The organism is Pseudomonas sp. 210_17 TE3656 (genome assembly GCF_054821965.1).
In genome coordinates, this window is record NZ_JBTRBC010000001.1 from 5,235,593 (window position 1) to 5,293,263 (window position 57,671).

General features: G+C 60.0%; 42 protein-coding genes and 1 pseudogene (2 of these 43 running past the window's edge). 27 read left to right on the top strand and 16 right to left on the bottom strand.

The features are described 5' to 3' along the window. Together ACVI9W_RS24140 and ACVI9W_RS24145 are read right to left on the bottom strand one after the other, a co-directional pair. On the bottom strand, positions 1-118 hold the beginning of the coding sequence (locus tag ACVI9W_RS24140) for a GntP family permease (RefSeq protein ID WP_038610434.1). It extends 1,235 nt beyond the left edge of the window; 118 of the gene's 1,353 nt are visible here — the first part of the coding sequence; its start codon is at positions 116-118; its stop codon lies off the left edge, out of view. A gap of 97 nt (positions 119-215) precedes the next feature. Continuing rightward, complete coding sequence (locus ACVI9W_RS24145) at positions 216-755, bottom strand: gluconokinase (protein ID WP_038610435.1); 540 nt, start codon at positions 753-755, stop codon at positions 216-218. A gap of 207 nt (positions 756-962) precedes the next feature. Between ACVI9W_RS24145 and gntR the strand changes: the two genes are divergently transcribed. Further along, positions 963-1,982, top strand: a complete 1,020-nt coding sequence (gntR, locus tag ACVI9W_RS24150) for an HTH-type transcriptional regulator GntR (protein ID WP_461531506.1) — start codon at positions 963-965, stop codon at positions 1,980-1,982. 15 nt (positions 1,983-1,997) lie between these two features. On the opposite strand, the gene ACVI9W_RS24155 is transcribed toward gntR, so the two are convergent. From ACVI9W_RS24155 to ACVI9W_RS24185, 7 genes are all read right to left on the bottom strand, one after another. Next, on the bottom strand, positions 1,998-5,276 hold the full coding sequence (locus tag ACVI9W_RS24155) for a transporter substrate-binding domain-containing protein (RefSeq protein ID WP_461531507.1): 3,279 nt from the start codon (positions 5,274-5,276) through the stop codon (positions 1,998-2,000). Positions 5,277-5,283: 7 nt separating this feature from the next. After that, positions 5,284-5,895, bottom strand: coding sequence for a response regulator (locus ACVI9W_RS24160; RefSeq protein ID WP_461531508.1), 612 nt, complete (start codon positions 5,893-5,895; stop codon positions 5,284-5,286). Positions 5,896-6,127: 232 nt separating this feature from the next. Then, positions 6,128-8,374 carry a FepA family TonB-dependent siderophore receptor gene (locus tag ACVI9W_RS24165; protein ID WP_461531509.1) on the bottom strand — a complete coding sequence of 749 codons (2,247 nt, stop codon included), beginning with the start codon at positions 8,372-8,374 and terminating at the stop codon, positions 6,128-6,130. Positions 8,375-8,678: 304 nt separating this feature from the next. Then, on the bottom strand, positions 8,679-10,124 hold the full coding sequence (locus ACVI9W_RS24170) for a curlin (protein ID WP_461531510.1): 1,446 nt from the start codon (positions 10,122-10,124) through the stop codon (positions 8,679-8,681). Between the two features lie 17 nt (positions 10,125-10,141). Further along, positions 10,142-10,615 carry a curlin gene (locus tag ACVI9W_RS24175; protein WP_461531511.1) on the bottom strand — a complete coding sequence of 158 codons (474 nt, stop codon included), beginning with the start codon at positions 10,613-10,615 and terminating at the stop codon, positions 10,142-10,144. Between the two features lie 18 nt (positions 10,616-10,633). After that, complete coding sequence (locus ACVI9W_RS24180) at positions 10,634-12,865, bottom strand: Ig-like domain-containing protein (RefSeq protein ID WP_461531512.1); 2,232 nt, start codon at positions 12,863-12,865, stop codon at positions 10,634-10,636. A 35-nt stretch (positions 12,866-12,900) separates the two neighbouring features. Further along, entirely contained in the window at positions 12,901-14,247 is a 1,347-nt protein-coding gene (locus ACVI9W_RS24185) for a hypothetical protein (RefSeq protein ID WP_461531513.1), read from the bottom strand. 238 nt (positions 14,248-14,485) lie between these two features. Here ACVI9W_RS24185 and ACVI9W_RS24190 point away from each other — a divergent pair, with 238 nt between their 5' ends. The 5 genes from ACVI9W_RS24190 to ACVI9W_RS24210 all read left to right on the top strand — a co-directional run bounded on the left by ACVI9W_RS24190 (position 14,486) and on the right by ACVI9W_RS24210 (position 22,915). Further along, positions 14,486-15,943 (top strand): sensor histidine kinase, encoded by a 1,458-nt coding sequence (locus ACVI9W_RS24190; protein WP_461531514.1) that lies wholly within the window; start codon positions 14,486-14,488, stop codon positions 15,941-15,943. Between the two features lie 187 nt (positions 15,944-16,130). Beyond that, a complete protein-coding gene (locus ACVI9W_RS24195) occupies positions 16,131-18,914 on the top strand; it encodes a multicopper oxidase domain-containing protein (RefSeq protein ID WP_461531515.1) in 2,784 nt (927 codons plus the stop codon). A gap of 17 nt (positions 18,915-18,931) precedes the next feature. Next, positions 18,932-19,912 carry an SCO family protein gene (locus ACVI9W_RS24200; RefSeq protein WP_461531516.1) on the top strand — a complete coding sequence of 327 codons (981 nt, stop codon included), beginning with the start codon at positions 18,932-18,934 and terminating at the stop codon, positions 19,910-19,912. 107 nt (positions 19,913-20,019) lie between these two features. Then, on the top strand, positions 20,020-21,516 hold the full coding sequence (locus ACVI9W_RS24205; RefSeq protein ID WP_461531517.1) for a sensor histidine kinase: 1,497 nt from the start codon (positions 20,020-20,022) through the stop codon (positions 21,514-21,516). Beyond that, positions 21,485-22,915, top strand: a complete 1,431-nt coding sequence (locus tag ACVI9W_RS24210; protein WP_461531518.1) for a sigma-54-dependent transcriptional regulator — start codon at positions 21,485-21,487, stop codon at positions 22,913-22,915. Before ACVI9W_RS24205 ends, ACVI9W_RS24210 begins: the two co-directional genes overlap by 32 nt. A 156-nt stretch (positions 22,916-23,071) precedes the next feature. Here the strand turns inward: ACVI9W_RS24210 and ACVI9W_RS24215 are convergent, their stop codons facing one another. From ACVI9W_RS24215 to ACVI9W_RS24225, 3 genes are all read right to left on the bottom strand, one after another. Next, the gene (locus ACVI9W_RS24215) at positions 23,072-24,265 is read right to left on the bottom strand and encodes a hypothetical protein (RefSeq protein WP_461531519.1); all 1,194 of its coding nucleotides are present in this window, start codon (positions 24,263-24,265) and stop codon (positions 23,072-23,074) included. A gap of 88 nt (positions 24,266-24,353) precedes the next feature. Further along, on the bottom strand, positions 24,354-24,821 hold the full coding sequence (locus ACVI9W_RS24220) for a VOC family protein (protein WP_461531520.1): 468 nt from the start codon (positions 24,819-24,821) through the stop codon (positions 24,354-24,356). Positions 24,822-24,929: 108 nt separating this feature from the next. Further along, on the bottom strand, positions 24,930-26,549 hold the full coding sequence (locus ACVI9W_RS24225) for an NADP-dependent glyceraldehyde-3-phosphate dehydrogenase (protein WP_461531521.1): 1,620 nt from the start codon (positions 26,547-26,549) through the stop codon (positions 24,930-24,932). 139 nt (positions 26,550-26,688) lie between these two features. Here ACVI9W_RS24225 and ACVI9W_RS24230 point away from each other — a divergent pair, with 139 nt between their 5' ends. Further along, the gene (locus tag ACVI9W_RS24230; protein ID WP_461531522.1) at positions 26,689-28,929 is read left to right on the top strand and encodes a putative bifunctional diguanylate cyclase/phosphodiesterase; all 2,241 of its coding nucleotides are present in this window, start codon (positions 26,689-26,691) and stop codon (positions 28,927-28,929) included. A 1-nt stretch (position 28,930) separates the two neighbouring features. Here ACVI9W_RS24230 and ACVI9W_RS24235 read toward each other — a convergent pair whose 3' ends face one another. Then, complete coding sequence (locus tag ACVI9W_RS24235; protein WP_461531523.1) at positions 28,931-32,533, bottom strand: dermonecrotic toxin domain-containing protein; 3,603 nt, start codon at positions 32,531-32,533, stop codon at positions 28,931-28,933. A 423-nt stretch (positions 32,534-32,956) separates the two neighbouring features. On the opposite strand from ACVI9W_RS24235, the gene ACVI9W_RS24240 reads away from it, so the two are divergent. The 10 genes from ACVI9W_RS24240 to ACVI9W_RS24285 all read left to right on the top strand — a co-directional run bounded on the left by ACVI9W_RS24240 (position 32,957) and on the right by ACVI9W_RS24285 (position 41,876). After that, positions 32,957-33,187 carry a hypothetical protein gene (locus ACVI9W_RS24240; RefSeq protein ID WP_461531524.1) on the top strand — a complete coding sequence of 77 codons (231 nt, stop codon included), beginning with the start codon at positions 32,957-32,959 and terminating at the stop codon, positions 33,185-33,187. Between the two features lie 64 nt (positions 33,188-33,251). Beyond that, positions 33,252-33,548 (top strand): DUF3077 domain-containing protein, encoded by a 297-nt coding sequence (locus ACVI9W_RS24245; RefSeq protein ID WP_461531525.1) that lies wholly within the window; start codon positions 33,252-33,254, stop codon positions 33,546-33,548. A gap of 213 nt (positions 33,549-33,761) precedes the next feature. After that, positions 33,762-34,055: an acyl-CoA-binding protein gene (locus tag ACVI9W_RS24250; RefSeq protein WP_461531526.1), complete on the top strand. Its 294-nt coding sequence runs from the start codon at positions 33,762-33,764 to the stop codon at positions 34,053-34,055. 505 nt (positions 34,056-34,560) lie between these two features. Next, complete coding sequence (locus tag ACVI9W_RS24255; RefSeq protein ID WP_461531527.1) at positions 34,561-35,718, top strand: hypothetical protein; 1,158 nt, start codon at positions 34,561-34,563, stop codon at positions 35,716-35,718. A 75-nt stretch (positions 35,719-35,793) separates the two neighbouring features. Then, the gene (locus tag ACVI9W_RS24260; protein ID WP_461531528.1) at positions 35,794-36,909 is read left to right on the top strand and encodes a glycosyltransferase family 61 protein; all 1,116 of its coding nucleotides are present in this window, start codon (positions 35,794-35,796) and stop codon (positions 36,907-36,909) included. A 431-nt stretch (positions 36,910-37,340) separates the two neighbouring features. Next, the gene (gene eppA, locus ACVI9W_RS24265) at positions 37,341-37,517 is read left to right on the top strand and encodes an EPS-associated small membrane protein EppA (RefSeq protein ID WP_191831747.1); all 177 of its coding nucleotides are present in this window, start codon (positions 37,341-37,343) and stop codon (positions 37,515-37,517) included. 256 nt (positions 37,518-37,773) lie between these two features. Then, positions 37,774-38,331, top strand: a complete 558-nt coding sequence (locus ACVI9W_RS24270; protein WP_461531529.1) for a polysaccharide biosynthesis/export family protein — start codon at positions 37,774-37,776, stop codon at positions 38,329-38,331. A 25-nt stretch (positions 38,332-38,356) separates the two neighbouring features. Beyond that, positions 38,357-39,475, top strand: a complete 1,119-nt coding sequence (locus ACVI9W_RS24275) for a hypothetical protein (protein ID WP_461531530.1) — start codon at positions 38,357-38,359, stop codon at positions 39,473-39,475. A gap of 20 nt (positions 39,476-39,495) precedes the next feature. Continuing rightward, a complete protein-coding gene (locus ACVI9W_RS24280) occupies positions 39,496-41,058 on the top strand; it encodes a GumC family protein (protein WP_461531531.1) in 1,563 nt (520 codons plus the stop codon). Between the two features lie 11 nt (positions 41,059-41,069). Next, positions 41,070-41,876 (top strand): CpsD/CapB family tyrosine-protein kinase, encoded by an 807-nt coding sequence (locus tag ACVI9W_RS24285; RefSeq protein WP_461531532.1) that lies wholly within the window; start codon positions 41,070-41,072, stop codon positions 41,874-41,876. Between the two features lie 153 nt (positions 41,877-42,029). On the opposite strand, the gene galE is transcribed toward ACVI9W_RS24285, so the two are convergent. The 3 genes from galE to ACVI9W_RS24300 form a co-directional block, all read right to left on the bottom strand. Further along, positions 42,030-42,992: a UDP-glucose 4-epimerase GalE gene (gene galE, locus ACVI9W_RS24290; protein WP_461531533.1), complete on the bottom strand. Its 963-nt coding sequence runs from the start codon at positions 42,990-42,992 to the stop codon at positions 42,030-42,032. A 68-nt stretch (positions 42,993-43,060) separates the two neighbouring features. Next, positions 43,061-45,658, bottom strand: coding sequence for a glycoside hydrolase 5 family protein (locus tag ACVI9W_RS24295; RefSeq protein WP_461531534.1), 2,598 nt, complete (start codon positions 45,656-45,658; stop codon positions 43,061-43,063). 5 nt (positions 45,659-45,663) lie between these two features. After that, positions 45,664-47,190 (bottom strand): O-antigen ligase family protein, encoded by a 1,527-nt coding sequence (locus ACVI9W_RS24300; protein ID WP_461531535.1) that lies wholly within the window; start codon positions 47,188-47,190, stop codon positions 45,664-45,666. Positions 47,191-47,285: 95 nt separating this feature from the next. Between ACVI9W_RS24300 and ACVI9W_RS24305 the strand changes: the two genes are divergently transcribed. The 10 genes and pseudogenes from ACVI9W_RS24305 to ACVI9W_RS24350 form a co-directional block, all read left to right on the top strand. After that, a complete protein-coding gene (locus ACVI9W_RS24305; protein ID WP_461531536.1) occupies positions 47,286-48,662 on the top strand; it encodes an oligosaccharide flippase family protein in 1,377 nt (458 codons plus the stop codon). Positions 48,663-48,714: 52 nt separating this feature from the next. Further along, on the top strand, positions 48,715-48,909 hold the full coding sequence (locus ACVI9W_RS24310; protein ID WP_461531537.1) for a hypothetical protein: 195 nt from the start codon (positions 48,715-48,717) through the stop codon (positions 48,907-48,909). Further along, a complete protein-coding gene (locus ACVI9W_RS24315; RefSeq protein WP_461531538.1) occupies positions 48,906-50,408 on the top strand; it encodes an FAD-dependent oxidoreductase in 1,503 nt (500 codons plus the stop codon). The genes ACVI9W_RS24310 and ACVI9W_RS24315 overlap by 4 nt, the downstream gene beginning before the upstream one ends. A gap of 32 nt (positions 50,409-50,440) precedes the next feature. Then, positions 50,441-51,058 (top strand): acyltransferase, encoded by a 618-nt coding sequence (locus ACVI9W_RS24320; RefSeq protein ID WP_038616570.1) that lies wholly within the window; start codon positions 50,441-50,443, stop codon positions 51,056-51,058. Further along, positions 51,051-52,007 (top strand): glycosyltransferase family 2 protein, encoded by a 957-nt coding sequence (locus tag ACVI9W_RS24325; RefSeq protein WP_461531539.1) that lies wholly within the window; start codon positions 51,051-51,053, stop codon positions 52,005-52,007. The genes ACVI9W_RS24320 and ACVI9W_RS24325 overlap by 8 nt, the downstream gene beginning before the upstream one ends. 8 nt (positions 52,008-52,015) lie before the next feature. Next, positions 52,016-52,540, top strand: a complete 525-nt coding sequence (locus ACVI9W_RS24330) for a serine O-acetyltransferase (protein ID WP_038610507.1) — start codon at positions 52,016-52,018, stop codon at positions 52,538-52,540. Between the two features lie 31 nt (positions 52,541-52,571). Continuing rightward, the gene (locus tag ACVI9W_RS24335) at positions 52,572-53,549 is read left to right on the top strand and encodes a glycosyltransferase family 2 protein (protein ID WP_461531540.1); all 978 of its coding nucleotides are present in this window, start codon (positions 52,572-52,574) and stop codon (positions 53,547-53,549) included. A gap of 7 nt (positions 53,550-53,556) precedes the next feature. Further along, positions 53,557-54,558 (top strand): annotated as a pseudogene (locus tag ACVI9W_RS24340) (DUF535 family protein); the annotation flags it as partial. A gap of 630 nt (positions 54,559-55,188) precedes the next feature. After that, entirely contained in the window at positions 55,189-56,568 is a 1,380-nt protein-coding gene (locus ACVI9W_RS24345) for a glycosyltransferase family 4 protein (protein ID WP_461531866.1), read from the top strand. A 62-nt stretch (positions 56,569-56,630) separates the two neighbouring features. Continuing rightward, positions 56,631-57,671, top strand: the 5' portion of a protein-coding gene (locus tag ACVI9W_RS24350; RefSeq protein ID WP_461531541.1) for a glycosyltransferase. Its footprint extends 162 nt past the window's final position; the window shows 1,041 of its 1,203 coding nt (coding positions 1-1,041); its start codon is at positions 56,631-56,633; its stop codon lies off the right edge, out of view.

Genomic DNA, 57,671 nt, shown 5'->3' on the forward strand with positions numbered 1-57,671 from the left:
CGGCCAGGGTCAGGGCGACAAAGGGGTGGACCTTGAAGTGGGTGATCAGCAGCACCAGGCCGACGATGGTGACCACTGCATCGAGCAGCAGGTAGGTATCAGTTGCCAAACCGAACATGGTTCAGTGCCTCATTTTGTCATTGTTGTGGGCGGAGCATTTGCAGCGTTTACGTATCAAGATAGCGCTATCTTTGGTGAGCCGGAAAACCGCCTGATCAGGCCGTTCGCGCCAGCACCGGCTCACCGCAAGGCTTTAGCCACAGGTCGACCTGCACCGCCAGTTGTGCCACCGGCAGTGTGGCATCCAGGGGCAGGGTCAGGGCTTCGCCATTGGGGCGTTCGAGGGCAGCGAACTGGCTGTCGATCAGGCTAGCCGGCATGAAGTGTCCAGGGCGGGCAAGCACCCGGCGGCTGGCTTCTGCAGGGGTGAGATCGAGAAACACGAAACCCAGGTCGGGCACGGCATGGCGCAAGGCGTCACGATAGCGCTTTTTCAGCGCCGAACAGGTCAGGATCGGGCGTTCACCGGACTTGAGGGTGGCCTGCATCTCTTCACCCAGACGGATCAGCCAACCGGCACGGTCATCATCGTCCAGGGGAATGCCGGCACTCATCTTTTCGATGTTGGCGGCAGGGTGGAAGTCGTCGCCTTCGATCAGGCGACCGCCGCTCAAGCCGGCAATGGCGGCACCGACGTAGCTCTTGCCGCAGCCAGCTACGCCCATGACCACGATCGCGGATAGGGGTGGGTTCATCGGTACCTCCTGCAGGGCAAGATAGCGCTATCTTTAGCCGCGACTGAATTAGCCTCGGGCGCTTCTTTCCCAGATGTTATTGATCTTGTATTCAGCAGTCTGGATGCTCATTTCAGGTCACCTGCAGTTATGCATTGCCTGTGTAGTGAGACAGCGCTACCTTAGTGCCCGTTCCCCATTCTTTGCAAGTCGAAAATACAATTCCCCATGACCCGCATCGGCTCCCGCACTACCGGTCGTCCCACTCTGGCTGAAGTGGCCAGGCTTTCCGGGGTTTCCCCGATTACCGCTTCGCGCGCCCTGCGCGGGGTCAGCACCGTTGCCCCGGAGCTGGTCGAGAAGGTCAAGCTGGCAGCAACCACCCTCGGTTATGTCGCCAACCCGGCGGCCCGAGCGTTGGCCTCGGCGCAGAGCGAGTCGATCGTGGTATTGATCCCGTCGCTGTCCAACCAGTTGTTCATCGAGACTCTGGAGGCCGTCCACGAGGTCATGCGCCCGCGGGGCCTTGAGGTGCTGATCGGTAACTATCACTACGATATCGCCGAAGAAGAAAACCTGATTCGCAACTATCTGGCCTACCAGCCGCGCGGCATGCTGCTCACCGGCTTCGATCGCAGCGAAGCGTCCAAGCAGATGCTCAACGCCAGTGGCGTGCCCTGTGTGCACATGATGGAGCTGGGGCTGCAGGAGCAGGGCATGTCGGTGGGCTTTTCCCAGCAGCAGGCCGGTGCGGCGGCGGCGCAGCACCTGCTTGAGCGCGGCTGCCAGCGCCTGGGCTTCATCGCCGCGCAGCTCGACCCACGGGTGATGCAGCGTGCCGAAGGTTTTCGCCAGGCCCTGGTCGAAGCGGGGCGCTATGCCCGTGAACTGCAGGTGTTGTCGCCGCAGCCGTCGTCCATCGGTCTGGGTGGTGAGTTGTTCAGGCAGTTGCTGGCCGAACATGGCGATGTCGATGGCATTTTCTTCTGCAACGACGACCTGGCCCAAGGGGCGATTCTTGAGGCACTGCGCCTGGGCGTAAAGGTGCCGCAACAAGTGGCCATGGTCGGTTTCAACGATCTGCCGGCTTCAGCGCATATGGTTCCGCGCCTGACCTCGATCCGCACCCCGCGCGCCGCCATTGGCCGGTGCGCCGCCCAGGCCTTGCTGGGCTTGCTCGATGGCAAGCGTGGCACCGTGCACAACCAGGATCTGGGCTTTGAACTGGTGGTCCGCGAGAGCAGCTGAGCCGTGGAAGCGGGTTCAGGTGGTTTGGCTCAGCTGTTTTTCCAGGGTTAGCAAACTGTGCTCCAGGGTAACGAGCAACACTTTGAGCTGTTCATCCGTGGCATCACCGAGACTGGCCTGCTCCAGCGCTTCGCAATTGTGCACCAGCCCGCGCGCTTTGAGCATCTTGGCGCCGCCTTTGATCCGGTGGGCCAGGGCACGCAGGCTGTTACGTGAAGGCTGCGGGCCCAAGGCGCGCAGAGCATTGAGGTCTTCGTGGTTGCTGCGTGCCAGTTCGCCGACCAGGCGGCGGATCAGCGCTGGGTCGCCCAAGGTCAGGTACTGGAGGTTGTCGATGTTGAAGCCACTGGCGTGTCGGTCATCGTCGGCAGTTTCCGGCAGCGGCGTCTGGGAAGTACCGGCCTGCAGATGACGGCGCAGTTCGGCCAGCCCAATGGGCTTGAACAGGCAGCCGTTCATGCCGCTGGCCAGGCAACGCTCGCGTTCCTCGGCTTGGGCATTGGCGGTCAGGCCGAGAATCAGGCAGGCAGGTAGCTGCAGCCGCTGCTCCTGGGCGCGGATCTGCCGGGCCAATTGATGCCCGTCCATATCTGGCATGTGGCAATCGGTGATCACCGTATCGAAGTCGCCTTCTTGCCAAAGCGCCAGCGCCTGCTGAGCGTCGCAGGCCTGAATGACCCGGTGGCCAAGTACCGTGAGTTGACGTTCGAGCAGCATCAGGTTGGCGGGGTAATCGTCCACCACCAGAATGGACTGCGTCGGCATGCTATTGCCGCTGGTCCGTGGTTTGCTGTCGGTGTGAGCGGCAGATTCGGCCAGGGCCAGGCTCAGTGTGACCTCGACACGTGTGCCCTGGTGCGGGGCGCTGTGCAGGTTCAACGTTCCGCCCATGAGCTCACACAGGCTACGGCTGATGACCAGGCCCAGCCCTGTGCCCTGGCGTGCCGTTTGCGTACCGACCTGGGCAAAATGCTGGAACAGGCGCTGCTGATCTTCGCTGCTGATGCCGATGCCGCTGTCTATGACCTCCAGCAGAACCTGCAGTTGTCCATCCTCGCGCTGGTGAAGCCGAAGACTGACCTTGACGCTGCCCTGATCGGTGAATTTGATTGCATTGCTTACCAGGTTCGAGAGGATCTGCTTGAGACGCAGCGAATCGACCAGGACCAGATGCTGCGTGGACTGCAGATTGCTTTCCAGTCTCAGTCCTTTGAGCCTGGCGTTGCCTTCGAATACCCGCACGGTAGCGCTGACCAGGGCATTGAGGTCGGTCGGCTGCGGCGCCAGAGACATGTGCCCGGATTCGATACGGGCAATGTCGAGAATGTCGCCGATCAGTTCCAGCATGCCATTGGCCGACTCGAATGCCACCTGTAGGGACGCGCGGTCGGCACGGCCTTGTTCAGCATCCTGGACGGCTAGTTCAAGCAGACCGATGACCGCGTTCATCGGCGTACGGATCTCATGGCTCATGGTCGCCAGGAAGGTGCTTTTAGCGCGACTGGCGTCTTCGGCCTGCTCTTTGGCCAGGCGTAACTCTTCAAGCAGGCGCTTGCTGAATCCGAGCTCCGTTTGCAGGGCCTGCTCGGCCGCACTGCGTTGCTGGATCAGTTTGCGCAGGTAGCGGTTCCAGAGAATCACCGCCGCGATCAGTACCCCGGCGCCCAGCAGGATCTGCAGGATAAGCCCGCGGTAGTTGTACCAGAGGCTGTCGCTGATCAGTGCGTTGGTACGCCAGCGGCCGGTCAGTTCGGTCATTTCGTCAGGCGTGATGCTGAGCAGGGCTTTGTCGAGGATCGAGTGCAAATGTGTGGCGTTACGGCCCACAGCAAAGGAGAAAATGCCTGGTTGGTCACCGTAGATAGAGGCAATTTGCAGACGATCCTTGAACATGCGGCTGACAAAATAGGCAGCGTTGATCTGCGAGCTCAAGGCCACATCGGCCTTGCCCTGCGCCACAGATTCCATCAGCGACAACGGGTTATCGACGGCTACCAATGTGGTTTGCGGGTAGCGCAGACGCAGCTCGGCTTCGACCGGCGAGACGTCACGTATCAACGCCAGGCGCTTGCCGTTGAGCTGTGCGGCGCCGCTCAGGCTGGAGTTGTCAGTACGGGTGACCAGTACTCGCGGGGTAATCAAGTAAGGGCGAGTGAAGCGCAAAGTGCCTTCGCGAGCCGGGGTGGGCGGCAGCACACCGGCGATATCGACGTGACCTAGTTCGACCTGCCTGATCATTTGCGCTATCGAATCGACCACTTGAATGTCGAACTTCAGACCGGTGCGCAGGCTGATCTGGTCAAGGACATCGGCTGTGATGCCGCGAAACTGATGACGGTCATCGTAAAAGCTCATGGGCGCAAAGTACTTGTTGATCGCCACCCGCACCCGTGGATGCTGCTCGATCCAGCTGCGCTCAGCGGCGCTCAGGCTCAGGCTGCTGCGGTTGAGCAGCACCCGGGTACTGCCGCTGGTCCAGCGGCGCAGAATGTTCAAACGGTCGTTGTCGCCGATGCGGTCGAGTGCCTGATTGAGCAGGCGCAGTACGTTAGGGTTGTTGCGGGACACGGCAAAGGCGAAGGTGCCGCGCAGGTTCTTGATGAAGTGATCGATCTGCACGCTGCCCAAATAGACGCGGGTAATCAGGTAGTCACTGCTGACCGCGTCGCCGAGAAACGCGTCGGCCTTTCCCAGCGATACGGCCGAGAGGCCTGCCAGGTTGGAGCTGTAAAGTTGCAGTTTCGCCTGCGGGTAAAGCGCGGTGACGACAGGGGTTGGCAGATAGTGATCGACCATCGCCAGGCGCAACCCTGCAAGCTTGTCGTTGAGCCCCAGGGATTTCCCTGAACCGATGGCAATCACCGATTGGTCGTCGGTGTAAGCGCGGCTAAGTACCAGTTGCGCATCGGCGGCTTCGAAGGCATTGGAACTGCCCAGCAGATCGATCTTGCCGGCATGCAGCGCGGCAATCGCCTGGGCGCGATCGGCAAAGCGCCGGACCTCGATCGGAATGCCGAGTAGCTCACTGACCAATCCGGCGTAGTCGGCAGTCAAACCTTCATAGTCACTGTTGCTGACATTGATATCGAACGGCGGGTAGTCGGGATTGGTGGTGCCGAGCAGCAAGTGATGCTTGTGCTTGAGCCAGTTTCGGTCTTCGGCTGACAGCGCCAGCGTCGTGCTGCTGATCGACCGCGCCAGTAGTTGGCGTGGTTCACCGACATCGATGGCAAAGGCGAGGAGTGTCTGCAGGCTTAGCAGGCAACCTAGCAGTAAGGCTGTGAGCCGGCTCATGGCGGGCTCAGAGCGAATGACGGCGCGACAGTTCGATCAGCTCCACGAAGGATCGCAGCTCCAGTTTGTCCAGGATCCGGGTTTTGTAGGTGCTGACGGTTTTCGCACTCAGGTGCATGCATTCAGCGATGGCGTTGTTCGATTGTCCTTCTATCAGCAGCCGTAGTACGGCTAACTCCTGATCGGAAAGTTTCTTCAAGCGCTGTTGTTCGCTCAGCATTGGACCGTGCTGCATCGGTAGGTCGGGAAAAACCGAGTAGCCCTTGATCATGGCTTTCAATGCCGACAACAGGGCTTCGAGGTCTTCGTCCTTGCGAATGAAGGCCGAAGCACCGGCGTCCAGGCAGCGGCGGGCAAACAGATTGGCGGGTTGGCCGGTCAGCACCATCACACGTGGCGCAGGTTCGAGTTGCTGCAAGCGTTTCAATACGCTCAGGCCATCAATACCTGGCAGACCGATGTCGAGAATCACCACGCCAGGGCGAAGGTCCCGTGCCATCTGCGCTGCAGTTTCACCGTCGTGGGCTTCACCGACGACAGTGAAGTGTTCGCGTTCAAGCAGCATGCGAACGGCCAAGCGCACGGTGGAGTGGTCGTCAACAATCAACACAGAGGTCAAAGTTCAGCTCCTTGTCGAGTATGTAAGCAAAATCCCGAGTCATTCAGGAGGGCGGCTCTGGCCTGGGCCGGAAGGGCGCCAACGATACGTCGATTCAAGGAACGATAGTACGGGGGGCATAGTTGTGTTGAATTTATCGGGTAGCGTTGACGAAAAATCCTACAGGTGAAGAGTTTTCGTCCGGCTCGATCTAGTCAGGGGCGGCACAATGTTGTGCGGCCCCTGTAGGTTTTTAGAACGAAGTGGTGAAGGAAGCGTAGTAGGCCCGTCCAGCTTCGTTGTAGGTCAATGCACCGGCTTCGTCAGAATTACCTTCACGGTACAGGCGCTTGTCGAACAGGTTGTTGACCCCGACCCGCACACTCAGGTGCTTGTTGAATTCATAGCCACTGCTGATGCCGACCAGCCCATAAGGGTCGACGTCCTTTTGCACTTTGGGGTCCAGCGCTTCATTGGCGCGGGCGTTGTAGCCGGGTGCTTCCTGCTTGCCATAGTAGGTGCCGTTGAGCTGGAACGAGAGTTTGTCGGTGGCATTCCAGTCCAGAGTCGAGTTGACCGTGTACTCGGGGATGATGCTCAGCGGTTCACCGGTTTTCTTGTTTTCTGATTCGATCATGTAGGTGAAGTTGGTGTTCCAGTCCAGGCTTGGTGTGAGCGCGATGAACAGGTTGCCTTCCACCCCTTGCACCACCGCTTTGCCGGTATTCTCCCAGCGCAGGATACGGCGGCCGTTGGGCAGGCGGAACAAGGTCTGGTTACCGGCCTCGATCTTGTTCTTGTAATCGTTACGGAAGTAGGTGGCGCTGGTGCGCCAGGTGCCTTTGTCGTAAGCCAGGCCCAGCTCTTTGTTGACGCTGGTTTCCGGGTCGAGGTTGGCGTTGCCCAGCAAGTAGCAGCCGCCTTCGTTGACTTCGCTGGAGTTGCAGCCAGCACCACGGCTGTAGAGCAGGTAATTGGGGTTGGCCTGGTACAGGTTCGGGGTCTTGTAGGCGCGGGCGATACCGCCCTTGACGCTCAAGGCTTCGGTGATCTGGTGCGAGGCGTTGAGGCTTGGGCTCCAGTTGCTGCCGAAGTCCTCGTGATGGTCGTAGCGCAGGCCGGGGGTGACGATGGTGTTGGCGCCGACTTCGATGTTGTCTTCGGCGTACAGGGCGAAGCTGCGTGCAGTGGATTTGGTCTGGGAACGGTCGAAGCCTGGCAGTTCGGCGCCCGGGTCATAGCTTTGCGGACGCAGCGAGCCTGGGTCGTTGAGCGACTCGTAAAGGTATTCGCCGCCCAGGGTCAGCACTTGTTCAAGGCCGACATTCAGTGGCAGGTTGACCTCGCCGGTGGCGCGGGTATTGCGCAGGCGCGATTCAAAGCGTCCGGCACTGCCTGAGGGGGCACCTTCACCCCAGCCGGCCAGGCCTTCATTGAGGCGAGCGTTGCGGGTCAGGTCGTAGGACAGCGACGCGGTCGAGGTGCCCCAGTCGTAGTCACCGCGATGGGTCGCGGCGAAACTGGAGCGTTGCATGACGTTGGTTTCCTTGCCGACCTGGCTTTCGACGAATTCGCCACCGGCGTTGAGCATGGTGTCACCGGCGAAGATATTGCCCTGGCGACTGTAGCTTGCTTCCAGGTCGACGGTGTTGGCCGGGTCGATCTTCCAGCTCAGCATGCCGTTGATGTCTTTGTTGCGTACGCCTTCACGGCCGGCCATCAAGGACTCTTCATAGGCCTGGTGCGCCGAGTTGATTTTCATGTCATCGGCGTCGGTCTTGTTCAGGTTGCCGTACACGCGAAAGATCAGGCTGTCGGTCAGCGGCCCGCTGAGGCTGAAGTTGACACGCTTGCCAGTGCCCTCGGCATCGTCCTCGGGAAGCATGGTGTAGAGGGTCATGGAACCGCGCAGGTCCTCGGTCGGGCGTTTGGTGATGATGTTCACCACACCGCCCATGGCCCCGGAACCGTAGCGCGCGGCCGCCGGGCCGCGCAGGATTTCGATGCGCTCGACTTCTTCGGCGGGTACCCAGTTGGTTTCGCCGCGGGTGTCGCGGTCGCCGCTCCAGCCGTATCGCACGGCATTGCGCGAGGTCGAAGGCTTGCCGTCGATGAGGATCAAGGTGTTTTCCGGGCCCATGCCGCGCAGGTCGATCTGGCGGTTGTTGCCGCGCGCACCGCTGCTGCTGTTGCCGGTAAGGTTGACCCCGGGTTCGCGGCGGATGATGTCGGAGAGGTCGTTGACCGGCGGGCGTTTCTTGATGTCTTCAGCAGTGATGATCGACACACCGGGGGCCTGTTTGAGCTCCTCTTCGGCAGTGCCCAGCACTTTGGTGTCTTCCAGTTCGATGGCCTGGCGGGTGCCCGCGACCGGGAGGTCGGTAGGCTGGATTTGCACTTCATCGGCGGGCAGTTGCAGGGGAGCGGCGGTGAGGGTCGAGGAGCCCAGTGTTGCCAGCAAGGCAATACTCAAGGGGCTGAGGTTGAAGCGCGACGCCATGTCAAATGTCTCCTTGAACAAAGGGTGAGCAGGGCCCGGGACTGGTGGGCCTTGCTCAAGGCGTCGAGAATGATAAGGATTAGCATTTACATGTAAAGCCTTCAGGCGAGAAATAAAATATTAACGGGTCGCGAGCGAAGGCTCTGAGTCAAGGGTTTTGGCGGGGGGAGTGGGTTAGCAGGGGCCTGGGGAGAGGAAAAAGGACCGCAGTCACCCCCATCGGTAACTGCGGCCAAGCGGGAAAATTCAGTGAGCAATATCGTGAGGCAAGTTGCACCGCCGCTGGTACAAGCCGGCGGTGATGCTATTGCTGCAACACAGTGGCCTGGTTGCCGTAGCCATACTGCTGGACGGTCGCGTTCATGCTCGCGCCGCTCTGCTCGACCGAGGCCTGGTTGTAGGAGCCACCTTGAGTCACGTAGGCGACATTGACGCCTTCGGTCTGTTTGATGGTGGCGCTGTTGTGGTCACCGTACAGCTGCCAGGTGGAGCTCTGGTTGCCAGTGCCGGACTGGTCCAGCTTGACAACGTTGCTCTCGCCAGCGCTGGAGCCGGTGGCGTAGTTGGTGGTGCCGCGTTGATCGGCGATCAGCAGGTTGTCAGTGCCGTTCTGTTCAAAGTACAGCTCGTTGTTGGTGTCGACCTGGGTCACTTCGGCGGTGTTGCCGGTGCCGTACTGGTCCAGCCGCGCCATTTGCGCGACGTCCTTCTGGGTCAGGTTGGCGCTGTTGCCGCTGCCGTTCTGGTTGATCACTGCCGTCTGGCTGTAGCCGAACTGACCACCGGATTTATCGCCTTTCCAGTTGCTGGCCAGCACCTTGTTGCCCGTGCCGTTTGAGCTGACTTCCAGCACATGGTTGTCGCCGGTCTGGTAGGTGAAGCTGACGTTGCCGTTACCTGACTGGGCCAGGGTCGACAGCGAACCTGTCGATTCGTATTGGTCGGCGTAGATGGCGTTGAGATTGCCGCTCTGGAAGATGCTGGCGACGTTGCTTTCACCAAAACTCTGGTCGATCACACCTTCGTTGGTCATGCCATATTGGGTAACCGATGCGTGGCTGTCCGCCTGGGTGTCCTGCCAGACTTCGGTGGAGTTGCTCGCGCCGTTCTGGGTAATGGTGACGGTACCCCCCTGACCCTCGCGCTGATCGCCATAGGCCCAGTTGCTCTCACCGGTCTGATAGATGCCGATCTGGCCGTCGGTATGGTTGATGTGTTCGGCGGCGCTGTAGTTGTCGGTACCGGACTGGATGCTCAAGGCGTTGTTGGCAGCACCGCCGTTCAATTGCTCGACGAAGGCACGGTTATCGCTACCGTACTGCATCGTGGTGCCTGTGCTGCCAGTCTGACTGTCCTGGTAGACGAACGAGAAGTTACCGCTGCCTTCCTGGGTCTGCTCGGCTTCGTTTTCGGTACCCAGGGACTGGCTGGCATGGGTGTTGTTCAGCGCCCCGGACGATTGCTGTTTGATCTGGCTGCCGAACTCGAACAGTTGCTCGGCGTAACCGGCGTTGTATTCACCGGTGGTGCTCTGCTGGATCTTGCTGTTGCCACCTTCCTGCTTGGCGGCGTGGTTGTTGCCCAGGCCGACCTGGTCTTGAGTGGTAATGCTCAACGGGGCAGCGGTCTGTTTGACCTCTGCGATGTTCTCGGTACCCGACTGGTTCTGGGTCGACTGGCTTTCGTCGGCAATCGCCTGGCCTGCAAGGCACAGTACGATGGCGGCGCTTAAGGGAGCGAGCTTGAACATGGTGGTGCCTCCAGGTTTCAACGGTATTGGTTGACTTGCACACGCTGGCCGTTGCCGGCCTGGACCACCGAGCTTTGCAGCCCGGTGCCGTCCTGTTTGATGCTGGCGCTATTGCTGTTGCCGTATTGCTCGATGTTTGCGCGGTTGTTGCTGCCGCTCTGAGCAATCGAGGCACTGTTGCCATAGCCTTGTTGGTTGATGCTGGCCATCAGGTCGTTGCCTTGTTGCAGGATGTACGCCTCCTGCGCACCGCCCGACTGCACGATGCGACCCAGCAGGGCCTGACCGTCCTGGCCGATGGCGGCGCGGTTGGTCTGGCCGTTCTGCTCGATCTGCGCCTGCTGCCCGGTGCTGGCCGGCAGCGGTTGCAGCGACAGCGGTTCACCCAGGTCGCCACCGGGGCCGAGATCGGCGTTGTCCATCAAGTCGTCGGCCAGGGCGGCCTGACCCAGCAAGGTCAGGCACAGCAGCAAGGTGGTCAGGCGCGCCATGGTCATTTCTCCTGCGTTCTACTGCACGTTGACCGGCACGGTACGGACAGTGCCCTGGCTGGTGCGGATGGTCGCCGACGGTGCTGCGGTCGGGATCACCGTGGTGCTGTTGCTCACCGTCAACCGCCAGCGTCCGGTCAGCGGCACCGTGGTACTGCCCAGGGTGACCAGCCCGCTCGGGGTGGTGACCTGCACGGTGACGGTGTTACCGGTAGTCACCGACGAAGTGCCGGAGAGGTCCCAGTTGTAGCGGTTGTTGGAGCGCGCGGTGACGGTCGCGGTGGTGATGGCGAAGGTCTCTGCCGCCGGTTTTGGCGAGACCTGCACGGTTACCGTGGCAGGCGTCGACAGGGCTCCGAGGCTGTCGCGGGCGATGTAGGTGAAGCTGGTGGTGAACGGCGCCGGGATCGTTGCCGGTGGGGTGTAGGTGACCAGGTTGCCATCGGTGCTCACCGTGCCGCGGCCGTCCACAGGTTGCGACACGCTGTTGACCGCCAGAGGCGTGTTGCCTTCCGGATCGCTGTCGTTGAGCAGGACGTTGATCGGCAGGGCGACACCCAGGGTGGCAGCGGTGTCGTTGTTTGCCGTCGGCGCCTGGTTCGGGGCGACGTTGACGGTCACCGTGGTCACCTCTGACTTCAGCCCTTTGTTGTCCTGGGCACGGTAGGTGAAGGTTGCGGTCATCGGCCCGTTGACCACTGGCGGTGGGGTGTAGACCACTGCGGCGCTGCCGCTGAGGGCGACAGTTCCCAGACCTGGATCGGGTTGAGTCAGGTCAGCGATGCTCAGCGGCACGTTGTTGTCCGGGTCGCGGTCATTGCTCAGCAGGTTCAAGGTCAGCGGCACGCCGAAGCTGGTGCTGCCCTGATCCACAACGGCTACCGGCGCCTGGTTCTCGGCTTCGACCGGCGCATTGCCGACCACCACCACCGCTTCGGTATCACTGCCACCGGCGGCGGATTTGATCGTGACACTGGCCGGAGGCTGTGCCAGGTCATTGACCGTCAGGCTTTGCACGGTGCCGGACTTGGACAGGCGGCCATAGCCCTGGGCGACCAGGTCGGGCACCTGTACTTCGTCGCTGGAGCTGGCTTCGATCCGCAGGCGTTTATTGGCCCATTCGTAACGCGCAGTGGTGACCTTGACCACATCGCTGAGCTTGCGCGACAGCGCGGTGGGGCGGGTTTCCCCGCTAGGGTCGGTGGCGGTGACCACGACCACCGGTGGTGGCGCGCCAGGGCTCAGGCGGTGAGCGAAGAACAGGCCGTTGTTGTCAGGCAGCAGGTTGAACTGGCAAGGCGAAGCCGGAGTGCCGGGGACCAGTGCCAGGGTTTCGCGGAAGCACAGGGTGGCATTGTTCGGTGCCTTGGCGAACACCTCTACCCGGGTACCGGCTGAAGTACGCCGGTAGCTGGCGCGTTCGAGCTCTGCAGGGGTCTGTTTGCGGGCATCGAGCACCTTGCCGGACACGGTGAAAACGTCGGTGCGGATGGTGCCGGCCGGCCCTTTGATCTCCACATAGTTGGTGTTGAACGGGCTGCCGATGACGGCTTCAGTGATGTTCGGGTCGCCGATGAACGTTTCGCTGGCGCTGGTATCCGGGTTGATTTCGGTGTACGGGCCACCCGCACCGCGCAGGAACGGCCCCAAGGCACCTTTGAGCGCACCGCTGAAATCGCCTGGGGCACCGATGCCGACGTCACGGGTAATGTTGATCGCGCGCCGTCCTGGGCTCGTGACGTTGACGGTCTCGACACCATAGGGGTGGGTGATCACATAGGTGCCAGCCTGGGGCACCGAGACACGGATGCGGATCCGGGCAAAGCTCTGCTGGTCGCCATCGACCGGGTTCTCGGCGGCAAATGCGGCCTCGATACCGGCGACATAAACATCCATCTCATAGCCGCTGTTGCCCACTGCCGGAATCGAGGTTTCAGCCAGGTACCAGAACATCTCCGGTGGCCAGTTATCCGGGAACACCAGCGGCAGGGCATCATCGTAGACACCAGGCTCAGGCAGCAGCGTACACATATAGGCCGGTGGTACCGACACGGGCACCCGCGAACTCGCCGCTCTTGACTGGCACAGCTCCATGGACAGGTCGTTGTGGTCCTGGTACCACATCGGGTAACGCCCGGTGGCCAAGGTGTAGGGGCCCGGATCGACCGCTTTGAGGCCGGCCCAGGCAGTGCCGGCCAGCGAGAGGGAAAGCCCGGCTGCGCAGAGCGCCAGGCGTGGCCAGTTATTCATGCTGCCTCCTGCTACGGGACGTGGCGTAATGATGTTCATGGCACGAGCACCACTTCTTCGCTGTCGCTACCGCCATAGGCGCTGGTCACCGTGACCGTGGCCGGTGGAAGTGGCGTTTGTCCGGCGGTGAGTGTCTTGACCGCGCCAGTGCCACTCAAGGTGCCGATGAGCGTGCCGTTGCCGGTGGTGGCGACGAGCGACGGTGGGCTGGTTTCGTCGCTGGTCGAGGCGACCAGGGTCAGCTCTCCCGCATTCAGGCTGTACTCGGCGCGCTGGATCACGACCAGGTCGGTCAACGGCAGGCTCATTGTGGTCGGGGTGCTGCTGGGGATCGCCAACTGGTTGTTGGCGGTTACCTGCAGGCTCAATGGCAGTGTCGGGTTGAGGGCCGACTGGCCATACCAGGCACCGGTGGAGTTGGCTTCGGTGAGGTTCAGGTTCGGGGTCTGGCTGATCAGAGCGGCGGTGCCGGGTGGCGGCGGAGCCTGCACGAAGACATCCTGCTGGGCGCGTAGGTCGCCGTTTTCGCTGTGGCGCGAGAACGTGCTGCGCTGGGCAATCACCGGCGTTGGCCGCACGACCTCAGAGAGCTTGCCGGAGACCGAGAACAGTGTGGTACGCAGGTCCAGGCCATTGGGGCCTTCGATGCGTACGAAGTTGGTGTTGAACGGGCTGCCGGTCACCGCTTCATTGAGGTTCGGGTCACCGATGTAACGCTCGCTGGCACCGGTTTGCGGGTTGGTCTCGGTGTAAGGGCCGCCGGCACCGCGCAAGAACGGGCCGACATCGCCTTTGAGCGCACCGGTGTAGGTTTGTGGGGTGCCGATGCCGATGTCGCGGGTCATGTTGATCGCCCGGCGTCCTCCGGCAGGCACATCGAAGACTTCCACGCCGTACGGGTGGGTGATGATGTAGGTACCGGCGGTGGGTACATCGACGCGAATCCGTACCCGGGCGAAACTGACCTGGTCGCCATCAACCACATCTTCGGCGGCGAAGGCGGCCTCGATGGCGGTGCCGTAGCTCAAGTCAATCCCGCGTGCCGCGTCGACAATCGCCGCATCGGCAGTGAACCAGAAGGTCTCGTCGGGGTAGTTGGTGGGAAAGCTGATCGGCTTGGTGTCGTCGAACACCCCGGGTGCGGGGTTCAGCACACACATGTACGAGGGCGCGCCGGGAGCGCCGGCCACCCGCGAACTGACAGCCTTGGACAAGCATAGGTCGAGCACCCGGCCGTGGGTGTCCTGGTACCAAGCGGCGAATCCACCAGTTGCCGGCAGGTAAGGGCCGGGGTCTACTTCAAAGAGCGCGGCCTGAGCCGGCGCTTGAACCAGGCCTGCCAGAATCAGCAAAGCCAATGGGTGGGGCGTTGGACGGTGCATGAGTCTTCCCTCTTGCAATCGGGCCCATGGGGGTTGGGTCGTCTGCACAGGGCTCGGCAACTTCCATACCAATTTTTTAAAAGCCTTCTACGGCGCGCCTTGCAAGGAAATTTCGCGCTGTTGGACGCAAGTAATGGCGGGGCCGATGACCCAGGGTTGGGGGCAATTGGGGCAAGCTTGCGGGGCAAGTGGAAGCAACTGGGCTATAACCTAAGAAGTCATTTGCCAGGAGTTCGCGATGGACTTGCAATCACGCCTGGATTCACCCTCCGTACACGAAACCGCGCATGATCAAGCGCCAGCCAAGCGGCCGTTCAACCTGTTGCGTTGGTATGCGTTCGTCAGTCTGGCGATCATCCTCTCGGTGGCTGTAGGGCTGGGGCTGATTTCCAGCCGCTTCGTGATCAACGAAAGCGTCGAGCGCGATGCGTTGCTGACCGCGCAGTTCATCCAGTCCATCGCATCGGCCGAAGTGCGCCACGTGTCCATTCCCAATGTGCGGACCATGGGCGAACTGCTCGACCCACGGCTGGACCAGAGCTTTCCCGAGGTCAACCCCGAGGCGCGGCGCAATGCTCGCGGTGAGTTTCTTGATCATGTTGCCCACTTGCCCGACATGCTCCTGGCTAACATCTATGCCCCGGACCGCACGGTGATCTGGTCAAGCAACCCGGCGTTGGTTGGCCGGATGATCGAGTCGGACGAAGACCTTGATCACGCCTTCGATAACAAAGTGCGGGTCTCGGCCAGTTACCACAACGTCGATCAGGCGCGCGCCGAACAGAAATTCATCACCCCCCCTGAGAGCTTGTTCATCGAAAACTACATTCCACTGTTCGATGCTGACGGTGTGAACGTCACCGCCATGGTTGAAATCTACAAGGAACCCCGTGACCTGATCGGGCGTATCGAGCACGGCCTGCTGATGATCTGGATGGCTGTCGCCGTAGGCGCTGCACTGGTCTATGGCGGCCTGTACTGGCTGATGTACCGTGCCAACCGGCACCTGCAGCAGCAGCAAAAGCGTCTGATCAACAACGAAACCTTTGTCGCGCTGGGGGAGATGTCTTCGGCGGTGGCGCACAGCCTGCGCAACCCGCTTGCCAGCATTCGCTCCAGTGCCGAACTGGCTCAGGAGGTCGAAGAAGGGCCGGCGCAGAAGAACATTGGCGACATCATCAGCCAGGTCGATCGCATGTCGCACTGGGTGCGCCAGTTGCTGCAGTCGTTACGCCCGCTCAATGACGAAGCGCAAGCGGTGGAACTGGAGCGGGTGCTGCAGGACAGCCTGCAGGCGTTCTCGCTGCAACTCAGGCGCCAGGGCGTCGAGGTCCAGGTTGACCCGCTGGCCAATGTCCAGGTACTCAGCCAGGCGGTCCTGCTTGGGCAGATCTTCAACAGCCTGATTGCCAATGCCCTGGAAGCCATGAGCGACGGTGGGACGTTGCGCGTTGAACAGGTTCGCCAAAGCCGAAAAACCCTGACCTTGCGCCTGTGTGACAGTGGCAAGGGCATGACCGACGAGCAATTGCGCATGGCCTTCAGGCCGTTCTACACCACCAAGCAGGGTGGCCTGGGCGTAGGGCTGGTGCTGGTCAAACGGATTATGGAACGCTTTGGCGGCACGGTGCGCCTGAGCAGCCGCGAAGGCGAGGGCACGCGAGTGCAACTGAGCTTCCGCGTGGCCCGGGAGTAGTGCCGGGCTGAAGGTAGTGGTGGTGCTGAAACCCGAATCTGGGGGAGGTTTCCCCCATTTTTTTTAACGAGTACTGACAGATTTTGCTGCTAAGCCATTGATAATTAGCTTGTACATATCTTGAAACAGTTTTGGCCGGGTAATTGCACTTCGACATTACCGGTTGGCAAACACTGGGTGAAAGATCATGAGCAAGCGTGTGCATTACCCCCTGTGCCTGAGCGCCGCTCTGGCATTGCTGCTGGCGGCCGAAGTGCCTGCCAGTCCGATTGATGATGTCGAGCAGCCGGAGCCGGGAGATCCGTCGGCCTACAACGATGTGCCCGCTGATCCCGCTGCTGCCTTGAACAACCTGCGGCTGCTGCCGGAGGCCAATGTCGGTGCCTTCGACCTGCCGGATGGTGTCGAAGGCGACCGTAATACGCCGCGTCAGGACAACACCCGGCCACCGGCATTGCAGACTTCATTCAACTACCCCACCAACGGCGCCCCGAGCCCGATGTTCGGCGCTCAGCCTTTCAGTCAACAGCTGTTGCTGTTCGAAGAATTCGGTCCGACCCGTCTGGACCCCACCACCCCGTCTGGTCTACAGGTGTTTCCCGCGCCCAGCACCGGGCCTGCGCCGCAGCAGGACCCCGTCAATGTGTCCCGCAGTGCACCTAACGGGCCACTGCTCGATGCCTTTCTCAAAGAGCCAGGGCTGACCCCGTATCCCAGCCAGTATGCCAATGTGGTCGATCGCAACCCCTGGCAAGTGCAGATCGAGGGGTTTCTCAATCGCCATATCGGCGCTTCCGCCGAAGGCCGGCCACCAGGAAAAGGCTGGTCGCACCAGCGCTGGAACGAGTTCTACCCGCAAGCGGCCTACAAGACTGCGCAGGCCGGCGCACGGGTCAACGGCGGGCTGCGTGACGCCATGCAGATGCACCACTACAGCGTCGGCGAGTTCGGCCCCGGTGGCCTGTATTACAACACTGCCGGGCAGGCCAACACCCTGGGTACGACCAAGGGCGTCGACACGCGCTTTCATCCCAATATGCCCTTGCAGGATCACAAATCGCTATGGACCTTCGACGGCACCCTGCCAGCCAAGCTGCTGATGGTGCGTTACGGCCAGCCGCTGTTGATGCGTCACTACAACGCTTTGCCGATTGACCCGGCCGCCAACCACGGCTTTGGCTTGCACACCATCAGCACCCATGAGCACAACGGGCATGCGCCGGCGGAAAGCGACGGTTATGCCAACGCGTTTTTCTTTCCCGGGCAGTATTACGACTACCGCTGGCCGATCCAGCTGGCCGGTTACGACAGCATCAACACCCGCGCCGAAGATCCGCGGGCGGCATTTCCGTGCACGCCCGGCGAAAAACTGTGGGTCAACGACGCCGAGCCGGGCCTTAAAACCTGTGATAACGGCAGCATCCGTATCCGCGGCGACTGGCGCGAAACCATGAGCACCCATTGGTTTCACGACCACATGCTCGATTTCACCGCGCAGAATGTCTACAAGGGCAACGCGGCGATGATGAACTATTACAGCGCCCTGGATCGCGGCAACGAAGCCTTCGAAGACGGCGTCAACCTGCGCTTGCCCAGCGGCTCGGCCTTGTCCTGGGGCAACCGCGACTATGACGTCAACCTGCTGATCGCCGACAAAGCCTGGGGGGCGGACGGTCAGCTGTGGTTCAACCCGTTCAACACCGACGGCTTTCTCGGTGACCAGGTGCTGGTCAACTGGCAGTACAAACCGTACCTCGACGTGCGCGCGCGCAGTTACCGCTTGCGGATTCTCAACGGTTCGGTATCACGCTACTTCAAACTGGCACTGGTGCGCGAGATCAAGGGCAGTGGCGGCGAGTTCGCCGGGCCCAAGGGGTCGGGCCTGTCGTATGCGCGGGTGCCGTTCCACATGATCGCCAACGACGGCAACATCATGGAACACTCGGTGCCGTTTGACGGCAGCATGGACCTGGATGCCGACGGTGACCGCCAGAACCACAACGCGATTCTGCCGACCCAGGGGATCGCCGAGCGTTTCGACATCATCGTCAACTTCGCCAAAAACGGAATCAAACCGGGCGACAAACTGTTCTTCGTCAACCTCAAGGCGCATGAAACCGGCAAAGGACCGAAAGAGGACATCCCTCTGGCCGACGTGCTGTCGGAGAAGTACCTGGCGGTGATCAAACAGACCAGCAAGGGCCCGCAATGGGACAGGGGTGACCCTGCGGTGGGCAAGGTCCTGCAACTCAACGTCAAGGCCTACAGCGGCCAGGACCTGGCCATGGACCCGGCGGCCTATGAGCCGGCCAAACCGGGCAAGGCCGAAGGCAAAATCATGATCCCGCTCAAGCTGCACCGTGATAACCCGGCCGATCTGGCACGCCTGGCCCAGGCCCGGCACCGGACCTTTGTCTTCGGGCGCTCGGACGGCACAGACCAGGTGCCGTGGACCATCAAGTCCGACGGCGGCCTGGGCTACAACATGGACCCGCGCCGGCTCAGTGCCGCGCCACAGCTGGCCACCGGGCCCACCGATGGCGGTTACGCCGGCGTCGGTACCCTGGAGGTGTGGAAGATCCAGAACGGCGGCAATGGCTGGAGCCATCCGGTGCATGTGCACTTCGAGGAAGGCATCATCCTCAGCCGCGGCGGCAAGGCCCCCCCAGAATGGGAAAAGTGGGCGCGCAAGGACGTCTACCGCATCGGCAGCGAGAGTGACGGCCTGGACAACGTCGAGGTGGCGATCAACTTCCGCGAGTTCGCCGGGACCTACATGGAGCACTGTCACAACACCCAGCATGAAGACAACTCGATGCTGCTGCGTTGGGACATCGAGCACCCTGGCCAGTTGCAACTGATGCCCACGCCACTGCCCAGCTGGGACGGCGTCAAGTACATCAATTCCGCCGCGCTGCCGACCTGGCGTAGCGGGGACGGCAAGGGCCCGCAAGTCAAGATCAGCAACTAGCCGAAGGGGAGTGAGCCATGGGGCGTATATCAATCTGGCTAGGCACGGCTCTGCTGTGCTGGGCGTTCCAGGTGCTGGCAGAGGATGCCACGCCCTGGGGCGCGGGGTATTTTCCGAACACACCGCTGACGGATCAGGACGGTCAACAGGTGCACTTTTTCGATGACCTGATCAAGGACAAGGTGGTGGTGATCAACTTCATCTTCACCGGCTGCGGCGACTCCTGTCCGCTGGAGACCGCACGTTTGCGCCAGGTCCAGCAACTGCTGGGGGACAGGGTCGGGCGTGATGTGTTTTTCTATTCGATCAGCATCGACCCGCTCAGTGACACCCCTGAAGTACTCAAAGCCTACGCTGCCCGTTTCAAGGTCGGACCGGGCTGGCGCTTTCTGACCGGTGACAAGGATCAGATCGACCAGCTGCGTCGGCGCCTGGGGCTGTTCATCGAAGGGGTCGACAATGGCCGCAGCCGCGACCACAACCTGAGTCTGATTGTCGGCAACCAGACAACCGGGCGCTGGATGAAGGCCTCGCCGTTCGAAAACCCCTGGATCCTCGCCGACCAGTTGGCCAACAGCCTGCAGAACTGGAAGACGCCCAGTGCCGAGCAAAGCTATGCCCAAGCGCCGGATATTCGCCCACCCAGCAGCGGCGAGGAGCTGTTTCGCACGCGCTGCGCGGCTTGTCACAGCCTGGGCCCGGAAGATGGCCAAGGCATCGGCATGCGCAGCGTCGGGCCGGATCTGCTCGGCGTCACCCAGCGACGCGAGCGGGCCTGGCTGAGCCGCTGGATCCGTGAGCCGGATCGCATGCTGGCTGAGCGCGATGCTTTGGCGGTGATGCTCTATCAACAGTTCAACCGGGTGGCCATGCCTAACCTGCGTCTGAACCAGCAGGATGCCGACAACCTGCTGGAATTTCTTCAGCAGGAAACCGAGCGTCAGGAGACGCTGAAGCAGGCACACGCAGCGAACGACGGGGCGGGCAGCGTGCAGTAAAGGCAAAATACTATCAGTGGGCGACTGGCCATTAGTATTGATTCAAAACATCGTCACCTGGCTGGGCTATAAGTTGTAAGAAAAAAACAGCCCGCCAGGAACGATCGATGCAGGTGCTGAATAAGAAACTGGCCGATGAGGGCCACCCAAACCAAGCTTCACCTGACCGGACCTTGCGCGAGTTCAACCTGTTGCGCTGGTTTTCTGTGGTCAGTCTGTTGATCATCGCCTCGGTGGCGGTAGGGCTGGGCTATGTCTCGACGCAGTTTGTGGTCAATGACAGCGTCGAGCGTGATGCCATGCTCACCGCGCAGTTCATCCAGGCCATGGCCAAGGCCGAGGTGCGCCATTCGCGAATTCCGCCGGGCATCACCATGGCACAATTGCTCGATCCGCGGATGGACAAGCAGCACCCAGGGATCAGCGCCGACCTGGCGGCGTCCACGCGTATCGAGTTTCTCGACCACGTCGAGCACTTGCCCGACACCCTGTTGACCAATGTCTATGCCCTGGACCGGACCATTGTCTGGTCCACCAACCCGTTGCTGATTGGTCAGAAGATCGTCGGCGATGACGACCTCGACGAGTCGTTCCATTCGCAAGTACCGGTATCGGCCAGTTACCACAAGGCCGATGAAGACCGCGAAGAACAGAAGTTCCAGCGTGAGCCGGAGTACCTGTTCATCGAGAACTACATCCCGATGTTCGACGAGACTGGCACTCAGGTGCTGTCGATGGTGGAGGTGTACAAGGAGCCGCAGGACCTGGTACGGCGCATTCAGCGTGGTTATGTGCTGATCTGGACGTCGACCTTGCTTGGCGGCGCGCTGATCTACTTCGGCCTGTTCTGGATCGTGCGCCGTGCGGCGAGCCTGTTGCATGCACAACAGACCAAACTGGTGGCCAGCGAAACCTTTGTCGCCCTTGGCGAGATGTCCTCGGCGGTGGCCCACAGCTTGCGCAATCCGTTGGCCACCATCCGCTCCAGTGCTGAACTGGCTCAGGAAATTGCCAGTGAGCGCTCGCAGAAAAACATCGGCGACATCATCAATCAGGTTGACCGTATGTCGCGCTGGGTGCGTGAGCTACTGGTGTCGTTGCGGCCGTTGAAGGACGATGCCGAAGCCGTTGACCTGATTGCGGCGGTTGAAGACACCTGCAGCGCCTTTGCCCAGCAGACCGAGCGCAACAAGGTGCAGCTGCAAGTCAGCACGCCGCCGACGGCGCTGGTGGTGAGCCAGCCGGTATTGCTTACGCAGATCCTCAACAGCCTGTTTTCCAATGCCCTCGAGGCGATGCCAGGCGGTGGCCGGTTGACCCTGGAGGTGCTTGAGCTGCCCGGCGAAGGCAAGGTCCAGCTAACCTTGAGTGATACCGGCAAGGGCATGAGTCAGCAACAGGAACGAATGGTTTTCAAACCTTTTTTCACCACCAAACAGGGCGGCCTGGGCGTCGGTTTGGTGTTGGTCAAACGAATAATGGAGCGTTTCGGCGGCGCGGTCAGCCTGACCAGTCGCGAAGAGGAAGGAACCCGCGTATGCCTGATTTTCAATGTTGCAGCGGGAGGGGATCATGGAGCACAGCATCCTGGTGGTGGAGGATGATGAAATCCTTGCTGAAAATATCCAGACCTATCTAGAGCGCAAAGGCTTCGAGGTCACGGTTTGTCATAGTGCCGAGGAGGCGCTGGAGCAACTGCCCAAGTGTCAACCCGATGCGGTGCTGACCGACAATTCGTTGCCGGGCATGAACGGTCATGAGTTGATCAAGGCCTTGGCCGAGCGTGCGCCGGAGCTCAAGGTGATCATGATGACCGGCTACGGCAACGTAGAAGATGCCGTGCTGGCGATGAAGGAGGGCGCCTTTCACTACCTGACCAAACCGGTGGTGCTGGCCGAGCTCAAACTGATGCTCGACAAAGCCCTGGCGGCCGAGCGCCTGGAACGTACGCTGTCGTTCTACCAGGAGCGCGAAGCGCAAAAATCCGGTGGCCAGTCGCTGATCGGCGAGTCGCCGGCGATGCTCGGGCTCAAGCACACGCTCACGCAGTTGCTCGATGCCGAACGACGCATGGCCAGCGGTGATTTACCGCCGGTGCTGGTGGAAGGCGAGACTGGCACGGGCAAGGAACTGGTGGCCCGCGCCCTGCATTTTGACGGCGCACGCAGCAAGGGGCCGTTTATCGAATTCAACTGCGCCTCGATTCCGGCCAACCTGCTGGAGGCAGAGCTGTTTGGCCATGAGAAGGGCGCGTTCACCGATGCCAAGGACCGCCGGGTCGGCCTGGTGGAAGCGGCGGATGGCGGCACGCTGTTTCTTGACGAAATCGGGGAAATGGACCTGATCCTGCAGGCCAAGCTGCTGAAGTTGCTGGAAGACCGGACGATACGCCGGATTGGTGCGGTGAAGGAGCGCAAGGTCGATCTGCGCATCATCAGTGCTACCAACTGCAACCTGGAGCAGATGGTGCAACAGGGCAAGTTTCGCCGTGATCTGTTCTTTCGCCTGCGTATCATTTCGATCAAGGTCCCGAGGTTGTATGCCCGGGGTGAAGACATCCTGCTGCTGGCCCGGCACTTCCTCGCCCTGCATGGCAAGCGCTATGGCAAGTCGCACTTGTATTTCAGCCCGGAGGCCGAAGAGCTGCTGCTCAACTACAGCTGGCCGGGCAACGTGCGGGAACTGCGCAATATGCTTGAGCAGACGGTATTGCTTGCGCCTAACGAGGAGATTGCGCCGCATCAGCTCAATGTCTGCATGAGTCTGGTCGATGAGCCGTTTGAGATGCCGGCACCGGCGTTTCATGACAACCATCATGGCAGTGCTGAGGTTCCGGCTTCCACCAGCTTGCCTGAGGTGGAGCGCGAGATGGTGCGCAAGATGCTTGATCGTACCGACTGGAATGTCACCAAATCGGCGCGGCTTCTGGGGTTGAGCCGGGATATGTTGCGTTACCGGATCGAGAAGCTTGGCCTGACCCGGCCAGATAAGCGGCAGTGGTGATGGTGGGAGCGGGCCTTGCCCCGCGATCGGGCGCGTAGCGGCCGCAAATCCTGAGTGTGCGGACTCTCTGGTACACCGCGCCGCTTGGGTTTACTGCCGCCTTGCGGCAGATCGCGGGGCAAGGCCCGCTCCCACCCGGTCTCATTTGCCCCGCGATTACTCACGTCCACGCATGAAGAAGCCCGCGACATACTTGCGAAAGGTGTCCAGGCTCTTGAAGTCGGCATAGCGCTTGAACGTTTCGCCTTCAGGCTCCGGCCCCAGCGGTTGTTCGGTCAGCGATACCGATAGCACCCGGTCCTGATCGGAGCTGAGCACCAATGCATCCATGCCCTGGCCACCAATCACCGGGCGGCGCATGATTACCCGCACACCCTTGCTGGCCATCCAGTCGATCAAGGAGATGAGCATCTTCAACGGCTCGCGCTCTTCATCGCGATACACCGGAAACAGCTGCCCACGCGACAGCACCGGGACGCTGGCGACATGAATCAGTTCGTAGAAATGGCTGCCCGCACTGGCCGGTGAGTAGATGGCCAGGGCCAGCAATGGCCCCGCGGTTTTGCTGCCGCCCCACAACAGGTGATGCCCCTGAAAGTCGAAGCCGTCTTCGCTGCGTTCGTTGTACACCTTGCGTGCCTTGATCTGGCTGACGCAATCGAGCATCAAACCGTAGCGACGATGATTGCCAAAGGCGCTGGAGTCGCGCAGGCGCGCCTTGAGCATCATCATGTGCTTCATGTCCAGGCGGGTTTCCAGGTAGTTGCTGGCCGGCACCCGCTCGATCAAGGGGTAACGGCTGGCGACGCTGCGCAGCTCGGCAAATTGTCCGCTGAGGTCTTTTTTCAGGTGGCTGGCATAGACGTTCAGGCCACCGGCCTCGATTAGCGTCAGCAGCAAGGACAGCAAACGGTGTTGCTCGCGCTTGTCACCCCCATTGCCAGCCTCGCCACCGCTACCAGGGGCGGGGCGGCGAAAATCGCCGATCAGGCGCAAGGGCGTGTCGGGGGGTAACCAGGCGGCCGGGATTACCTCGACATCCTCTGGGCGAGCAGCTTCGCGCTCATCCTTGATGAATGCGCAGTCGCAGGCATGCTCGGCGGTGCCAGGGTTGTTCTTGAGAAACAGGGTGCCGGTATTGCCGTTGAGATTGACGTTGAGAATCGGCATTGCCCGCGGTTGGCAGTCACACGCCAGCCAGTGCCCGGCCGCGCGGATCTTGAGCAACAGCTGATTGGCCTGCAGCAGGCGTGGGCCGGCCAGGTTGCCTTGGACAAAACCGTGCAGCAGCTCATCTTCGGCAGGGGTGAGCGTGCGCACCAGCGCGGTGTTTTTTTCGATGATTCTCATGAGCAATCCTGGCCAGCCTTCCTGTGCCCGCCACCTTAATGCAAAGCCCGGCTGACGGCCATGGCTCGCCAGCCGGGAACCACCGGGATTACTGTCCGCCGAACAGCTTGGCGGCGCGGGCGCGGATTTCTTCCACCGAGACGTCCTCAACGTGGGACGAGACGAACCAGAGATTGCCGAACGGGTCTTTCAAGGTGCCGCTGCGGTCACCGTAGAACTGGTTTTCCACGGCCCTGACCTGGGTGGCACCGGCCTTGAGGGCCTGGGCAAAGCGCGCATCGACATCATCGACATACAGGTGCAGGCCAATCGCTGCGCCACCGAGCGACTGGCTGCTGACCAGGCCACCCTCCATGTCGCAGGGGTCGGCGAGCATAATCGATGAGTCGCCAATCTTCAGCTCTGCATGCCCGACCCGGCCATCCGGGCTTTCCAGGCGGAACATCTCGACCGCGCCGAACGCGGCTTTGTAGAAGTCGATGGCCTTGCCGGCATCCTTGATGCCCAGGTAAGGGGTAATGCTGTGCTGTCCTTCGGGGATTGGTTTGACGGCCATTTTATGAATCCTCCTTAGCGCGCCGCAGGGTGGATGGCGCGAAACTGTATATTTGTACAGTTTCGGCGATTGGGCAAATCAAAACCTGCGGCGCTGGACGGACGGCAATCAGAAAATGTAATCGGTGGTCAGGAAGCTGGAATCACGATTACGGATGATGTCGCTGATCAGCTGCTTGTTGCTCTCCTGGAACTTGGTCGCCACCAGTGTGCGGATCGAGAACACGCGCAGCGCATCGTGTACCGACAAGGTGCCTTCGGCGGAGTTCTTGCGGCCGTTGAACGGGTAGGTGTCCGGGCCACGCTGGCACTGGGCGTTGAGGTTGATCCGCCCGACCTGGTTGGCGAAGGTGTCGACCAGGCGGCCGACTTCAGCCGGGTTGGTGCCGAAGATGCTCAGTTGCTGGCCGAAGTCGGAGTCGAGCACATAGTCGATCACGGTCTGCAGGTCGCGATAGGGCACCACTGGCACCACCGGGCCGAACTGTTCTTCCTGGTACACGCGCATGCCGGCATTCACCGGGTACAGCAGCGCCGGGTAGAAGAACGAGCCACGGCTGCTGCCGCCTCCTGGGTTGATGACCTGCGCGCCTTTTTCGACGGCATCGGCCACCAGGCCGTTGAGGTAGTCGATCTTGCCCGCCTCGGGCAGCGGCGTCAGCGCTACGCCAGGTTCCCAGGGCATGCCTGGCTTGAGCGCAGCCAGCTTGCGCTGGAACTTGTCGAGGAAGCTGTCGACCACCTGCTCATGGACGAAGAGGATCTTCAGCGCCGTGCAGCGCTGGCCATTGAACGACAGGGCGCCAGTAACGGCCTCGTTGACGGCATTGTCCAGATCGACCTCGGGCAACACGATCCCCGGGTTCTTCGCATCCAGGCCCAGAGCGGCGCGCAGACGATGCGGGCGTGGGTGGAGCTTTTTCAGGTCGCTGGCCGCCTTGTTGGTGCCGATGAAGGCAAACACATCGACCTTGCCACTGGCCATCAGCGCGCTGACGGTCTCGCGGCCGCGCCCATAGATAACGTTGATCACCCCGGCCGGGAAGCTGTCACGGAAGGCTTCGAGCAGGGGGCGAATCAGCAGCACGCCGAACTTGGCCGGTTTGAACACCACGGTGTTACCCATGATCAGCGCCGGAATCAAGGTGGTGAAGGTTTCGTTCAGCGGGTAGTTGTAGGGGCCCATGCACAGTGCCACGCCCAGTGGCGCGCGACGGATCTGGCCGAGGGTGTCCTGTTCCAGTTCGAAGCGGCTGGAGCGGCGGTCCAGCTCCTTGAGGGCATTGATGGTGTCGACGATGTAGTCGCAGGTGCGGTCGAACTCTTTCTCCGAGTCCTTGAGGTTTTTGCCGATCTCCCACATCAGCAGCTTGACCACCGCCTCACGTTGCGCGCGCATCTTGCTCAGGAAGGTCTCGACGTGCTGGATACGTTCAGCCACACGCATAGTTGGCCAGGTACCGCGGCCTTTGTCGTAGGCGTGCACGGCGGCGTCCAGGGCGGTGAGGGCGGTGTCGGCATCGAGCAGTGGCGTGTTGCCGAGGATCACCTGGCGCTCTTGATCACCTTCTTTGAGCCATACCGGGCTGCGCACGGTGGCCAGCGGCCCGTCCCAACGCTGCAACTGGCCGTTGACCAAGTACTCGCGTTGCACCAGCGGTTCACCCAGGCGGTACGCCTCGGGGATCTCGTTGGCGGTGGGAAACAGCGAATCGAGCAGATGGTCCATGGGCGCAGCACCTCTTTTTCTATAATGGGTGAAACGTTTCAGTTCGAGCATAACGCCAGCGCGCTAAAAAAAGCCAGCCTCACTCAATATTGCGCGCGACACGCCGATAAAGCGGTATGCCGACGCGAACAACGGACCTATGAGCACAAGAATCCTCGCCCTTGATGACAAACTGGTCCTGCCCGCGACCCTGGGCACCACCCTCAATCGCTTGCTGCCGATCGGCTTTGCGCTGATCGGCATCGGCCTGTCGGTGGCGCTTGGGCGCCTGGACGTTCAGCGCCAGGAAAGCGAACTGGTGGCCAATGCCGGCGCACGTCTGTCCGGGGTGCGCGCCGCCCTGGAGGCGCAGTTGCGCTCGGCGTTTGGCGAGACCGAAGGCATCGCCCAACTGATCAGCGCCGACGGCCAGATCAGCCCCGAGCACTTTCATGACATGGCGCGCCAGGCCATCGCCTCGGTACCGCATATCCGCCACATCTCGGTGGCGCCGGGCGATGTAATTGCCGATGTTTATCCGATCAAGGGCAACCAGAGCGTCATCGGCGTCGACTACCGTCACCTGCCGGACCAGTACCCGATGCTGCAACGCGCGCGCGACCACTATAGCCCGGTGCTGGCAGGGCCCGTGCAGCTGTACCAGGGCGGTCGCGGGCTGATCTACCGGCGTCCGGTGTTTCTCAAGGGGCATAAGGGCGTCAAGCTGTACTGGGGCAATGTCTCGATCGTGGCAGACATTGACCGCTTGCTCAGCGCCGCAGGGCTGGACCTTGATCCGGGCTTTGAACTGGCTCTGCGTGGCGCCGATGGCCAGGGCTCGGTGGGTGCGATGATCTGGGGTAACCCCAAGCTGTTTGAAGAGCATGCGGTAACGGTCAATGTCGATGTGCCCGGCGGGTTATGGCAACTGGCGGCGAGCCCCTTGGGTGGCTGGCCGTCCATGAGCCTGTTTGCCTCACCCTTGTTCCTGTTCGCATTGACCTGTACCGGACTGTTCAGTGTCTTTGTCGCCCAGCTCAACCGCAGTAACCACCTGATCAACCTGCGCAACCGCGAACTCAAACAGTCCCAGGCGCAGCTGGAGCGCCTGGCCCATTATGACGTGATCACCGGTTTGCCTAACCGGGTGTTGTTCAATCACCGCCTGCAAGAGGCGATCAACGCTGAGCAGCACCTGGCCGTACTGGTACTGGATATCGACGGTTTCAAGCAGGTCAACGACAGCCTCGGGCATCCGATGGGCGACCTGTTGCTGCAACAGGCCACCGCGCGCTTCGTGCAAGTGCTCGATGATCAGGATGGCCTTTGCCGCCTGGGCGGGGATGAATTCGCGTTCTTGTTGATTGGCGCTGAGCACGCCTGTATTGACCGGGTTCAGGGCCTGCTGCAAACCCTGCAGCTACCCTTTGACCTCAATGGCAACGCGGCCTTGGTCACCGGTAGCATCGGTCTTGCCTGGCACCCTGAACATGGCCAGAGCAGCGACCGCTTGATGCGCCATGCCGACACTGCCATGTATGCCGCCAAGGAGAGCGGGCGCAACGCCTGGCGGCTGTACCACCCGGACATGACCGAGCGCCTGCAGGAGCGTCTGTGCCTGGAGCGCAACCTGCGCCGGGCGTTGCAGAACAATGAATTCGAACTCTGGTACCAACCGAAGATCGACCTGTTCAGTGGGCGTGTCGAAGGCGCCGAAGCGTTGCTGCGCTGGCGCGACCCTGATTATGGCCTGGTATCGCCGGCGCAGTTCATTCCGCTGGCCGAGCGCACCGGTCTGATCATTCCCCTGGGGGAAAAGGTGCTTGAGCTTGCCTGTGAGCAGATCGCCGCCTGGCGCGCTGCCGACTGCCTGCCGGGGCCGGTGGCGATCAACGTTGCAGCCTTGCAGATCGAGCGCAGTGACTATGTCGCCAGCCTGTCGCGCAGCCTGAAACGTTATGACCTGCCGCCGACCCTGCTGGAGGTGGAGATCACCGAAAGCCTGTTGATGGAAAGCCAGCAGCAGGCCTGTGCGGCATTGGCCCAGCTGCAGGCCATGGGTGTGGCAACCGCGGTGGATGACTTCGGCACCGGTTACTCGTCGCTGGCCTACCTCAAGTCGTTGCCCATTGACCACCTGAAGATCGACCGCGCCTTCATCAAGGATTTGCCCGCTGATGATGACGCGGTGGCGATTACCCGGGCGATCATCGACCTGGGCCATGCCTTGGGCTTTCACATCACCGCCGAAGGCATCGAGACCCAGGCCCAGTATGACTTCCTGCGCAATGCCGGCTGTGACCAGGGTCAGGGTTTCCTGATGGCGCGGCCAATGCCTGCGCAGGCGTTACAGACCTGGCTGGCTGACCGTCAGATGCGCCAACACCTGGTGATTGATTGAGTCAGCGGTGTTCAATCTCCAGGTCCAGCAGCCGTTCTGCAGGCAGCGCCAGCATGCGTCTGCGGTAGTACTGATCCTGGTCCATGCGCGTAAGACGCCGCCAGGCCTCGGCATGCGAGTCGGGCAGGGTGTCGCGGTACCAGTTGCTCTCGACCAGCGCTCGCAGGTCGCGGCGATACTGCAGTGGCAGGCGCTCCCAGATGCCCATCTGGTCCGCGCTGGCGCCGCCGAGCAGCTCTTCGTAGTCAACGTCCGGAATCAATAAATCTATACCGGTGGCCTGGTAGTAGCTGTCGATTTGCGCCCCGACCTGTGCACCCAAGACGTTGCTCTCCAGTCGAAATGCCCGCGCCACAGGGTGTGGGATGGCTTCTACCGCCGGCAGGTTCACCAGCGGGTTGTAGGCGAAATCCAGCAGCAGGGGGTCGACCAGTCCCTGCAAGCCGTTGGGCAACTCGCGCAGGCCACAGCGGGTCAGGAACACAGTGCGCAGATGGGGTAGCGCGGTGAAGTCCGGAGCGCGGCCCAGCGGGCAATGCGAGAGGTCGAGTACGCGCAGGTTGACGAGGCTGTCGAGCCTTGCCTGGGCGACGACATCCCACACCAGTGGGTTGTGCTCCAGGTCCAGCCATGCCAGCGTCTGTGGCATGCCCACACGGGGCATCTGGTTGACGCCACAGCGGGTCAGCCGCAGGCGCTCCAGGGCGGGGAAGCGCTCGTACAGTTCTGCCGGCAAAGTCGTCACACCCGGGTTGCCGGAAAGGTCCAGTTCGCCGATATGAGTGAAGTCATCGGGCAGCGCCAGCGTGATAAGGTCCTGGTCATTCAGACTTAGGGCCGAGAGGTCCAGGGTATGCAGGGCGTTGCCGTTCATCAGCGTCTGCCCAGCGTTACGCCGCCAGGCATTTTCTATGCGCTGGATGGCTCGCCGCCGGTTTGGTACCGGCACTGCCCAGTCGACCAGGTCGCGGCGCAGTTCCTGCAGTCGATCTTCCAGTCGATCCAGTTCGAGCGTCGGCGACAGGCCCCGATTCCGCCAGTTCTGGATGACCGCCTGAATGTGCAGATCGGAGGTGCTGGGAAACAGCCGCCGATAGCGCACCGCCACCGACGTGTGCAGGAACTGCCGCGAGTAACCCCGGGGCGCTTCGCCGCCGCGTAAAATCCCTTCGCCCCAACGGCTTGGCTGATAACCCCACAGGCTTCGATTCAGTGCGTCGCGGTCATCGGCAACCATCGTCAATACGCGCTCGCGCAAGGCTTCGCCAGCATTGGCCGCAAGTCCCATGGCCAGACGCTTCTGGCTGGGCAGTGCCGCCTCGACCGCGCGACACAGGTCATGGTCGATCATCCCGGGAGCAGGGCGTTCACCCAGGTAGGCCTCGTAACCATCAAGCGATTTGACCACCACCCCTCGCTCGCTTGCCTGCACCTCGCCAATGGCGTGCAGCACTGTACCGTGCGGGCTGCCAGCGCGAATCTCCAGGCGCAGCTCTGGCGACCAGCCGGGCAGGCGCTTCAGGCACACCAGCAACAGTCGTTCGCTGTTATTGCTGACCAGCCGCGGCAGCCACAGCCCCAGGGCGGCGCGGGTCAGCGGCAGGTCGCTGGCCAGTTGGCTGGCGCGTTGTTCCAGCGCGGCTGATAACGGCCCCTCGGTGCGCAGACTTTCAAGGGTATAGGCCAGCGGCTCGGGGATGGGTTGATTGGCCAGGTGGGTCTGCAGCACGTGTTCCTCGCTCGTACCGCTGACCTGCAGCGCCTTGAGCAGATCGACATCAGCCAATCCCTGATAGTCCGGACTCAACCGTCGCACCAGGCGCGCGCCGGACCAGGCATGGGCTTGCTCGTGTTCTGCGCGCCAGGCGCCTTCGCCGTTGTGCTCCAGCAGTGGCTGATAGGCCTGCGGGTCGCTGGGGTGAACGATGCGCCAGCGCTCCAGGGCAGGGTCCAGGCGCTGCTCAAAGACACGACCATCGAAGCGGATAAAGCTGCGGCCTTGGTGCTCGAACTGCCCGGCACTGTTGGCTTGCAGCTGTTCGGGCAGCACAACGTCACTGGCATAGGAGACAAGCTCGGGACGCCACAGGCGCTGCGTACCTGCGGCGCTGCGAACGGGTTCGAGACTTTCCATCAGCGGGCTGTTGAACAGTTTTGGCACCACCTTGCCGGCCACATGCAGCCCACCGATCAGTGCCAGGTTCAACCCGACCGCTTCCAGATGGCGTAGGGCCAACTGACGATCACCAACGCTCCAGGCCTGGTAACCCTCATACACCTCGTCGAGCAACTGACAGACCATCACCGCCGTCATCAGCGTGCCGACACCGGGAACGAACAGACCGGCTACCATCAGCGCATTCAGGCCAAGGCTCTCGTACAGTGCCTGACGCCGCTTGCGCGCCTGCTCGTCGGCATCGGCGGTCGGCACAGCGAGCTGACGGGCCTCGGTTTTTAGCCGGGTGACATGGTCCTGGTGGAGGAAGCTGAACAGCTCACCTTCGATGGCGACCGACTCCAGGTACAGCGACGCGTTACCGTTGGCATCAAGGTTCTGTCGCAAACGGCTGAGGAACGTTTGCTGCTGATCGCGCGGGACGTAGGCCAGAAAGCGTTGCCGGAAGTCCGCCTGCCGCAGGTCATCGCGCAGATGGTCATGCAATGCGGACAGGTTTGCGAACTGGCGCAACGAAATCCCGTGGCCCGGCAAGTGGAGCAGCAGGCCCGTTTCGCCAAGGTCGAGGATCAGCACCTCGTGCAAGACGATACCGAACAGGCGCAGCTGGCTGCAGGTCAGTGTTGTGCTTTCGTCGAGCAATGTCTGCAGCTTGTCCAGTGCCTTGCCGTTCACATGGTGACGGAGGAAGGCGAGGTCCGCGGCCAGGTGCAGACGATCCTGGTGAACCCTGATCGCCAGCGTGGCGACCTGCGCGGGGGCGAACACGGATGCCAGGTGTACCTGGTAGCGCTGACCGAGGTCCAGGGATCGGCAGGTACGTGCGAAATCTTCCGGGGACAGCCTTAAAGGCTTGATCGCGTAGGCCTCGGATTCCAGCTCGATGTCGACCAGTGTTTCGCTGTCACCCAGCGTGGTCTTGCCAATCACCACGGTCTTTTCAACCTGCGCATCACCTGCCAGGACCAGCGCGCTTTCGCGGCTGAACTCGATCGCGTTTTCGAAGTTGTGCAGGGCGGCGTCGAGCAGGCTTCGGCGTTCGTGCTGGCTGACGTAGGTTTGCCAGGTAAACAGGTGATGGATGTGGATCAGTTCGCTGCTGCGCAACGGCACCGACAATTGGTGGTGGGTTGCCAGCGCTTGCGCCAGCAGAGGTTCGGCGAATTCTGCAATGTTCTTCAAGCCCTTCAGTGCGCGGGCCAGGGTGTTCTGCGAGTGCGCCAGGCGTGTCTGGCTGGCTTGAACGGCCTCGCGCAGATCGGGTGCGGCATTGGCGAACCAGTCGGCCTGTTCGCCGGGCAGACCTTGGGCGGGCAGCAGGGTTTCGTGCAAGGTTTGCCATTGCTCGGGGGCGGTGTGTTGACTCCAGGCCGGAAGCTGACGCGCGATCAGTTGTTGGTGCGGGTTTTCCAGGTCTATGGATGGCATTTGCAGTGCTCCTGTTCAAGGGGCACTCAGGAGGCGGGAGGCGAGGGCGGCCAAGGTGGTAAATAGTTGTTCATGACGCTGTGGGAGCGGGCTTGCCCCGCGATAGAGGGCGAATGATTTATCCAGCACCTTTTCAGATTATCCCTCTTCCTTGTAGTCCATTTCCCAAAGATACTTGCAGCGACTTTGAGCCGTTGCGCTGCTCTGGAGTGCAGCCTAGTCTCTGCCGGTCGTTGGCACTCAACGACCGGCTTTGACAGGCTGACAAACTTCTCCCGACACGTGCACGCTTTATGGCGGTTGTACGTGGGGCACCTCGTGTGCGCCGAGTTCGGGAGTCCTCGGTCTGTCAACCCGCGTACAGCTGCCACCCTCCTGTTTGACAGCAGGTCTGTAGCAGTATCACTGACTTCCGAGGTGTATATGCTCAAGATCGTCCCCGATCCACCCCTCCATCTCCATGACCATTCCCTTGAAGACCTCCTCGTGCAGATCTCGGAGTATCTCGTCTGCGCACTGACCGTGGCCCAGCAGACGGTACTGCTGCACCCGCAACCGCCCGGGCAGATTCTGACGCTGGCGACCATGCATGAAATCGACAGCGCTCGCAGTCTGGTCGAGCTGGCGCTGAGCAAGGTGCAGTTGCGCCATTGAGTTGAAACCTTCGCGGGGCAAGCCCGCTCCCACTGTACTGTGGGGCGGGTATGAGGACGTGGTGATGACAGACAGGAAAGAATCGAAAGACAACATCGGGCTGCTCAAAACCTGTGGCATCGGCAGTTTCGGCGAAGGCATCGGCGGGCGAGTCGAGGATCGTTTGTTCCACACCACTGCAGGGCATGATCTGGGCTATGCGCTGGAGCAATCCACCGTGCTGATGAGTTGCGTCCACAAGCTCACCTTGCAAGCCGCGGTCGATCAGGACTACACGCTGGTGTGGGCGGCACATTACCTGAGCGGGATGGCCAAGGCGCTGGTCGAGGATGTGGCCCATGTTATAGCCCCCGAAATGTAGGAGCAGGATTGCCCCACGAGAACTACCTATCATTTTTGCCAGTTATGCGTTGTGCCGCGACTCAGTAATGTGATTGAGGCACTGAGTAATATCGAGTGCGACATCAATTCGCGACTTGATTGGGGGCTGTCCCGAAAATGGTTGCGATGAGGAAGTAGCGCGCAAACCGCACCTGAAGTGAATGTGACAACAACTTCGCCAAGGAGCCTCACCATGACCATAGATTCTACAATCGAAGCAGAATACCGTCAGGCCATAGACAATCTTAGGGGACTGAAATTCAGGCCAATTAAGGCATATCGGGCACTCTTCTGGATGCATTTCAAGCAGGAAAAGTACGGGAATTATAAACAAGGGATGGACACCGGCTACGATCCGTTGAATTACAAAGATGATGACGCCGATATAAAAAAAGAGGGGTGGGGGGCTCTAACGGGCATGTCCCGCGAAACGGCGATGGAGAGGTACCTTGACCTGGCCAAGCTTGTTCTGAAGTACTACTCGTAGTTTTGCTCCGAAGCGTGCAGGCAGATGAATAAGTTGCCTGCGCGCAACTCGCCAGTAGTCCCTCCCTGGTTAGCAAAACCATCCTTTCCATGCTGAGGGTATTCAATCAGGTCCATCCGGACCGGGGCCTGAATGCCCGCCACAGGCAGGTGTCAGGCAGCGCCTGCCCCGTCCTTACGTTACCGACTTGTGACGCGGCTGTGTGCCCGCGCTGGAGTCGGGGAACCATACACACCCACGTATACAATGTGACGCCAGCCCGTAGCCGTGGGACAAGCGCGCTCACCGCTCTACGCCTGCTCCGAAGGAAAATTGGCGCCATAAAATACATGCGCAGACCCTCAACATTCGGCTTGCAAAGTCGCTACCCAGCACCTTTAATTGTTACTGAATGTGAACGAGTCGGATCGCTCGTTATGGGCACATGTCGTTCAAGAATATCTATTCGGGTGCTACTTGATGCTTTACTGATCTGCCACCAGGCAACAATTCACAGGACGAAGAAATGAAAGCGAATTTGGTGGCAGTTGTCCGAAAGCATGTATCACCGGCAATGCGTTATGAGATCAGAACTGCGTTAAACAAGTTGCACGATATTCTCGGGCGCGCGTGCTTCTGGCGCTGGGAGATCGCAAGGTTCCGGCTGCAGCAGGAAAGCCCGTTCGAAATTCTGTATGTCGGCCGCAAGCAGTACCGGGATGTGGCCAAGGTGCTCATCGGCGGGAAGTCGCTGAGGGATTCGCCTGTGGCGCCCGATCAGGCGGTACCGGCCGAATCGAGTCATGTGGTGGTGGTCAGTGAGATGCCAACCTCCGGGGCCTTGAGTGTCCCTCACTATCTGAGTGCTGTGGTACCGCTGCTGGGGCGCTCCCTGGAAGAGATCACTGCCCGCTACGACAGCGAGCTGCGTCGAAGCATCCGCAAGCACCGCCCGCTGTACTGGATGAAACAGGCGCTGTCGGATGAAGAGATTGCGATGGCCGACAAACACCTGCTGCGCGCCTATGCCACGGCCAGGCAAGGTGAGCATGCGGCACAGTTTTCCACCGAGACGGTGTTTCGCCTGGCCAAGACCGTTGGCCGGCTCGACCTGATCATGCAGGGGGATGAGGTGGTTGGCTGTCACCTTGGCTGTGAAATCACGCGGGGTACAAAACGCTACTGGAGCACCCTGCGTTTTGGCTATTGCGAAGCGGTTTTTTCAGATGCGAAAAAACTCAAAGAAGCCAACTCGATCAACACTTACATGGCCCTGGAGTGGGCCGTGGAAAATGGTTTTGACTATTACGACATAGGCCTTTGTCTGGCACGTCCGGATGACGGGCTGTTGAAGTGGAAACGGCGGCGCGGCGGCGATATCGATTCGTTGGGCAATCACGCTTATATGTTTGTGCGGTTGCCAAAGACAGGCACGGCCAAGTTCTTGTGGGACACGCCGCTATTTGCTGTTGAAGGCGACAAGTTGACGCTCCATCTGGGTTTGCCGGACGGCGCAAGTGATGACGAAGTTGCCGACCGTTATCACGAAATGGTGTTTGGCGGATTGCACAAAATTTATCTCTACGGTGGTAAAAGTTCGGGTGAGCTGTTTGTGGAAACGCTGCGAAGTCGTTACGCCAACTTGCAGTCCCCGCCATTGATGGAACGGATTCCTTCCAACTAAGCAATATTCAGGGTCGAGGTCAACGCGGGCGCTGTGCGCCTGTCGATTGACCGTGCCTTGAGGGGAGTGATCTTCATGGAAAGTAATCTTTCGAATTTCAGTGCGTCGAGCGCTGGAAAACAAAAAAGAATCTCACTTTCCGCCTATAAATTCATGGCGAGAAAACTGTTTGCACGCAAAGCGGAAATCAACCTGAAAAATGTGGCGGCGAAAAGCTGGGAAATTGCCCCAGGTGAAACAACGATTTCGCCCCCGGCTTTTTTTCTGCCCGGCCAGTTGGAGCGCGTCAGTGCATGGGAGGCGCGTTTTTTTCCGTTCGAGCATCCTGCCCGTACCATGCACGGGCGCCTGAGGATGGAGCATGGCGCGACACGCGGCCACCTGATAAAGGACGTCTGGCTGATCGATGGAGCCCTGTACAAGGGCAACGCCAGCCTGTGGTTGTCGCTGAACCCCACCAAGCTTCCACGCATCGTTGTGGACACCGAGATCGAGCGTGGGGCCGCTTATTGCACGCAAAATGGCAATACCTGGTTTGGTACATGGTTGATGGAAGACTGCGTGACCTACGCACTGGCCTGCAACGAAGGGGTGCCGGTGACCACCGCGCCATCCGCCAGGTTTCCGATCTTTTCCCAGGCGCCCGCCTATGAGAACTGGCTCGGCATGAAGCCGGTTCGCTTGAACAGTGCGTTCTTTCGCGAGCTGGTGCTGTTCGATGACTTGAGCAACAACCGCAGCCGACATTTACGTTACCGCGCAATGGGGGAAAAACTGCTCTCGCACGTGAGCTACGCCTCTCACCCTGGTGTATTCATTCTTCGCGGCGGGGATGGCGACTTACGTTTATTGCGCAATGAAATCGCAATTGCCGAGCATTTGCACAAAACCCGCGGGTTTCGCATTCTCGACCCGTTGAGAACGGATGTTCCGACCATTGTCGCGACCTGTGCCGGGGCGCGAGTCGTGATGGGGGTGGAGGGGAGCCAGTTGGTACATGGTGTCAATGTACTGCAGCCGGGTGGGGCGTTGTTGGTACTGCAGCCGCCGAACCGTTTTGTCAGCTACTACAAGTTCCTCACAGACCGCGACAATCAGCACTTCGGCTTTGTGGTCGGAACGCCGGAAGGCGATGGCTTCAAAATCGATATTGAAGAAGTTGAGCGCACGCTGGATCTGTTTCCGCTATAGCCGCGCACACTTGAATCCCGAGGCTATACGTCTGGTACGAAGCAGAAATATTCGTATTTGATTTCTCAGCGTTGAAACACCCTTTCTCGTTTTCGGCGCCAGGTTCGTGCTGGCGTCGGTTACCTGTCGCCTTCATCAAGCGAATTTCGGGGGGGAGGATGGGCGTTTTTTTCGCCCGTCAACAGACCGGATATCCCCAGCATTCACTGAAGAATGGCGGTCTAGAGCGCTTGGCCAAATGGGCCCGAGACTGAATAAATCCGCTGACGGCATTTTGACGCGAAACGGCGCTTCCCATTGAGATTTATTATGGTGTCGGATCGTTGACGTAGTGTCATTGTGCTCATAAGCTCAACTCAACAACGCAAGAATCTTTCACCCGCCGCACGCTGTTGGTTTCTTTTTTATACCAGGCCTTTCTGGAGGGGATTATGCGCTCGACACTGTTGATCAAGTCGATTTTTCTGTTGGTGCTTATGAGTGGTGCGGCGGGGGCCGCCGATTCTTATGTTAATAAAACAAGTGTCGTGCCAATCGGCACGGCGGGCTGGCTTTTTGCGTTTGCAGTGATTGGTTTTATTGCGGTCGCCAACAGACGAAAAGTGTAAGCGAAGTTAATGAGTATCACGATTAATACTATTGTATTAATACAGTGCCGCGGTATCTGCTAGCGGCTTGTTTATTCTCAAGCCATTGCTATATTCCATTGGTCTGTCGCCGTCGGGCGCGCTGATCGAAGGACGCGGTACCGGCTTCGCGGAAGATCGAAGCCAGCGCAGCGGGTTGTAGGGCTGCGAAGAGAGCGAGAGTTTGTGTGCTGTTCTCAATTAGTGCTCATTTGGCCGCTTGGCCGGAGGGATCCTCATGCTACGTTTGATGACTTCTGTGCTCTGCGTGCTGGTGGTCTGGTCTGGTGCTGGCAACGCGATCGAAAAAAATTCCCCTTATCTGCTCAATCCCGGCGACGTGGTGTCTATTTCCGTCTGGGGTGATGAAAAGCTGCAAGGGGAGGTCAGCGTGCTTCCCGATGGCAGTATCACCTTCCCGTTGGCAGGGCGCATTGATGTTGCAGGGCTCGATGCCACCGCCGTCGAACAGAAAATCGCTGCCAAACTTGAAAAATTCATCTCCGATCCGACGGTCAGTGTTGTCGTCAAAAATGCCGCCGGCAATCTGCTCTTTGTCCAGGGCAAAGTGGCCAAGCCAGGTGCGGTGCAAATGGCAGGCCCCACGGCGGTGTTGCAAGCACTGAGCATGTCAGGAGGTCTGGACAAATTCGCGGACGTAAGTGAAATCAAGGTGGTCCGTGGCACAGGCGATACACAAAAGATAATGCCCGTGCACTATAAAGATTTGATTTCCGGGCGCGATATGTCTACCAATATCCAGCTCCAGGCCGGCGATACGCTGGTCGTACCTTAACTTGCCTGACCTAATAAGAATTACAGTGCCTCTATTGCGAATAACCGGTGTTGCCACAGCATTCTTGATCCTGCCGTATTCGGGCATGGTCCAAGCCTCCACCTGGCAGTCCTCGGCAGCCTTGCCGACAACTGTCGAATACGACAGCAACCCGTTGCTCTTGACGTCTGGGGAGGAGGGTGTGACGCGTACGATCATCGCCCCCGACTACAGCCTCGTCGGCACCTTCGATCGCGACCAGTTGCGCTTGGGTCTCGGGGTGCGTGTGTTGCGCTCGTCTGACACGGATGTCGTCGATAACCGTGAGGACCCCAATGTGATTCTGGGTTGGCAGCGAGAGACCGAAACGGGCGGTTATGGTCTGTCGGCGCAATACAATGAAAGTTCGACACTGTCTTCTGCTGTTCAGGACACCGGCGTGGTCACCACCACCGATGGCACGCAGAAGCTGTATGTGCTGACAGGGAACTGGAATCGCGCGCTGACTGAGCGCAGCACGTTGTCCAACGAAACCAAGTACTCCAGCGCCAGCTACGACATCGATACGCTCACCGATTATGAAGAGCTTGCGACTGTTCTGACCTGGACCTACGCCTGGAGTGAGCGTACCGATCTGTACACCGGCATTGGTGCCAAGCGCTATGAGCCGGAGGATGAAACCCTGGCGAGCGCCTCGAACAGCTACACCCCGGTAGTCGGGTTGAAGTACCAGTTCTCCGAGCGTCTGCAGGGCGATGTGCACCTGGGCGTCAATGAAGTCTCCGGCGACGGTGGTGGTCGCCGCGGGGAGGGCGGGCTTTCTCTTTACTACACGGGTGAGCGAACCGGTCTGAGTCTCGATGCCGAACGTAGCACTGTCGCCAGCGCCGAGGGTGGTTTCACCGAGGTCGATTCGGTGCGCGGTGGCTGGAGCTACGCGGTCAACGAGACCAGTCGTGTCGGCCTTGATGCGGCCTGGCAAGACAGTAAAGGGCAAACGCCAAACACGTTGCAAACTTACGGCGCCTGGGCGAGTCGAGAACTTTCGCCTTTTTGCGATCTGCGCCTATCGTTGATGTACAAGGAACGCCAGCAAGACGGTTTGCCAGATGCTGTAGGCACGATCATTGGTATGACCCTGACCTATAGATTTCCCGACCTCTGAACTTCGGCAGAGTGGCCCCTATGAAATCTGAATACGAGCTGTCCCTCAACGATTACATAGCCATTATCAAGGACCGGGCCCTGCTGTTGGGGGTAAGTATCGTGGTCATTCTTGCGGTGACCGCGGTGGTCGCGGTTACCGTTCCGCCGATCTATCAGTCGACCGGCACCATTCTGGTGGAGTCGCAGCAGATTTCCCCGGAGCTGGTGTCGGCGAACAACAACAGTTATGCCGATGAACGTATTGAAGTCATTCGCCAGCGGGTAATGACCCGCGAGAACCTGCTACGGATCATCGACAAGTACAACCTGTTTGCCGACAAGGGCGGGCGCTTCAGCGAGTTCGACAAGATCGACCTGATGCGCAATTCCATTGTTGTGGCCACCCTCAGTACCTTCATCAAAGGGCGTGGCGAGGCGACGGTTGCCTTCAACGTGTCGTTTGAGCACAAGCGCCCGGAGGTTGCCAAAGAGGTGGCCAACGAACTGGTCACGCTGTTTCTCAATGAGAACATCAAGCAGCGCACCGAGCGTGCCAGCGAAACCACCGTGTTCCTGACGCAGGAAGCGAACAAGCTGGGCGCCGAGCTGGCCAGCCTGGAAAACCAGCTGGCCGACTTCAAGCAAACCCATGCTAACGCCTTGCCCGAGCATCAAGCGTTGCGCATGGGGATGTTGTCACGTTCGGAACTGGAGTTCAGGGAAGTCGACCGCGACTACAAAACGGCGCAGGAAGAGCTGCGTTATCTTGAGCTTGAGTTGTCTGCTGCCAATGCCGGACTGACCTCCAAGGCAGAAGGTGCCAAATCCACTGCGGATCAGCTTCAGGACTTGCCCAGCCTCAAGGCCGAGTACACCAGACTGCTGACCCGATACACCGACGCGCACCCGGATGTGGTCGCCGTCAAACGCAAGATTCAGGCGCTCGAAGCCTCCGGCGTACGTGGCGCTCCGGCGTCTAGCGAAAGCCTGGACGTTGCCCGGGTCCGTACCCGGATTGGCGCTGCGCAGGAACGTATCGCTTCACTGGCCGAGCAAAAGCGCGAACTGGTGAAGAAGATGGAAGGCTACGAGGCGGAAATTCTTGAAGCGCCGCAAGTCGAGCGCGGCCTGGTCACCTTGATGCGTGATCACGACAACGCCCGCAAGAAGTACGAGGAAATCCGCGCCAAGGAAATGGGGGCGAAGATTACCGAAAGCCTGGAACAGGAGAACAAAGCCGAACGCTTTGTGCTGCTGGAGCCGCCGATGATGCCGGAGAAACCGGAGAAACCGAACCGCAAGAAAATTGCTGCGCTGGGCCTGGTACTGGCGCCAGCCGGTGGTGCAGCGCTGGTGATGCTCCTGGAATTGTTGAATCAGCGCGTGCGCGGTGTAGGGGCCCTGGAGAGCGTGGTGGGCCGGCGCGTACTGGTGGCCATTCCCTATATTCCTACACAGGCAGACCTGGCGCAGCGCAAGAAGTGGCGAATGCTGCTGCTCCTCGCCGGCCTGGTGCTGATGGCTATTCTGTTGGTGTTGGTGCACGTGTTCTACATGCCTTTGGATCTTCTGCTATTTAAAGCTATGGCTAGATTTGAATAGGGAAAGCAGTGATGGACAGGATCACCTCGGTTTTTGGAAAGAATATTCATCAGGTCAACCCGGATGCCTCGCCGGCAGCGGACGCTCCGCCGCCGGCCGGGCAACCGGAAGTACCCGGTCAGTTCGATTATGTGCAAACCAGGGTCGTGCCGTTGCGCGCAGAGCACCTGGAACGCCATCGGATTGTGGCTTACAACAAGAACTCGAACCTGAGTACGTCGTTCGACCTGCTGCGCACGCAGGTGCTGCAGACGATGGAAGAGAATGGCTGGCGCACGCTCGCTATTACCTCGCCAACGCCGGAAGCGGGCAAGACGGTGTTGGCCATCAACCTGGCAATGAGTATTGCCCATCACACCACCAAGACGGCGTTGCTGGTGGATTTTGACTTGCGTCGGCCAAGAGTCGGCGCCAGCCTGGGCCTGTCGATGGAAAAGTCGCTCAATGAGCTGCTGTCCAACAAGGCCGGGTTGGAAGAAGTCATGGTCAACCCGACATTGCCACGCTTTGTGGTGCTGCCGACACGCGAACCCATTCCGCTCTCCACCGAGCTGCTGTCATCCCCCAAGGTCAGCAACCTGATCAGCGAGCTGCGCGAGCGCTACGATTCGCGTATCTGCATTTTCGATTTGCCACCGTTGTTGAGTTCCGACGACGCCATCAACGTACTGCCCAAGTTCGACTGTGTGCTGCTGGTGGTGGCTAACGGTGCGAACAACAAGAAAGAGATCGAAGACTGCATGTACCATCTGGCGACGGCCAATCTGATCGGTACGGTATTGAACAAGGCGGGGCCGCAACCGCGCTCTTACTATTAGGTAGGGGTGGGTAAAAGCTACAACCATTGGGTTCAACTGTCTTTGTGGGAGTCGGCTTTGCCGGCGATAGGATCGCCGCGGAGTCAGGTGTTGCGCGGCGTCTGCATCGCCGGCAAGGCCAGCTCCCACAGTTAACCGAGTAACAGACAGTTACTAGTGCCAGGGATACTGCTGTTCCCAGTGCCAGGCATGGCTCACGATCTGTTCGAGCGATGCAAATTGCGGCTGCCAGCCCAGCACCGCCTTGGCCTTGCTGGCATCCGCCACAAGCCGTGGCGGGTCCCCAGCGCGGCGCGGGGCGTCATGGGTGATGATCTGGCGACCGGTCACGGCACAGGCGGCATCGATCACTTGCTGTACAGAAAACCCCAGGCCATTGCCCAGGTTGAACGCCGTGCTTGCGCCGCCCGCCACTAGATAGTCCACGGCCAGTGAGTGTGCCGAAACCAGGTCGGCAACGTGGACATAGTCACGAATACAGGTGCCGTCGGGTGTGTCGTAATCACGGCCAAAAACAGTGACATCGTTGCGCCGCCCGGAAGCGGCCTGCAAGATCAAAGGCAGCAGGTGGGTTTCTGGTTCATGGCATTCGCCCAACTCTCCCTCAGGGTCTGCTCCGGCGGCATTGAAGTAGCGCAAGCAGACTGATTTCAGCCCGTATGCACGGTCGAAGTCTTCGAGTATCTGTTCCACCATCCACTTGCTGCGTCCATAGGGGTTGATCGCAGCCTTGGGATGATCTTCGCCGATCGGCACATACTGCGGGCTGCCGTAGACGGCGGCGCTCGAGGAAAAAATCAGCTGGTTGATGCCTGCTCGCACCATGGCCTGCAGCAGTGTCAGCGTCGCCGCCACGTTGTTCTGGTAGTACTTGCCAGGGTCAGCGACAGACTCGCCCACTTCTATAAAGGAGGCGAAGTGCAGCACCGCATCAAACTGATATTCGGCGAACAGGGTATCCAGGGCTCGACCGTCAGCGATGTCCAGTTCGACCCATCTGACATTGCGTCGAGTGGGAGAGTTATCGGCGACCACCACGTCATGACCGGCACCTGAAAGGTGCTTGACCATGTGCGAACCGATATAGCCTGCGCCGCCGACAACCAAAAACTTCATCCAAACCTCCTGGCATCTGTTGGTGCGCGAACGGTGCGGTCAGTTTTGACTGTAGAAGGCGAAATGGCCTATTTCAAGAACAGCCAGTTGGACATTTGCTTGCCGTCGAAGGCGATCAGGTAACGGCCATCCTGGTAGGTCGCGGCAAGCTCTTTCATTGGCCCGCGTGCCTGGTAGCCGAACAGTTTCAAGCCAGCAGGCGCTTTGATGCTCAAGCTGCCTTCCAGGGGTTCGACATTAAAAGGCGTCATGTCATCCGCTTTCGGCACCGCCCGGGTACCCAGCGATATCAGCAGCTCCCGCGATTGGCTGAGCGGCTTTGCGTCAAGGCTTTGCACCACGACACTGGCGTAGGCGGTTTTCACCTGGACCTGAATGTCGGCAAGACTGATCGATTTGCCACCCAGCCAGCCGGTGGCGGCTTGGGTCAGTGGCGTGTCGATGGTGTAGAGGCCTTGTTGCCAGTTGCGCTTGAGCTCACCGGTGTCGCTGGTGGACTCGCTGGCGCCGACGTCCAGCAGCGACTGACCCGGGTCATGCAACACCTGCGCTTGTGGGGTGTTGGTGCCTGGCTGTAGCCACGGCAGCTCGGTTGTTTCGGGCATGGCGATTTGCAGTTTGCCTTTTTCGATGGCGGTACGCAGCAGCACCGAGTTGTTCGCGGTGATCGGTTGGTTGAACAGGGTGTCGGGTGTCGGCGCGAAGACATAGCGGGTGGTGGCTTCGTGGACATCGGCGCGACGGTACAGCAAGGCCGCAGCGGGGAGGGTGGCGATCATCGCCGGGTCGTTGTAGGCGTTCCAGTTGCCCGTCCTTATCCACCCGGCGTCGAAGGCTTGCTGGCTGTAGGCATACTGCATCAGCGCATCCCAGCCCTGGTGGCTGGCGGTACCGGCAACATACAGCGGCAGAGAATGGCGGTCGGGGGTGGGGAAGGGTTCGGTGTTCCACTCGGTGACAGTCAGTGGCTTGCCCACGACCTGGCCCGCGGCGAGCCAGTTGATCATGCTGTCGCTGGTCAGCGGGTTCTTCTCCAGCTGGCCTGCGCCGCCGTAGCTGTGGGCGTCGATCACATCGCCTGCAGTGAGAGCTGGCAAGGCACTCAGCCCGTTACCACCCCAGGTGCTGGTGGTGGCGATGGGTACCTTCACCCCGATACTGCGCAGGTGCTCGATCATATCGACGTTGAAGCGCCGCTCCAGATCGTTGAGAAACAGTTTCGACGGGCCATACTCCCAGGCCCGCCAGGTTTGTCCGGCCGGCAGGTTGTGACGATTGGCGAAGGCCCTGGCCTCATCCATGTAGAGTTTGCTGTGCTTGGGTACATCCTTGTCCGGCAACAGGATATTGCCAAAGTGCTGGGTGATGTCGTTTTCGTTGGTGATCAATACCGCCGCTATCGCCGGATCGTCGTTATAGGCAAGGCCAGTGAAAGCGTTTACATGGGTCAGGTAATCCTCGGCAAAGCGCTTCATGGCCTGCTGGAGCGTGATGTTCACATAGGCATAGCCTTTGAGGCCGGCCCTGCCCTGGTCCTGTGGCAACTCCTGGAACGCGTAGATGTTGTCGTTGGCAGTCAGGGCGCGTTCCACATGCATGTCGAGCCATACATAAATGCCTTCGTCTTTGAGGCACTTGATCCACCAGTCGATTTTCTTCAGCGATGCAGCGCTCAGCTGTTGGGTGTCCTCGATGGCGTCAGCCTTGCCAAACATGTTCGGGCTGACCCACGGCGAGTCATGGTGGTGCAGGCGCACGAGATTGAAGCCCAGTGCCGACAGGCGTTTGGCCTGTTGCCTGATCTCTTCGTCGGAAGTGTTGAAGATCGCATACGCGGACACGTTGGTGCCCCAGAAGCGTGCCGGGGTGTTATCGGCAAACAACAGCTGTTCGCCGGCGGCTTTGACGAAGCCGCGCTTGCCGGCCGGTTTTTCTGGCGCATTGAGAAATGACAGATCGACCGGCGAGGTTCGCCAGTCGAGCTGGCCGTCGGGCCATGTGGTGGGGTCTGCCAGGCCGAAACGTTCACTCGGGGTCTGGCCCAGGGCAATGTCACCGGTCAGGTTCAACACCGCTTTGACCTGCTGGCGACCGGCAGGGATGGAGCCCTTGTAGAAGAACGCACGCACTTGTGCGCTGTTGCCTTGCTCGAAATACACCTTCGCCAGCGCCGGCTCGAAGCGCATCTCGAGGCGCCGGCCCTGGCTTTTCCCCCACGACCAGCCGCGATTGTCGGGTAACAGCACAGGATCACCCATTTCCCCGGCAATCAGCTCCGGATCGAACTGGAAAACGATGCCGCCGCCCTCAACGTTCGACTTCTGGCTGTGTGCATTGAGGTCGAAGGTCCAGGTCAATGTCTGTGATGACTGCTGCTGGATATCGGCCTGCAGATCGAAGTCCAGGCTTTTGTTGCTGCCCGACAGCGTATAGCGGTAGGGCGCATTAACCTTGAACTCAGTGGGAAAACCCGTCCAGCCCCAGTCGGCAGCCCAGAAGTCGAATCTGGAAACCATCGCCGGACCACCACCGCGGGTCAGCACCGGAAGGCCATTTTGCTCTTCTACACTGACGGTCCAGTCGCTTGCCCCGCTGGCCAGCGGCAAGATGGCCAGGCAAACGAATGCCGAAGCCCGCAGGAAGGGGCGCAGAGCACGTGAGGTCATTGACATTACCTGGGTTGAAGTCCGGTATGGAGAAGGTTTTCGCTCTGGGTATACCTGAGCCTGCGGACCATCTGCACATAGGCCGCGCCCACACCGGCGACCGACCAGTACACCACGGGAATCACGGTGATGCTGCTGACGGTAAAGATGATCACCATGATCCCGACCAGCGTTGCCAGTAGCGCCCGCCCGAGTTGTCGCTGTTCATCGTCCCTGTCGGGGAACGCGCGCATTGCCTTGCGGATCCCCAGCAATACGCTGAGAAAGAACGTCACGAAGAGCGTCAGCCCGACCAGGCCGGTACGCAGCGCCAGGCTCACGTAGGTATTGACGATGTCGATGATGCCCTGGCCTTGGATCATCGATAGCATTTCAGGGGTGTTGCGATAATCGAACGAGCCGAACAAAGGATTGCGCTGGATGACGATCCACGAGTTGTCGAGCAGACGCTGGCGGTAGGTGATGTTTTCTTTTTCCAGGTTGCCAACGAAGGGCAGCAGGTCGAGGACCTTTTCCCCACCGGGGGCCAGGGTCAGCAAGGGAATCGCCAGCACACCTGCGAGGGCAAGCAGGGTAAGGCGTCTGACTGCGCCCCTGCCGGTGGCGATGAACGCCGCAACGATGATCACAGCACCGATCCACGGGCCGCGCGACAGCGGCGCTATCAGCCCGGCAAACAGCAGCAGGGCGCCGAGATAACGCTGCCAGCGACTGCGTACGTAGCCCTGGACGAAGAGGAAAAAGCCGATCGCCACGCTGATGACGTAACCCAAGGCAATGGCCTGGCCGGTTGTGGCGCTGGCGCGCAATGAGTTGCCACGGCTCAGGTAGTTGGACATGCCCCATTGCACGCCCATGGCGTCGGTCAGAGCGTTGTACAGCAACCAGTGGCGGGTGAACTCGGCGACGCCAATGATCGCCAGGACGAACGCGGCGAGCACGAAGGCCAGCAGGGCGTCCTTGAAATCACTCAGATCCCTCAGTGCCCGGCTGGCGACGTAATACGGCAGGAACACGTCGACGTAGAGATAGAGCGTCTGGCGCAAGGTGTCGGTGAGGGTGGTTTCGCGCAGGTACAGCAGGTTCATCAGCACCAGGCCGGCAGCCAACAGCTTGTCGGACCAGGTGCGGCCGAAGGCCAGGGTGTCAGCCTGTTTGCTCAAGTACAGGGCCGCGGGGAGCAACACAGACAGTGTCAGTATGCGAATGTGGTTGAGTTCGAACAGATAGTTGATTGGCCCGAAGCCGGGAATCTGTACTGACGCCGGCGGAATAGCGAAAAGCAGCAGGAAGAACAGCGCCATGGGGTTGTGTTCGCGTCGTCCTGCGAGCGTCAGCATGATCGTCATGGCGCCGGCGTACAGCCAGAAGCTGTGGGAGAAAAAGGCCAGCAGGGTTACAGCGAACCACAGGTTACGTCGCCGCTTGAAGTCGCGGTACGGAATCAGGTCTGTGGCTGGCCGGCGCGCAAGGATGAACACGATGCCAGCCAGAAACAGAATGACGATAAGCGCACGAAAATGTTCAGGCATTGGCGATGGGCACCTGTCCCTTGGTGGATGACGGCTAGCATCATGGCTAATTGAAACTATAGTGACTTCTAGCCATTCAGTCAGAGATTGATGTCATGCCGTCGATTGATGTGTCAGCACCGGTGAGCCTCAAAAGGCGTGCAATCTGGGCCGGAGCCTGGAACGTGTTGTCGCTGGTGCTATCGCAAGTCCTTCGCTTGGGCGGCAACCTGATCATTGCCCGCTTGCTGGTACCGGAAATGTTCGGGGTGATGGTCATTGCCACCACGGTGTCCGTACTCCTGCACCTGCTATCGGATGTCGGTTTACGCCAGAACATTATCCAGAGTCGACGTGGCGACGATCCGCTGTTCCTCAATACCGCCTGGACGGTGCAGATCATCCGCGGCTTTGTGCTGTTTTCCCTGACCCTGCTGCTGGCCCTCGGTTCCTGGCTTGCCCAGCTCGCTAACCTGTGGCCTGCGGGCTCCACTTATGCCGCACCGGAACTGCCGTTGGTGCTGGCGATCACCGGCATATCGGCAATCATTTTCGGCTTCCAGTCGACAAAGATAGATGTCGCTGTGCGAACTTTCCAACAGAAGCGCGTGGTGCTGATCGATCTGACGTCGCAGGTCGTCGGATTGGTGGTGATGTTGCTGATCGGCTATTTCACCCGCTCGATCTGGTCGCTGGTGATCGCGAGCGTGTTGGCGTCCCTGGCCAGCACTGTCCTTGGCCATGTGGCGCTGCAGGGACCGCGTAACCACCTGCAGTGGGATCGTTCGGCACTGACCGAGCTGGTCAATTTTGGTCGCTGGATCCTGGTGTCGTCGGTCGTGGGCGTGTTGGCCATGTACGGCGACCGCATCTGGTTCGGTGCCAGCATGACCGCAGCGCAGTTGGGCGTGTACTCGATTGCCGTGCTGATTCTCGGTTCGATCCAGACCGGCCTGATGAAGCTGTTCGGCGCCGTGGCCCTGCCGGCCTTCAGCGAAGCCGCCAGAGAGGGCGACAGTGAACGCCTGAAGGCGCTGTACATGCGCTTCAAGTTGCTGGTTGACCTGGTCTCGCTGTTTGCCTGCGGTGCGCTGCTGACCGCAAGCCCGATGCTCATTGGCTGGATGTACGATGAGCGGTATGCCGATGCGGGCACTATCCTTGCGATATTGTCGCTGTCATTCCTGGTTTTGCGTTATACCTTGGCGCACCAGGTCTGGCTTGCCATGGGACTGACGAAATACCAGGCGATCGACAACATTATTCGCCTCGTCTCGTTATGGGGGCTGCTACCGTTATTGTTAGCCATTGGTGGCGTGAACTATGCGATTTGGGGGGTGGCCCTGCATACGTTCCCGACCCTTGTACTGATTGTGTACGTCAACCGCAAGCTAGGCATTTTCGACCTCAAGCGCGAGCTTGCGGTGCTCCCGGTCGTGGCCGTCGGGGCGTTGTGCGGTGCGCTGGCAACGAGCTTTTTCAACTGGCTTTGACGCGTGTCCGGTTATTCCTCTAAAAACGACAAATGGCATAGGTCTTGGGATCATGGGGAAGCTGCAGTTTTGTACTCCACTATTAGGTCGCAGGGGCTTTCTGGGTAGTTTTGTGGTGCTGGGCGTTGGCGGGGCGCTGTTCGGCTTCTCTGCAGTCGCTGCACGCAAACCTGCCGAGAAGACCGGGTTTGTCGTGATCAATGGTTGGGTGTTGCCTTCTGAGTACTTCCGGAAAGAGCCGACATGATCAAGGACTACCAGGCGCAAAAAGAACTGCGCAGCGGCTACGACTTTTGCATCGTCGGCGCCGGTCCGGCCGGCATCACCCTGGCCCTGCAACTGGCCCGGGCCGGGTGGAGCGTGGTTCTGATCGAGGGCGGAGGGCACGAGTACTCACCGCGGTCACAAGCATTCTACGCCTGCACATCGACAGGCCTTGAGATGTACGCCGAGGAAACGCGCTTGCGCTATCTGGGCGGCACGTCCAATCACTGGGCAGGGCGCTGCCGTCCGTTCGAGCCTTCCGACTTCGCCGTCTCGCCACCTGGCAACCTGCCCGGTTGGCCCATTCCGTACGCGGAAATCGAGCGCTATCTGCCGGCGGCGATGGATATCGTCGACCTTCCGCAAGGGGCAAGCTTTCAGGCGCGCAACACCGGTTTGCAGGGCGGCGAGTTCGATGCTGACCGTTTCCTGCTCAGCCCGCCGACGCGTTTTGCGCAAAAGTATGCAGCGGCACTCAACGAGACGCCGGGGCTTGATGTCTTTATCAATTGCAACTGTGTCGATCTTGAGTTCGATCAGGCTTCAGGGCGCCTGGTGGCTGCGCTGGTGTCGGATTACGACCTGCACCGTGAGCGACTGGTGGCAGGTCATTTCATCCTGGCCACGGGCGCCATCGAGAATGCCCGGCAATTACTCAACAGTGAGTCGCTGCTGGCAGCCGGTATCGTCAATCGCAACGGTCTGGTGGGCGGCTGTTTCATGGAACACCTGAATATCGATATGGGCACCTTCATATTGAAAGAAGGGCAGGGTACCGAGCCGCGCGAGTATTACACCACCGATGCCTTTGTCGCGGAGTACCGTTCGGGTAAAGGTAATGTCGCCACTTCGGTGCTGTCGGATGTGCGCACTTACGGCCGAACCGCCGAGGTCAAACACTTTCTTGAAAACCTCGCCTGTGAAATGGGCGTCGCCAGCAAAATTGAATTCATTGCCAAGTTCAGTTGCCCGGGGGACGGCGTTATCAGCACGATGCTCGAGCAATTTCCCAACGTGCAAAGTCGTATCTCGCTGCTGGACGAAAAAGACCCGCTGGGTGTCGCCAAGGTCAATGTCAATTGGGCCTTGAGCCCCGACGACAGGCACACCATCAAGTGCATCGGCGGTGAAATCGCCAAGCAGTTTGCCGAAGCGGGGCTGGGTTTCGTCAAGCTCAACGATTACGTCTATGACACCGCCGTGCCACTGAAAATAGCACCGCATGCCCACCATATGGGGACCACGCGGATGGCGGCCTCGGCGGAGTCCGGTGTGGTCGATGCCAACTGCAAGGTGTTCGGCACTGAAAACCTTTACGTTGCCGGCAGCAGCATTTTTGCCAAGGGCGGCGCCTCCAACCCGACGATGCCACTGCTGCAGTTTGCCTTGCGGTTGGCGGATCACCTGAATGACAAGATGAAAGTGACGAGTGCAATCCGGTCAGCACCAACAAGAACGAGACCGGATTCGACTCAGGGATAGTCCAAAGTAGCTTCACGTGCGAGGGTCGCAGAATGTTTGGATGGATAAGGAGCGCAATAACCTATTACGTCAACTCAACCGGGCGTGGCAGTCCACTTTACAGGAAGTTGTGCAACCCGAATGCGTGCGAGTGGGGCGTGTATTTAAGCCGATGGGGAAAGTTTCATTCTGTCGGCCAGCATGTACATATCAGTAGCGGCTGCAACATAACCGACCCTACGCTCGTGCGTATCGGCAGTTATGTGGGGTTGTCGGATTGTTCACTGTTCGGGCACGACGCGGTGGTGGCCTTGATTGAGGCACGCTACGGCAAGCACCTCGACTCGGTCGGTTACATCGATATCCGCGACAATTGTTATATCGGGCATGGTGCGATTGTCATGCCGCGCGTGACCATCGGGCCTGATTCGATTGTCGCCGCTGGCGCTGTAGTCACTAAAGATGTGCCGCCTGGCACCGTGGTCGGGGGCAATCCGGCAAAGGTCATTTGTACAACCGAAGAGCTGGTCAACAGGATTGAAGCACGTTGCACTGCTTATCCGTGGATGGACCTGATCAAACAGCGCAATGGCGCCTATGACCCTGAGCTGGAACCGACACTGGCGGCGGCAAGGCGCCAGTATTTTTTCGGGGACGGAAACAATGGTTAGCAAGCCCGTCGACGTGCTGGTGGTCAACTTCAATACCGCAGCCTTGTTGCAGCCGATGTTTGACGCGCTGCGCCAGGCCGATAGCGAACAGCTTGCCAGCTATCTGGTGGTGGACAACGCCTCGGTCGACAACTCGCTGGAGTGCCTGGCCAAGGTATGCCCTGAGGCGAAGTTACTGAGCAATGCAAAAAACGTCGGCTTTGGTCGTGCCAACAATCAATTGCTTGAACACCTGCAAGGCAAGTACGCGCTGTTGCTCAATACCGATTCCTTTGTGGCCGCCGACAGCCTGGGCAAAACCATCGAATATATGGACGCCCACCCTGATTGCGGTGTCCTGGGCGTTCGCCTGGTAGGGCGCGAGGGCGATCTGCAACCCAGCTGCCGCTACTTTCCAACGCCGTTGAACGTGTTTGTTGCCCGCACCGGGCTCAGGCGCTTTTTCCCTTGGCTGAAAATGGTCGACGAGATGACCTGGGATCATGATGCGGTCCGGGAGTGCGACTGGCTGCCAGGCTGCTTCTACCTGGTGCGTCGGGAAGTGCTTGATCAGGTTGGCCTGTTTGACCCGCGTTACTTCCTCTATTACGAGGAGGTAGACCACTGTAAACGCGTGAAAGAAGCCGGCTGGAAAGTGGTGTTCTACCCGCATACCACGGTCGTGCACATTGGTGGCGAAAGCTCCAAGTCGGTTGCCGAACTGGAGGCGGCCAGCCGCCAGATATCGAACTACCAGATCGAAAGCGAACTCTTGTATTTCCGCAAACATCATGGCGTGCCAGGGCTGGCCTTGCATATGTTGCTGGTGTGCCTGGGGGATCTGTTGCTGGCACTCAAGGCGCTATTGAAAGGGCGAGGCCGGGCGGCCATCAGGGCATGTTGGCAGCATACCCGTGCCACCTGGTCGCTGTTGTTCGATACCCGCTTCGCTAGCCAACCGACAAGGTAGGTGAATTCATGTTCGAAAACATACGTGCGGACTTGCGTGCATACCGTGGCGATTGGGGCGCTCAGGGCTTCTGGGTCATGCTGGTGTATCGCTTTGGACGCTGGCGCTACGGCGTGCGTCCGGCGTTGCTGCGCAAGCTGTTCTCCTTCGTCTACAAAGTGCTGTTCAAACTGGTGCAAATCGTCACGGGAGTGGAATTGCCCTGTGAGGTGGTGGTCGGCCGCAACTTCGTTATCGACCATTTTGGCGGCATCGTTATCAGCGGCTATGCGCAATTCGGTGATGACTGTCGTATTCGCAACGGCGTAGTGGTCGGCCTGAAGAATGTCGATGAACCCACCGCACCGGTAATCGGCAACAACGTGGATATCGGCGCTGGCGCCAAGGTGCTGGGCAATATTCGCATTGGCAACAATGTGATTATCGGCTCCAACGCGGTGGTATTGATCGATGTGCCGGACAATTCACTGGCCGTTGGCGTGCCAGCGACTATAAAGGTGAGAAAGCCCACTGAAGTAATGGAATACACCTGAGTCAGCCAGTTGATCGTCGCGAGTGAGGCCCATGGTGAAAGGCATTGGCGTTGTGGTTATCGGTCGTAACGAAGGCCAGCGGCTTGAACGCTGCCTGGCTTCGCTGGAGGGTAGCGCGGATAAGGTCGTTTACGTCGACTCAGGTTCGGTGGATGGTTCGGTGCAGATGGCACGCCAGCGCGGCGTCGAGGTGCTGGCGCTGGATATGACGCGCCCGTTCACCGCAGCACGTGCGCGCAACGAAGGCTTTGCCCGTTTGCAACGTCTGTTGCCGACGATGCGCCATGTGCAGTTTGTCGATGGTGATTGCGAGGTGGCCGCTGGCTGGTTGCCCAAGGCACAAGCATTTCTTTATGCGCATCCCGCGGTCGCGGTGGTGTGTGGTCGTCGCCGCGAGCGTTTTCCGCAACGTTCGGTATACAACCTGCTGTGTGATCTGGAGTGGGACACGCCGATTGGAGAGGCCAAGGCCTGTGGCGGTGATGCGCTGATGCGCGCGGATGCCTTTGCCGCCGTGTCCGGGTATCGCGCCAGTCTTATTGCCGGAGAAGAGCCTGAATTGTGTGTGCGGCTGCGCGCAGCGGGCTGGAAGATCTGGCGTTTGCCCGAGGAGATGACCCTGCACGACGCCGCCATGACCCGCTTTGGCCAGTGGTGGCAGCGCAGTTTGCGTGGCGGCTATGCCTTTGCCGAAGGTGCCTTTTTGCATGGGGCTGCGCCAGAGCGACATTGGCAGCGAGAGTCACGCCGTATCTGGATCTGGGGGTTGGCGATCCCGTTGGCGATCATTGCGGCCAGTGCATGGCTCGGAGGGTGGGGGCTGTTGCTGCTGTTGATCTACCCGCTGCAGGCCGTGCGTCTGGCACGCCGGGGTGTCAGGTCGGCGCGCGAAAACTGGCTGCAGGCCGTGTTCCTGGTGCTTGGCAAGTTTCCCGAGATGCTCGGGCAGGTGAAGTTCCTATTGAACAGATTCGGTGCCGGCAAAGCGGTATTGATCGAATACAAGTGAGAAATCCATGATTTATCGATCGATATTGAAAAGTGTGCTCACGTTGCAGCCCGGATATTCATTACGGGCGTTGAACAACAAGTTCAAGTTGATGCTGTTGATGACCCGGCAGTGGTCAGACCTGCGCGCGTTTATGACACGCATGTCGAATGCACTCGGCAATGACGGCTTTGAGAAGCTGGGGGAGGATTGCATTGGCGTGGTGCAGTGGCCCTACATCAGCAAGTGCTGGAATGCCCCGGCACGACTTGCTGCGGTGGCTTCGCACTATGAAGCGATCAGCGATCAGTTTCCGGCGCTGTTGCTGCTGGGGCGTGACGAGCGCCTGACCCTGTGCGACCTGTCGAGCTACTCCAGCGCCTGTGCCCTGGTCCTGGATCGGCCGATCTGGTTCAAGCGCGAAGGGGAGTTGGTGCTGAACGTGTTCCAAGGTGATTTGCGCGTGGCATCAATCGCCTTCACCTTGTCTCGTACCACGGATGGACTGTGTCTGTTCATTGGCGCGGTGCAGGGCATTCACAAAGGCATAGACAGTGAAAGGTCCTTGAGTATCTACCGGGACCTGACCAAGGACTTTGAAGGGCTGCGGCCCAGAAGTTTTTTGATCGAAGCCATCAAGTGCGTTGCCAGAACGGTGGGCGCTACCAGGATTTACGCGGTCGGCGATGCCTACCGACATCATCGTCATCCTTATTTTGGTGCGGAAAAAGCCCAGGATCTGGCGGCTAACTACGATGTCATCTGGCTGGAAAATGGCGCAACGCCCTCGGCTCGCGAGGACTTCTTCAACATTCCCCTGGCCCAGTCAATGCGTGCAGCGGATGACATCGCCGCGAAAAAACGCGCGATGTACCGCAGACGCCAGGCGTTACTGGATGATGTCTTTACTCATATCGAAACTGCACTTGCAGGCACTGATGTGCAAAGGCAGCTGCAGCTGCACCGGCAGCGTTTGGGCGCCGCACTGGCAGTACAGGAAGTCCACAGCGCACCGACCGTCTCGCCCTTGACGGCAAGGGCTGCCGCGTTGCTCCGACACCTTGTAACCGAACCACGGATAGACCAGCGCTTTCGGGCGTACGTGCAGAAAGCCGGGTTGTATCCAACCCTCAGGAAAGTCTGGCGGGAGTTGTTGAAGCAGGGGCCGGGCCTGCTGTGGAAAGCACCTGATGCCAAGAAAAGCCTGCCCCTGGGTAACCCTGGCGTACCGGCCAGCGATCTGTTCGCCAACGAAGTGGTGTTGATCGGCGAGGCTGACCTGTCGCAACGCCCCAAACCCCGGGTGGCGCAGATCCAGCAAGCGCTTGAAGGCCTCGGTTACCGATGCCGCGTTGTGGATTGGCGTGACCACGGCGCTTGTCTGAATGCACTGCAGATGTGTTCAGCGGTGATCTTCTTTCGGGTGCCTGCCTTCGCCGATGTGCTGCAGCTGATCGAGGAGGCCAGGCGGCTCAAGGTCACGTCCTACTGGGACGCCGATGACTTGATTTTCGATCCGCAGGCGTATCGCCAGGGCAATGATCTGACTGCCTTGAGTGCCGACACCATCGCAAACCTGCTGACGGCCGTGGCGCTGTATCAGCAGGCGTTGCTGTCGTGTGACCGGGCCATCGCTGCGACGGCCAGCTTGGCCCTGGCAATGACCGAGGCTGGCGCCAGGCATGTGACGCTGGTTGAGCAGACCCCGGACGCTGAATCCGACAGCAGGAGTTGGCAGCCGCTGAGCCGGATCTTTCCTGCGCAGGCGAAGACTCGCGCCAGGCGCGTGCTGTCGGCAAACATATTCTTCGCCCCGAGAAGTTATGGCGGCGCCACGATTATTGCGGAGCAGATGACGCGGCTGATGGCGCAGGCATCGCAACTGCAGCCATTCGTTTTCACCTCGTTGCCAGTCGCCAACGCGGCGCCCTACGGCCTGTTCAGGTATGAGGTCAACAAGGTTGCGGTCATCGGCATGGGGCTACCCGATGAGCGCTCCGAATATTTTGAGAACCCCGCGACAATCGCGATCTTCGAGGCCATGCTCGACAGCGTTGCGCCAGACCTTGTGCACTTGCATTCGGTGCAAGGCCTCGGCGCGCAGCTGGCGCAAAGTTGCCGCAAGGCGGGCATTCCTTTTGTGGTGACGTTACATGACACCTGGTGGATCTGTGGGCGTCAGTTCATGATCAATAACCATGGGCAATACTGCGGGCAAACCAGGATTTCCACTGAAGTCTGCGCAAAGTGCGTAGAAGATCCGATCCTCAACGATTACCGCCAGCAGTGGCTGGCCAACATGCTGAAAAAGGCCGACCTGCTACTTGCGCCGAGCAAGTTTGCCAGGGACCTGTATATCGCCAACGGCTTCGATGCCACGAAGATCCGGGTCAACAACAATGGCATCCTGGCGCCAGCGGCCAACTACCGTAAGCAACCGGGCAAGACCCTCAGGTTTGGCTATGTCGGCGGCAATGTCTCGATCAAGGGTGTGACCTTGCTGGCTCGCGCCTTTGCCTCGCTCAACCGCTCGGACTATGAGCTCAAGGTGGTGGACAGCCAGCTGCACCTTGGCTTGCGTTCATTCAAGCCGGACAGCATCAAGATTCCCGGCACCGTCACCTTCATACCTGGCTATGCCCAGGCCAACATGGACGCGTTCTATTCCGGTATCGATGTCCTGCTGTTTCCGACGCAGTTGAAAGAAACCTTCGGCTTGTCGGTGCGCGAAGCGCTTGCCCGCGACGTCTGGGTGATCAGCACCCAGGGCGGCGGAACGGTTGAAGATATCGTCGATGGCGTCAATGGCACCATCATCCCGCTGAGCACAGATGAAAAGTACTTGCGCCAGGCGCTGTCCGATGTGCTCGAAAACCAGCAGCGCTTCCTTGAACACCGCAACCCCTTCAAAGCCAGTATCAAGTTGTGCAGCGACCAGGCCCTGGAGCTCCAGGGGATCTATGAAGACGTACTCAAGCAGGCCTCGCTGTCGCAGGCTTCGGCAGCTGGCCAGCCATCGGTGATCGCCAGCCTGAGATAGAAGGCTGGTGCCTGGCGGGGCAGGTCTGATCATTCATAACGCGGGTAAACAGTCGGGCTCCTATGCGCATTGCTTATTTCATCAATCAGTACCCCAAGGTCAGCCATAGCTTCATTCGCCGCGAAATTCTGGCGCTGGAACGCCAGGGCATCGAGATTCAACGCATTGCCTTGCGTGGCTGGGACGCTGAGTTGCAGGACGCCGAGGACCTGTCTGAGCGGGATAAAACCCGCTATGTGCTGCAAGACGGCGTCAAGGGCCTGCTCGTGCCGTTGCTGCAAGTGCTGCGTGCTCGCCCGCGACATTTTTGTTCGGCCTTGTGGCTGGCCCTGCGTATGGGCCTGCGTGCCGATCGCCCGTGGCCTTATCATCTGGTCTATCTGGCCGAGGCGTGCCGTGTGGTGCAGTGGTTGCAGGCGTATGGCGCTGAGCATGTGCATGCACATTTCGGCACCAATTCAACCGAGGTGGTGATGCTGGCCAACGCACTCGGTGGACCCGCTTACAGCTTTACCGTGCATGGCCCGGAAGAGTTCGACAAACCGCAATTTCTGTATCTGGGCGAGAAAGTCCGGCGCGCGGCGTTTGTCGCGGCGGTCAGCTCCTACGGGCGCAGCCAGCTGTTTCGCTGGGTGGCGCATGAGCACTGGGCCAAGGTCAAGGTGGTGCATTGCGGCCTGGAACGCATGTTTCATGAGGTGCCCGCAGTCATGGCCCCCAATGTGCCGCGCCTGGTTTGCGTAGGGCGTTTGTGTGAACAAAAGGGCCAGCTGTTGCTCCTTGAAGCTGCGCGTCTGTTGGCCGCCCAGTCGGTGGTGTTCGAGATCGTGCTGGCCGGTGACGGGGAAATGCGTGCCGATATCGAAGCGCTGATCATTCGACATGAATTGCAGGCACAGGTACGCATCACTGGCTGGATCAGCAGTGCGCAGGTACGCGATGAGATCCTTGGCGCCCGCGCCCTGGTTCTGCCGAGTTTCGCCGAGGGCCTGCCAGTGGTGATCATGGAGGCCATGGCCTTGCGCCGGCCGGTGCTGACGACCTATGTGGCGGGTATTCCCGAGCTGGTTCGCCAGGGTGAGAACGGTTGGCTGTTTCCTGCC

What these genes read in the sequence shown, in the direction of transcription:
- ACVI9W_RS24145 (WP_038610435.1), bottom strand. Translation starts at nt 755, where the DNA reads ATGAACCCACCCCTATCCGCGATCGTGGTCATGGGCGTAGCTGGCTGC.
- gntR (WP_461531506.1), top strand. Translation starts at nt 963, where the DNA reads ATGACCCGCATCGGCTCCCGCACTACCGGTCGTCCCACTCTGGCTGAA.
- ACVI9W_RS24155 (WP_461531507.1), bottom strand. Translation starts at nt 5,276, where the DNA reads ATGAGCCGGCTCACAGCCTTACTGCTAGGTTGCCTGCTAAGCCTGCAG.
- ACVI9W_RS24165 (WP_461531509.1), bottom strand. Translation starts at nt 8,374, where the DNA reads ATGGCGTCGCGCTTCAACCTCAGCCCCTTGAGTATTGCCTTGCTGGCA.
- ACVI9W_RS24170 (WP_461531510.1), bottom strand. Translation starts at nt 10,124, where the DNA reads ATGTTCAAGCTCGCTCCCTTAAGCGCCGCCATCGTACTGTGCCTTGCA.
- ACVI9W_RS24175 (WP_461531511.1), bottom strand. Translation starts at nt 10,615, where the DNA reads ATGGCGCGCCTGACCACCTTGCTGCTGTGCCTGACCTTGCTGGGTCAG.
- ACVI9W_RS24180 (WP_461531512.1), bottom strand. Translation starts at nt 12,865, where the DNA reads ATGAATAACTGGCCACGCCTGGCGCTCTGCGCAGCCGGGCTTTCCCTC.
- ACVI9W_RS24185 (WP_461531513.1), bottom strand. Translation starts at nt 14,247, where the DNA reads ATGCACCGTCCAACGCCCCACCCATTGGCTTTGCTGATTCTGGCAGGC.
- ACVI9W_RS24190 (WP_461531514.1), top strand. Translation starts at nt 14,486, where the DNA reads ATGGACTTGCAATCACGCCTGGATTCACCCTCCGTACACGAAACCGCG.
- ACVI9W_RS24195 (WP_461531515.1), top strand. Translation starts at nt 16,131, where the DNA reads ATGAGCAAGCGTGTGCATTACCCCCTGTGCCTGAGCGCCGCTCTGGCA.
- ACVI9W_RS24200 (WP_461531516.1), top strand. Translation starts at nt 18,932, where the DNA reads ATGGGGCGTATATCAATCTGGCTAGGCACGGCTCTGCTGTGCTGGGCG.
- ACVI9W_RS24205 (WP_461531517.1), top strand. Translation starts at nt 20,020, where the DNA reads ATGCAGGTGCTGAATAAGAAACTGGCCGATGAGGGCCACCCAAACCAA.
- ACVI9W_RS24210 (WP_461531518.1), top strand. Translation starts at nt 21,485, where the DNA reads ATGGAGCACAGCATCCTGGTGGTGGAGGATGATGAAATCCTTGCTGAA.
- ACVI9W_RS24215 (WP_461531519.1), bottom strand. Translation starts at nt 24,265, where the DNA reads ATGAGAATCATCGAAAAAAACACCGCGCTGGTGCGCACGCTCACCCCT.
- ACVI9W_RS24220 (WP_461531520.1), bottom strand. Translation starts at nt 24,821, where the DNA reads ATGGCCGTCAAACCAATCCCCGAAGGACAGCACAGCATTACCCCTTAC.
- ACVI9W_RS24225 (WP_461531521.1), bottom strand. Translation starts at nt 26,549, where the DNA reads ATGGACCATCTGCTCGATTCGCTGTTTCCCACCGCCAACGAGATCCCC.
- ACVI9W_RS24230 (WP_461531522.1), top strand. Translation starts at nt 26,689, where the DNA reads ATGAGCACAAGAATCCTCGCCCTTGATGACAAACTGGTCCTGCCCGCG.
- ACVI9W_RS24235 (WP_461531523.1), bottom strand. Translation starts at nt 32,533, where the DNA reads ATGCCATCCATAGACCTGGAAAACCCGCACCAACAACTGATCGCGCGT.
- ACVI9W_RS24240 (WP_461531524.1), top strand. Translation starts at nt 32,957, where the DNA reads ATGCTCAAGATCGTCCCCGATCCACCCCTCCATCTCCATGACCATTCC.
- ACVI9W_RS24245 (WP_461531525.1), top strand. Translation starts at nt 33,252, where the DNA reads ATGACAGACAGGAAAGAATCGAAAGACAACATCGGGCTGCTCAAAACC.
- ACVI9W_RS24250 (WP_461531526.1), top strand. Translation starts at nt 33,762, where the DNA reads ATGACCATAGATTCTACAATCGAAGCAGAATACCGTCAGGCCATAGAC.
- ACVI9W_RS24255 (WP_461531527.1), top strand. Translation starts at nt 34,561, where the DNA reads ATGAAAGCGAATTTGGTGGCAGTTGTCCGAAAGCATGTATCACCGGCA.
- ACVI9W_RS24260 (WP_461531528.1), top strand. Translation starts at nt 35,794, where the DNA reads ATGGAAAGTAATCTTTCGAATTTCAGTGCGTCGAGCGCTGGAAAACAA.
- eppA (WP_191831747.1), top strand. Translation starts at nt 37,341, where the DNA reads ATGCGCTCGACACTGTTGATCAAGTCGATTTTTCTGTTGGTGCTTATG.
- ACVI9W_RS24270 (WP_461531529.1), top strand. Translation starts at nt 37,774, where the DNA reads ATGCTACGTTTGATGACTTCTGTGCTCTGCGTGCTGGTGGTCTGGTCT.
- ACVI9W_RS24280 (WP_461531531.1), top strand. Translation starts at nt 39,496, where the DNA reads ATGAAATCTGAATACGAGCTGTCCCTCAACGATTACATAGCCATTATC.
- ACVI9W_RS24285 (WP_461531532.1), top strand. Translation starts at nt 41,070, where the DNA reads ATGGACAGGATCACCTCGGTTTTTGGAAAGAATATTCATCAGGTCAAC.
- galE (WP_461531533.1), bottom strand. Translation starts at nt 42,992, where the DNA reads ATGAAGTTTTTGGTTGTCGGCGGCGCAGGCTATATCGGTTCGCACATG.
- ACVI9W_RS24295 (WP_461531534.1), bottom strand. Translation starts at nt 45,658, where the DNA reads ATGACCTCACGTGCTCTGCGCCCCTTCCTGCGGGCTTCGGCATTCGTT.
- ACVI9W_RS24300 (WP_461531535.1), bottom strand. Translation starts at nt 47,190, where the DNA reads ATGCCTGAACATTTTCGTGCGCTTATCGTCATTCTGTTTCTGGCTGGC.
- ACVI9W_RS24305 (WP_461531536.1), top strand. Translation starts at nt 47,286, where the DNA reads ATGCCGTCGATTGATGTGTCAGCACCGGTGAGCCTCAAAAGGCGTGCA.
- ACVI9W_RS24310 (WP_461531537.1), top strand. Translation starts at nt 48,715, where the DNA reads ATGGGGAAGCTGCAGTTTTGTACTCCACTATTAGGTCGCAGGGGCTTT.
- ACVI9W_RS24315 (WP_461531538.1), top strand. Translation starts at nt 48,906, where the DNA reads ATGATCAAGGACTACCAGGCGCAAAAAGAACTGCGCAGCGGCTACGAC.
- ACVI9W_RS24320 (WP_038616570.1), top strand. Translation starts at nt 50,441, where the DNA reads ATGTTTGGATGGATAAGGAGCGCAATAACCTATTACGTCAACTCAACC.
- ACVI9W_RS24325 (WP_461531539.1), top strand. Translation starts at nt 51,051, where the DNA reads ATGGTTAGCAAGCCCGTCGACGTGCTGGTGGTCAACTTCAATACCGCA.
- ACVI9W_RS24330 (WP_038610507.1), top strand. Translation starts at nt 52,016, where the DNA reads ATGTTCGAAAACATACGTGCGGACTTGCGTGCATACCGTGGCGATTGG.
- ACVI9W_RS24335 (WP_461531540.1), top strand. Translation starts at nt 52,572, where the DNA reads ATGGTGAAAGGCATTGGCGTTGTGGTTATCGGTCGTAACGAAGGCCAG.
- ACVI9W_RS24345 (WP_461531866.1), top strand. Translation starts at nt 55,189, where the DNA reads ATGACCGAGGCTGGCGCCAGGCATGTGACGCTGGTTGAGCAGACCCCG.